The organism is Amycolatopsis sp. (genome assembly GCF_025464955.1).
Classification (GTDB): Bacteria; Actinomycetota; Actinomycetes; order Mycobacteriales; family Pseudonocardiaceae; genus Amycolatopsis.
In genome coordinates, this window is the sequence record NZ_JAODNM010000105.1 from 1 (window position 1) to 57,671 (window position 57,671).

The window sequence follows — 57,671 nt, forward strand, 5'->3', positions numbered from 1 at the left end:
GGGGAATGCAGTCAGGGCTCGTCAGTGTCGCGGCCGGGTGATCCGGTCGCGGCACTCACGAGCCCTGGAGTGGGTCGGTATTCTGTTACAGGTGAACGGTGTTGCGCCTGGGTCTTCGAAGCGGATCGAGATAAGCGGGCGGGATGAAGTCCGGTCTCCCGTCACCACCCATCCGCACCTCCCAACCACCACAATGAATTAATCGGTGGTGCCGTTCACATAGGAGGGTCAAGTTGTCCAGGTCGGTTGGCCCGCCGAGGATCCAAAACACGATATGGTGACCCTCGGTGTGTTTAGCGTGCTTGTTGCAACCGGGAAACGCGCAACCGCGGTCTCTCATGACGAGTCGTCGCCGTTGCCCGGTGGTGATAATTCTCTTGGAGCGCCCCAAATCCATCTGCTCGCTCTCGGTCCCGAGAACAGCGGGGATCACCTTGCAGTCACACGCCAACATCCGCGCTTCCGCGGCCGTGATCACACCGCCATAGTCGAGCATCGCCGTCCCGATCCCGGACTTCAGCGTCTCGTAGTCCACGGTAATCGCCACATGGACACGGTCACCACCGTGAGTCGGGATCTCGTCGACGGTCATCGCGAGACGGACCAGGTCGACCAGCGCGTCGGCGTGACGTTCCCAGTGACTGCGGGGGTCGCGGCCTCCCTCTTTCGTCGAGTGCGGCTTCGCCAACGGATCCAACGCCGCCCGCAACTGCGCGTAGGCCACGTTGTCCAACTTGCCTTTCAGTGTCGCGGAGCCGTCGCGGTGCTCCTGGAACGACAACTCCCGCTCCGGTCTCTCCGGTGGGTCCTTCGGCTCCGGCCCGTCCGGGTCGAGGGTGTCCAGGATCCGGTCACCGGCTTTCTTCACCTCGACCGGGGACGCGTTAACGGCGAGGTTGACCAGGATTTTCTCCGCGGCCACCCGGTCTTCGTCCGACACCGTCGCGGGCATGGCCGTCATCGTCTTCACGATCACGTCCACATGCGCGGGTGTGAGGGCACCGGCCAGTGCCGCGAGACCGGTCAGGGGCGCGACTGCGGGGATCTCTGTCCCGTCGATGGTGTACAAGGAGTTGGTGCCGCGGGCACGGACCACGATCTGGCGTGCCGCGGGCTCGGCCATCCCCGTCGTATGCATCAGCCACTGCACCGCAGAGTTGTACTGATGAGTCGCCTTGATGCCATCAGTCTCGGTCTTGGTGACCACCAGACCCAGCAGCGCGGTGTACCGGTTCATTTCCCGGGTGATGACCCGCGCGTACTCGACCAGCGTCGCCGGATCGGCACGCCGGATATCGGCGGGATTGGGGAGGGTGATCGGTACGCTGGGCACTCCTTTATTCTACTACGGATCGAACGTACATTCGGAACACGTTCAGGTGATACCTACTATCGCGGAACGTAATCACCGAATATTCGGAAAGGCTGCCACCGCAACAAAGTACGCCCGTTCGCCTCCTGCACCTGCTCGCCGCGTCACTCACGCATACACCAGACAAACGAGCGCAGTCGCGTACCGTGATTGCCGAAGTGCGAACGGCGTTATCCGTGCTTTCACCGCAAGGAAAGTTCCCCTCGCCGCTCACGAAAACGCAGCCACCAACACAAAGAGACAGGCTCAAGATTCACTGCTACGGACTCCCAGTCCGCCCCGGTCCTTGCTGTAGTAGACCGGACCTGAAAGCGAAACCGCCCTAGCGCCGTCAGCCGGCGAGGGTGCGAGCAGAATCCTCCCGCCCAACTCCGCGCTCGCGCACTTCCCCTCCGGCCGCTTCGCCGCCAAGGCCGCCTGGCTCACCCTCGCCGCTCTCACCTACAACCTGCTCCGCGCTGCCGGGCACCTCGCCTCCGCCTTCCACGCCCGCGCAAAAACCCCCACCATCCGCCGCCATCTCATCGAGATCCCCGGCCGCATCGAGCACCTCACACCCGACACCGTCGAACTACACCTGGCCCAGCACTGGCACCAGGCAACGGCCTACCTCAGCCTGGTCACCGCCATCGCACAACCACCCCAGTGAACCAACCCCCTGCCCTAACGACCGGAGAACCTGACGTGGACATGCTGGACCAGCCAGCGTGATCCAGCACGCCCACACCCACCACCAAGATCAACAAACCCGGCCAAGATCACCACCAAAACCTACCGGTGAGTTCAGGTAAGGCGCACTGCGAGGGCCGTCGTGTCGTGGCCTTGAGGGGTCTTTCGCCGCGCTACATCCCTAGCGGATGCCAGACGGTTTTCGCTTCGAGGTAGCGGCGTAGGCGGGACATGTCCGGGCGGGCGGTCCAATCGGGTTCCTCGGCAGGCACGGTGAGGACGCGCTTGACGGTGTTCGCCGCTTCCCGCGCGAGTTCAGTGCGGGCGTCGACGTCGGCGCCGGTCGGGTCCAGCGCGTTGACGTCACCGTGCGAAGCGAGCCAGACGCCGAGTTCCGAAGCCTGCCCGGTGAGGATGTTGGCCACCCCGCCCGGCAGATCGGACGTCGCGAGCACTTCGGACAGCGTGATCGCGGGAAGCGGCCGGTTCGCGCTGCTGACGACAACGGCCGTGCAGCCGGTGGCCAGCACCGGCGCGAGGCAGCTCACCAGGCCGAGCAGTGAGGACTTCTGCGGCGCGAGGATGCCGACGACGCCGGTCGGTTCCGGGACGGTGAAAGAGAAGTACGGCCCCGACACCGGGTTCGCCGCGCCGAGGACGGTCGCGATCTTGTCCGTCCAGCCGGCGTACCAGACCCAGCGGTCGATCGCCGCGTCCACAAGGGACTCAGTCTTCTTGTCCGTCAAACCCTCCGACGCCGAAACCTCGGCGATGAACTGCTCGCGCCGTCCTTCCAGCATCTCCGCCACGCGATACAGCACCTGCCCGCGGTTGTACGCCGTCGCCGACGACCAGCCACCGAAAGCCTTGCGTGCGGCGACAACCGAGTCCCGGACGTCCTTGCGCGACGCGTGGGCGGCGTTCGCGAGGAACTTTCCCTTGCTGTCGTTGACCGGGTACACCCGGCCGGACTCCGAGCGCGGGAACTTGCCGGCGATGTAGAGCTTGTACGTCTTTGCTACCGAGATACGCTCAGACTGCTTTGGATTAGACACTGAGGTAAGCCTCCAGCCCGGTGCGGCCGCCTTCGCGACCGAAGCCCGATTCCTGGTAACCGCCGAACGGCGCGGCGGGATCGAAGCGGTTGAACGTGTTGGCCCAGACGACGCCGGCCCGCAGCTGGTTCGCCATCCACAGGATGCGCGAGCCCTTCTCGGTCCAGATTCCGGCGGACAGCCCATACGGCGTGTTGTTCGCCTTGGCCACCGCCTCCTCGGGCGTGCGGAAGGTCAGCACCGAAAGCACCGGCCCGAAAATCTCCTCGCGGGCGATCTTCATCGACTGCTGGACCTCGGAGAACACGGTCGGCGCGAAGAAGAAACCCTTGTCCGGCAAGGCACACGGGCTCGTCCAGCGCTGCGCGCCTTCGCTGTCGCCCGAAGCGACCAGGCCCTTGATCTTCGACAGCTGCTCGGCGGAGTTGATCGCGCCGATGTCGGTGTTCTTGTCGAGCGGATCGCCGAGCCGCAACGTCGAAACGCGCGCCCGCAGCTTTTCCATCACCTCGTCCGCAATGGACTCCTGCACGAGCAGGCGTGACCCAGCGCAGCAAACGTGACCCTGGTTGAAGAAGATCCCGTTGACGATGCCTTCGATGGCCTGGTCCAGCGGCGCGTCCTCGAACACGATGTTCGCCGCTTTGCCGCCCAGTTCCAGCGTCAGCCGTTTTGGCGTCCCGGCGACCTGACGCTGGATGAGCTTGCCGACGTCGGTCGACCCGGTGAACGCGATCTTGTTGATGTCAGCGTGGTTGACCAGTTCGGAGCCGACATCGCCGGCACCCGGCAGGATGTTGACCACGCCCGGCGGAAGTTCCGCTTGCTGGCAGATCTCGGCGAAGACCAGCGCGGTGAGCGGCGTGGTCTCAGCGGGCTTGAGCACCACGGTGTTGCCGGTGGCGAGCGCCGGCGCGATCTTCCATGCCAGCATCAACAGCGGGAAGTTCCACGGGATGATCTGGCCGGCGACGCCCAGCGGCTTCGGATCCGGGCCGTAGCCCGCGTAGTCCAGCTTGTCCGCCCAGCCCGCGTGGTAGAAGAAGTGCGCGGCGGCCGTCGGCACGTCGGAATCGCGGGATTCCTTGATGGGCTTGCCGTTGTCGAGGCTTTCCAGCACAGCCAGCTCGCGCGAGCGCTCCTGGATCAGGCGCGCGATGCGGAACAGGTACTTGGCGCGCTCGGCGCCGCCCATCGTGCTCCACGTCTTGTCGTATGCCTTGCGCGCGGCCTTGACCGCAGTGTCCACATCGGACGCCGACGCTGTGCCGACCTCGGCGAGGACCTCTTCGGTGGCCGGGTTGATCGTCTTGAGCGGCTCACCCGAGCCGTCGACGAACTCGCCGTTGATGAACGGCCGGTAGACCGGCTTGAGATTCGCGATGGCCCGGGATTCGGGCGCGGGCGCGTAGTCGAAAACAGGCATCAGTCCACCGTGACGTAGTCGGGGCCGCTGTAGTGGCCGTCGGCCTGGGTGCGGCGTTGCTGCAGCAGGTCGTTGAGCAGGCTGGACGCGCCGAAACGGAACAGGTGCGGGGTGAGCCACGCCTCGCCGGCGACCTCGTGCACCGCGACCAGGTACTTGATGGCGTCCTTGGTGGTCCGGATCCCGCCCGCGGGCTTGACTCCGCGCAGCTCACCGGTCGTGTCGTGCCAGTCGCGCACGGCCTGCAGCATCACGTGTGTGACGGGCAGCGTCGCGGCGGGGGACACCTTGCCCGTCGATGTCTTGATGAAGTCCCCACCGGCCAGCAGTGCGAGCCAGGACGCGCGGCGCACGTTGTCGTACGTCGCGAGCTCGCCGGTTTCGAGGATGACCTTGAGGTGGGTGTCCCCGCAGGCGGCCTTGATGGCCTGGATCTCCTCGAACACCTGCCCGTAGCGGCCTTCGAGGAACGCGCCGCGGTCGATCACCATGTCGACCTCGGTCGCGCCGGCGTCGATGGCCAGCTTGACGTCGGCGAGCTTGATCTCGCGGCTCGTGCGGCCGGACGGGAAGCCCGTCGCGACGCTGGCAATGCCGATGGACGCCCCGGCGAGCGCCTCGACCGCGATCGGCACCATGTCCGGATACACGCACACGGCCGCGACGTGCGGAGTGTCCGGGTTATCGGGATCGGGCCGCTTGGCCTTCGCCGCGAGCGAGCGGACCTTGCCGTGGGTGTCGGCGCCCTCGAGCGTGGTCAGGTCGACCATCGAGATGGCGGTGTCGATCGCCCAGAGCTTGGCGGCCTTCTTGATGCTGCGCGTGGCTAGTCCGGCCGCCCGCTGCTCGACGCCGACCTGGTCGACGCCGGGCAGGCCCTGCAGGAACCGCCGCAGGCTCGCCTCGTCGCGAGTCGCGTCCGCCAGCGGCGACGGGGTGGCCGTCGCCGGTGACGGGCTGGTGGTAGCTGTCATGGGTACGAGACTAGTTGGCGGGCGAAGCCCCGCCATCACCGCAACTCGCCGTCGAGTTGCGGTCTCTTAGAAACTAAGAGACCCCACAAAAGCGCAAAAGTGCGAAGTTGGTGATCGAAACCCGAGGCTCAGCTTTCGAGTTGCCCTTTCGCGGGATTGCGCGCCTTGCGGACGACGTTGACGCCGCCCCAGAAGGCCAGTCCGGTGATGCGCACGGTCGGTGCGGTGGCGGGTGCCGGTGGCGCGCCGCTCTTGTCCTCCTGCACGAAGGCGCCCATGAAGCCGAAACCGGTGACTTCGACGTTGATGTCGTCGGGAACGATGATTTCGATCCCGCCCATGATCGCGATCGCGGTGATCGTCGACTGCTTCTCGGCGAACCGCGCATAGCGGAGGTCGATCTCGGCGCCGCCCCAGAAGGCCAGCGTGTTGTGCTGCGGAGGCAGGACCCAGCTGCCCTTTCGTACCGCGCCGGACATGATGCCGATCGAGGTCATCGAGCCGGGGTGGCCGCCGATGCGGTCGTCCGGCAGCCCCAGCGCCCTGGTCTGCGAGGGCGCCAACGCGGCGCTCGACGGCCCGCCTTCGGGGACCGGGAGGTCCGCGGTGACCGGTTTGAGCTCGCCGAGGGTCTTCGCGGCATACACCGTGGTCAGCCGCTCTTCAAGCTCGTCCATCGTGATCCGGCCCTCCGACAGCGCGCGGTGCAGGATCTGCGCCACCTGCTCGCGGTCGACGTCGGACGCCCGCATCTGGTCACGGCCGAGTGGCGCGGGCTGGGATTCGGGCTGGTCTGTCACGGACGGCATCTTAGTGGTCGGAGGCCTGGTCCGTGAGCGAAATGAACCGCCGAACAGCGACGACCTAAAATGGGTGAAATGACGATGAGCACGGCCTCCCAGACGGAGTCAGCTGGTATCGACCCCGCTGAGCTCGACGTCTGCCTGCGGGTCCTCGCGCAGATCGACGAGCTGCCCACCGAACACCCCGACGCGGTGCGTGTGCGGCGTGCGACGGCGAAGATCTTCAAGTCCGTCAAGCTCCGCCGGCGCGCGAACCGGCGTGACGCCGTGGTGACGGCCGACCGCGAGGTCACCGAGGCGACCGCGACGGGTTCGCCGCAGCGCATCGACGATGAGACCCAGGGCATCCCGCTGGTGTCGAACGTCGAGGGCGCGTCGGCGGGCACCCTGATCCAGGCGCGTGCCTGCTACATCTGCAAGAACCGATATCACCAGGTCGACGCGTTCTACCACCAGCTGTGCCCGGACTGCGCCGCGCTGAACCACGGACGTCGTGAGGCGCGCACCGACCTCACCGGACGTCGTGCGCTGCTCACCGGCGGACGCGCGAAGATCGGTATGTACATCGCGTTGCGGCTGCTGCGCGACGGCGCGCACACCACCATCACGACCCGCTTCCCGAACGATGCGATGCGCCGGTTCGCCTCGATGCCGGACAGCGCGGACTGGCTGGACCGGCTGCGGATCGTCGGCATCGACCTGCGCGACCCGGCGCAGGTCGTCGGGCTCGCGGACTCGGTGAGCGCGCAGGGGCCGCTGGACATCCTGATCAACAACGCCGCGCAGACCGTCCGTCGTTCGCCGGGGTCGTACGCGCTGCTCGCCGAGGCCGAGTCGGCGCCGCTTCCCGCGGGCCCGCTGCCGGAGATGATCACGTTCGACCACATCAGCGACGCCCACCCGGCGGCGCTGACCAGCTCGCTGTCCGAGGACGTCCGGCCGCACTCGTCCAACGCCGAGGCGATGACGGCGCTGGCGTTGACCGCGAAGTCCGCGTCACCCGACCGCATCGCGGCGTCGACGGCCATCGACGCCGGTGGGCTCGTGCCCGACCTGCACCACACGAACAGCTGGGTCCAGCGTGTCGACGAGGTCGACGCGACGGAGTTGCTCGAGGTGCAGCTCTGCAATATGACCGCGCCGTTCATCCTGGTCAGCAGGCTGCGCCCGGCGATGGCCGCGTCGAGCGCGCGGCGGAAGTACATCGTCAACGTGTCCGCGATGGAAGGGCAGTTCGGGCGCGGATACAAGGGGCCGGGGCACCCGCACACGAACATGGCCAAGGCCGCGCTGAACATGCTGACGCGCACCAGCGCGCAGGAAATGCTGGAAACCGACGGCATCCTGATGACCAGCGTCGACACCGGCTGGATCACCGACGAACGCCCGCATCCGACGAAGATGCGCCTGGCAGACGAGGGCTTCCACGCCCCGCTCGACCTCGTCGACGGCGCCGCGCGCGTCTACGACCCGATCGTCCGCGGCGAGCTCGGCGAAGACATCTACGGCTGCTTCATGAAGGACTACGCCCCCGCCGCCTGGTAGGGACTAGTGAGTGTTCCGGCCGGTTAGAACCGGTCTTGCCACTCACGAGCCATACCGCGGCTGCTACCGCTAACGTGTCGCGCATGGACGTGCACGTCGTTGACCATCCGCTGGCCAAGGCCAGGCTTTCGACCATGCGCGACGCGCGCACGGACAGTGCGGCCTTCCGCGCCGCACTGCACGAACTGACCGTCATGCTCGTCTACGAAGCCACGCGCGACCTGCCGGTGATCACCGAGCGTATCCACACGCCGGTTGCGCGCACTGAGGGTTACGTCCTGGCCAGCCCGCCGCTGCTGGTGCCCGTCCTGCGCGCTGGGCTCGGCATGGCCGACGAGGCACACAAGCTGATCCCGGACGCGCAGATGGGTTTCGTCGGCCTCGCGCGCGACGAGGAGACACTCCAGCCGATCCCGTACCTCGAATCGCTGCCCGAATCGCTCGCCGGCCGGCCGGTGTTCGTCCTGGACCCGATGCTGGCCACGGGCGGTTCGATGGAGTACACGATCCGCCTGCTGACCGACCGCGGCGCCACCGACGTCACCGCCATCTGCGCACTGGCCGCGCCCGAAGGCCTTGCCCACCTGGAGAAGACCGGCCTCCCGCTCCGCGTCGTCACCGCCAGCATCGACGAGCGCCTCAACGACTCGGGCTACATCGTGCCCGGCCTCGGCGACGCCGGCGACCGCCAGTACGGCCCTCGCTAGCCCTAGCGGTGGGCGGAGAGGAAGCCGAGGATCGCACCGCCGTCGGACCCGGAGGACTTCGACGTGCCGACGTGGCCAGGTGACAAGTTCGAGCCGGTCGCGGACCACTTCAAGGACGCCGTCAACTTCTACGAGGTCAGCCGGGACGTCCAGCGGATGGACCGCAGGATTTGACCTGGAGTGCACTCCAGGTCGTAGGGTCGAATCCATGAGCTACTCGATCGCGGAAGCGGCGCGACGCAGCGGGCTGTCGATCGACACCCTTCGCTACTACGAGCGCATCAGCCTGGTGGATCCACCCGCCAGGGACGCCGGCGGCCGCCGTGCCTACTCGGACGCGGACCTGACCTGGCTCGAATTCCTCACCAAACTGCGCACCACCGGTATGCCGATCAAGAGCATGCGCGAGTACGCCTCGTTGCGACGTCACGGCAACGCGAGCAGCGGCCGGCGCCGCGCCATCCTGGTCGAGCAGCGCCGGGCAGTCGCCGAGCGGATCGCCGAACTCCAGTCGTGTATGGCAATCCTCGACTACAAGATCACCAACTACGAGCAGATCGAACGCAACTTGATCGGCACGAACCCGAGTGTGGAGGAAATTTCAGCGTGAACACCACCCGCAAGCTGGGCGAATTGGAAGTCAGTGCACAGGGCCTCGGCTGCATGGGGATGAGCCAGGCCTACGGCGTGCGCGACAACGACGAAGAGTCGATCGCGACCGTCCACCGCGCCCTCGAAATCGGCGTCACCCTGCTGGACACCGCGAACGTCTACGGTTCGGGCAGCAACGAGGAGCTCGTCGGCCGGGCGATCGCGGGCAAGCGCGACCAGGTGACCCTGGCGACGAAGTTCGGCATCGTGTGGACCGACAGTGGAATGGACGCTCGTGGCGACGCCGCGTACGTCAAGCAGTGCTGCGACGAGTCGTTGAGCAGGCTGGGCGTCGATCACATCGACCTCTACTACCAGCACCGCGTCGACCCGAACACGCCCGTCGAGGAGACCTGGGGTGCGCTGGCCGAACTCGCCGAGGCCGGAAAGATCCGGTACGCGGGCATTTCCGAAGCCAGCGCGGCGTCCATCCGCCGTGCGCACGCCGTATTCCCGGTGACCGCGCTGCAGAGCGAGTGGTCGCTGTGGACGCGCGGTATCGAGGACGAGGTCCTGCCGACCGTCCGCGAACTCGGGATCGGAGTGGTGCCGTTTTCCCCGCTGGGACGCGGTTTCCTGACCGGCAGCGTCACCTCGGCCGACGACCTGCCCGCCGACGACATGCGCCGCAACCTGCCGCGGTTCGCCGACGGGAACCTGGAGAAGAACTTCGCGATCGTCGCCGCACTGCGCGCGCTGGCGGAGGAAAAGGGCGTCACCGCGGGACAGCTGGCGCTGGCTTGGGTACAGCACCAGGGCGACGACGTCGTGGCGATCCCGGGTACCAAGCGGCGCAAGTACCTTGAGGAGAACTGGGCGTCCGTCGGGATTGAACTGTCCAAAGAGGACATCGCGAAGATCGAAGAGGTAGCGTCGGCCGACAAGGTCGCGGGTGGTCGTTACCCGGAGCACCTCGCTCGCGCCGCCGGTAAGTAGACATTCCAAGAGGAAGAAGAAGCTGGTGAGCGAGTCAACGCTGCCCAAGCGCAAGCTGGGTGAGCTGGAGGTAAGCGCGCAGGGCCTCGGTTGCATGGGGATGAGCGAGTTCTACGGGCAGGTCGACGACGTCGAGTCGACAGCCACGATCCACCGGGCGCTCGAACTCGGTGTCACGCTCCTGGACACAGCGGACATGTACGGCTTCGGGACCAACGAGGAGCTTGTCGGCCGCGCGATCGCCGACCGCCGCGACCAGGTTGTCCTCGCGACCAAGTTCGGGTTCGTCCGCGACCCCGAAAACCCGGGTGCGCGGGGCGTGCGGGGTGACGCCGAGTTCGTCGCGCAGCAGGCGGAGAGCTCACTCCGCAGGCTCGGTCTCGACCACATCGACCTGTACTACCAGCACCGGGTCGATCTGAACACCCCGATCGAAGAGACCGTCGAGGCGATGGCCGCGCTGGTCAAGGCCGGTAAGGTGCGTTACCTCGGGCTGTCCGAAGCGGGCCCCGAAACGATCCGCCGAGCGCACGCCGTGCACCCGATCACGGCCGTCCAGACCGAATGGAGCCTGTGGTCGCGGGACATCGAGGACGAGGTCGTACCGACCTGCCGGGAGCTGGGGATCGGCATCGTGCCGTATTCACCGCTCGGGCGCGGGTTCCTGACCGGCCGGTTCCAGTCCAAAGAGGACTTCCAGGAAGGCGACTTCCGCCAGAGCACCCAGCCGCGGATGTCGGGTGACAACCTGGACCGCAATCTCGAGATCGTCGAGGCGCTCCGGATGGTCGCCACGGCCAAGGGTGTGACGGCCGGTCAGCTCGCGCTGGCGTGGGTGCAGAGCCGCGGCGCGGACGTCGTGCCGATCCCGGGCACCAAGCGTCGCAAGTACCTCGAGGAGAACGTCGCCGCGGGTGCGCTGACGCTGTCCACCGACGACATCGCGGCCATCGAAAAGGCGGTCCCGATCGACGCCATCGCCGGTGCGCGGTACCCCGAAGCGGGCTTGAAGCTGCTTTCGAAGTAGGACTCGTGAGCGTTCCGGCCGGTAACTGTGCCCTGCGGGACACCCGCACCCGGGCGGGCCGGAACGCTCACGACCCCATGGTGACTTTCCGTAGTCTCTCGGCCGCTCTGAGGAATTCCTGAGATTCGCCCGGCAGGCTGACGGCGCTCATCCGAGTGCTGCCGGACGCGGAGGTCATCTTGTCGGAAAACGCCCCTGAAAACGTGCTGGACTACCTGGTCATCGGGGCCGGACCGGCCGGGCTGCAACTGGGGTACTTCCTGGACCGAGCCGGGCACGACTACCTCCTGCTCGAGGCCGGCTCGGCGCCGGGCACCTTCTTCGAGACCTTCCCGCGCCACCGCACGCTGATCTCGGTCAACAAGGTCCACACCGGCTGGGACGACCCGGAGCTCAACCTCCGGATGGACTGGAACTCGCTGCTGTCGGACGACCCCGACCTGCTCTTCACCCGGTATACCGACAAGTTCCTGCCGGACGCCCCGGTGCTGGTGCGCTACCTCGCCGACTTCACCGCCAAGCACGCGCTGAAGGTCCGCTACAACACCCGCGTCGAGCGCATCAGCCGCGAAGACGTCTTCGTTGTCACTGACAGCGATGGTGGTCAATATCGTGCGCGGCAGCTCGTCGTCGCCACCGGCGTGACCAAGCCCAACACGCCGGACGTCCCCGGCATCGAGCTCGCCACCGACTACGCCGACGTCTCCGTCGACCCTGCCGACTTCACGAACCAGCGAGTTCTGGTGGTGGGCAAGGGGAACTCGGCGTTCGAGACCGCGGACAACCTGATCGCGTCGGCCGCCGTCGTCCACGTCGGCGGCCCGAGCTCGCTGCGGCTGGCGTGGAAGACGCACTTCGTCGGCCACCTGCGTGCGCCGAACAACAACATCCTCGACACCTACCAGCTGAAACTTCAGCACGCGATCCTCGACGGCGCGATCAAGAAGATCGAGCGTGACGAACAGGGCTACGTCGTCACGTACAGCTTCTCCCGTGCGAACGAGGTCATCAAGAAGCTGCGGTACGACCACGTCATCCTGTGTACCGGGTTCCGTTTCGACGCCTCGATCTTCGACGAGTCCTGCCGCCCGGAACTGACGATCAACGACCGTTTCCCGGCGCAGACGTCTTCGTGGGAATCGGTGAACGTTCCCGGTCTTTACTTCGCCGGCACGATCACCCAGGTCCGCGACTTCAAGAAGTGCACCAGCGCGTTCATTCACGGTTTCCGTTACGGCGTCAAGGCACTACACAAGATGCTCGAGGAGCGCTACCACGGAAAAACCTGGCCGCACACCGAGGTCGCCCCCGACGTACGTGCGCTCACCGACTCCGTGATCACGCGCATCAACCGCACTTCGGCGCTCTACCAGCAGTTCGGTTTCCTCGCCGACTTGCTCGTCGTGGACGAGGAATCCGCGCGCTACTACGAAGAAGTTCCGGTCGGCTACTTCGCGGACAGCGACTTCTCCCAGGCCGAGAACGCCTTTGTCATCACGCTCGACTACGGCCCGGACCACGACAAGGTCGACCCGTTCGACATCACCGTCCGCCGCGCCAGCCAGGACGTCGCGAACGACACCGGTGAGGGGCACTACCTGCACCCGATCGTCCGGCACTACCAGCGCGGCGAACTCGTCGCGTCCCACCACATCACCGAGAACCTCGAAAACGAGTGGGACCGCGAAAACCACGTCGAACCGCTCGCGCAGTTCCTGCAGAAGCAACTTCCCCTCGGGGTCTGAGGAATCCGTCATGCAAACCATCGCGGAGTTCGAAGCGGCGGCCAGGGAAAAGCTTGACCCGGTGTACTACGACTTCTTCGCGGGTGCCGCCCGCGACGAGATCACCATGCGGGCCAACGAAGAATCCTTCCAGCGGCGATGGTTGCTGCCCAGGGTCCTGCGCGGCAGCGACAAGCGGGAACTCGGCGTGACGTTGTTCGGACGGCCGGTGTCGATGCCGATCCTGTTGTCCCCAACGGCTTTCCACCGGATCGCACACCCCGAAGGCGAGCGGGCGACGGCGCGCGCGGCAGCGCTGGCCGGCACGATCATGATCGTCAGCATGGCCGCGACGACAGCGGTCGGTGACGTCGTCACGGCTGCGCGCGAAGCCGTCCAGGGTGGCGATCCGACGTTGTGGTTCCAGCTGTACCTGCAGCCGGACCTGGCGTTTTCCGAGGCCATCGTGCGCCGGGCGGAGGATGCGGGCGTCCACGCGCTGGTGGTCACTGTGGACTCGCCGGTGTTCGGCAGGCGGGAACGCGACGACCGCAACAACTTCCACGAACTGCCGGCCGGCATGTTCGTCGAGAACCTGCGAGACGACCACGCCGGGACCCCGCGGGACATCGTGATGTCGGCCGAACTGTCTTGGCAGCACATCGATTGGCTGCGCGGGCTGACCTCGCTGCCGATCGTCCTCAAAGGAGTGCTGCATCCCGAGGACGCCCGGATCGCGGTAAGCCGCGGTGTCGACGGGCTGCTCGTGTCCAACCACGGCGGCCGGCAGCTGGACACCGTGCCGGCCACGATCGACGCGCTGCCCGAGCTCGTCGAGGCGGTCGGCGGGCAGCTTCCACTCATCCTCGACGGCGGTGTCCGGCGCGGGACCGACGTCGTCAAAGCGCTCGCCCTCGGCGCGACCGCGGTCGGCATCGGCAGGCCGGTGATGTGGGGCCTGGCCGCGGCCGGCCAGGACGGCGTGTCGCAGGTACTTGAGCTGCTGCGCGAGGAGTTCGACCACGCGCTCGCGTTGTGTGGCGGGAGCACCCCGCGCGATCTCACCGCCGACCTGATCAGGACGTACTGATGACCGTCAAACGCCTTCTGCTGCTCGGGGTACTGGGATTGCTCGCCAGCCTTCCGTCCTGGCTGCCGGACCGGGTGGTCGCGTTGCGCGGCAAGATCTTCGCGCGAGTCAACGGCGACGAAGGCCTGCCGATCCCGGGCGACAAGGTCGGGCTCGAGGATTTCCGGCGGGTCTACGCCGACCCCGCGGCCAACGGGCGCAGCAAAGGCGCGGCGCTGTCGGACCTGTTCTGGTACTGGCTCGCGCCCGGCCCGGAAGTCCACCAGGAACACCTCGAAGCCGGCCCGCGCTACGACGAAGTCGCCAAGACCACCCGCCACATCCTGGTCAGGAGCAAGGGCGAATCCGAGGACATGACCGCGCGGGCCACTCGTCATGTCCTTGACGAACTCCACGTGGGCGACCGGAAACTCATCCGGCTGCGTGACGAGATGATGCCGATCTGGGCCGAGCTGTACTACGAGCTGGTATTCGACGAGCCGTGTCCGCCCGACGCGCGCAAACTCATCGTGGACAACGCCGACGACGTCGTCACCGCGTTGAAATGCGTACGCCCCAGGCATATGCGCAAGCGCCACAAGCTCACGCGATACCTGCTCGGCAGACTCGACGACGTCCCGTACCCGCTGCCGAGCAGTCTGTCCACAAAGGAGAAGGCGTACTACCTCCAGGGCGCGTTCTTCAACACGGCCGTCGTGCAGATGTCCGAGGCGATGGCGCACCTGCTGATGACCATCGCGCAGCATCCCGAGGTGCAGCAACGCCTGGTCGCCAACCCGGACGACGACGCGTACCTCGACGCGGTGATCGACGAGACGTTCCGCGCCTTCCCGCTGTTCGGCATCGCGCACCGGATCGCGACCGGCGACATCGAACTCGGTCATTCGACGATCCCCGCCGGAACCGTGCTGTGCTTCAGCTACCCGGACTACCACCGCGAAGGCTACGACCACACCGAGCGGTTCGATCCGGACCGCTGGCAACATCGCTCGGCCAAGGATTCCCCGTTCATCCCCTTCGGTGTCACCCAAAACCGGGCCTGCCCGGCGCGTGGCCTCGCGCCGGTGACCATGCGCATCGTCGCGCGGGAGATGTTGCGGCGCTTCGAGCTTTCGTCTTCGGTCGTGCACACGAGGTCCATGCCGAACCGCGGCCCGTGCCTGCTCGTCCCTCGTGGCTCGACGAGTCCACAACGGACTGTGCTGGCGTGGCTCCGGCTCCGGGACCGCTGGGAAGATGTCTGGCGCAGCCTCGCGCAACTGGTCTTCGGCACATACATGGTCATCGACGCACGCCACAAACGTTTGTGTGAAACCTATTTCGCAGAGGAGACGCGATGACCGCGACCCAGGCCGCACCGGCGTTCTTCCTGGCGGTGGTGGTGATCCTGCTGGTCTGCCGGCTGGTGTCCGCGGCGGGCATCCGCTTCGGCCAGCCGCCGGTGGTCGGCGAGATGATCGCCGGTGTCCTACTGGGACCGTCGCTGCTCGGCCTGGTCGCGCCGGGCCTGCAGACGGCGCTGTTCCCCGACACCGTCCGCACGCTGCTCTACCTGGGTGGTCAGATCGGGCTCGTCGTGTTCATGTTCGGCGCCGGGTACGAGTTCAGCGTGAAGTCCGTCCGCGGCTCGGCGCGTTCGGTCGGGACCATTTCACTGGCCGGGACCGTGGTCCCGCTGGTACTCGGCGCCGCGGTGGCCGTGTTCGGGAACAGTTGGACACCGGTGTTCAAGGCCGGGGTGTCGCCGCTGGTTTCCGCGTCCTTCGTCGGCGTCGCGATGGCGATCACGGCGTTCCCGATGCTCGCCAGGATCATCACCGAGCGAGGACTCGGCAAGACCCGGTTCGGTTCGCTCGCGTTGGCCTGCGGGGCCCTCGACGACGTGCTCGCCTGGATCCTGCTCGCGGTGGTGCTCGGGATGCACGCAGGCTCGCCCAGGCCGGTGCTGATCGCGGTCCTGGGGGCCGCGTTGTTCGCGCTGGTGCTTGCCACGGTCGGGAGGCGGCTGCTGAGCGCGGTGACGGCCAGTCCCCGCGTCAACGCCGACCAGCGGCTGCTGGTCACCGTCGCGGTGCTGTTCGCGGCGGCGTGGTTCACCGACATCATCGGTCTCTACGCGGTGTTCGGAGCGTTCTGCGTCGGGATCGCCTTCCCTCGTTCCGAGGGTTCGGAAAAGATCCTGGCGAAGATCATGCCGATCGGGCGGATCGTGTTCCTGCCGCTGTTTTTCACCTACTCGGGCCTGAACACCCGGTTCGCCCTGCTCGCCGACCCGAAACTGCTGCTGTTCACCGGGCTCTGCGTAGTCGTCGCGATCATCGGCAAGTTCGGCGCGTGCTGGGCCGCGGCGCGGGCGATGGGGGAGCCGCAGCCGATCGCCGTGCGGGTCGGGGCGCTGATCAACGCCCGCGGCCTGATGCAGCTGATCGCGTTGAACGTCGGCCTGCAGGCCGGGATCGTGTCCAGCGAGCTGTTCACCGTGCTGGTGGTGGTCGCGCTGGTCACCACGATCATGACCGCGCCCGTTTTGTCCTGGTTGGACCGGCGCGATGCCCGGCGAGGTGTCGATTCGGGTGAGGTTGCGGCACTGACCGCGCCACAAGTGGCCGAAATATGAGCACTTTGCGAGTTTCATGAGAAATCGACTAGGTGAATTCTCAACATTTACTGTCAGTATGGGGTTGTGCACGATTGGGGTACCTCGACTGGCGGACTCCGGCTACTCCTCGTCGAGGATGACACCGAGCTCGCCAGCATGCTCGCCGAGCTGTTCACGGACGAGGGATACCAGATCGACCTCGCCCATGATGGTCAACGCGGTCTGCACCTCGGGCTCACCGGGCAGTACGACGTGATGGTCATCGACCGGCGGCTCCCCGCGATGGACGGCCTTGAGCTGCTCACGCGCTTGCGCCGCAAGGGCGTCACCACGCGGGTGCTGGTGCTCAGCGCGCTCGGCGAGTCGGCGGACCGGGTCGTCGGGCTCGACGCCGGCGCCGACGACTACCTGGTTAAGCCGTTCGAGATGGACGAGCTGCTGGCCAGGATCCGGGCGTTGGCACGACGACATCTGGAGGACGCGGAGTCGCTGCCGCTGGGCGTCGCGAGCCTCGACCTGCTGCGGCATGAGGTCGTGCTGCCAAGGGGACAGCGGATCACGTTGTCCGGCCGGGAGTTCGAGCTGCTGCGCACGCTTGCGCTGCGGCCGAAGGCGATCCATCCGCGGTCGGCGTTGCGCACCAACGTGTTCGCCGACTCGACCGGCGAGTCGATCGTCGACACGTATGTCTACTACCTTCGGCGCAAGCTGGGCCGCGGTGTGGTGCGGACGGTGCACGGCCTGGGGTACCAGATCGGCGTGCTGTGAACCCGGCGCCGTCGGGCTGCGACGGCCCGGAGAGGCTGCTGCTGCGTCGCGCCCGGCGGGTCATCACGGTCAACATCGCGCTGGTGATCTCGGTGCTGGTGATCGCCGTCGGCGCGCTCGCGTACGTCGTGATGGCGTCGGGGCAGCACTCCCAGACCGACCGCATGCTGAACGGCACGATCGAGCAGGGGATTTCGGCGACGCCGCCGGGCTGCCTGTGGCTGTTCTCCGGGCAGGCGCACACGCCGGTGGGCGCGGTCCCGGCCGGCATGCCGATCCAGGCGTCGATCGACCAGGTCACCCGCGACGGCGCCACGATCACCGAGCGGGTCGCGTTCGGCGGGGAGGACTACACGGTCCGGACCGAGCGGCACGGCGGCGTCGTCGTGCAGGCCTTCTTCGACGAGCGGTATCAGGTGGCGGACCGGAATCTGCTGCTCATCGGCCTCGCCGCCGCCGAGGTCATCGCGTTGCTGGCGGCCGCGGTGACCGGGCACCTGCTCTCCGGCCGGGCGATCTACCCGCTGGGCGACGCGCTGCGGCGGCAGCGGACGTTCGTCGCCGACGCCAGTCACGAACTGCGCGCGCCGCTGACCCGGCTGCACGCGCGTGCGCAGCTCTTGTCCCGGCGTGCGGGGAACTCTGATCCGGGGAAGGCGCAACTCGCGTCGGACGACCTCGATCGGCTGGTCCTCGAGACGCGTGAACTCGGCGAAGTCGTCGAAGACCTGCTGCTGTCCGCGCGGCTGCGGACCGCGCCGCCGCAACTCGGGCCGGTGGAGCTCGGCACGTTGGCGGAGGAGGCGATCGCGAGCGAGGCTGTCCGCGCGCAGGAGCGCGGGCTGCGGCTTGTGCTGCGCCGCGAACAGGCGTCCTACATGATCCGCGGGGTTCCTACGGCGTTACGCCGGGTGCTTTCAGCGTTGCTGGACAACGCGATCGGGCACACGCCGGCGGGCGGGCTGGTCGAGATCACCGTGCGGGCCGCGGGTGGACGGCACGTCGAACTGAGCGTCCGCGACACCGGGTCCGGCTTTGAACAACGGGACGCGGAACGGATTTTTGAGCGGTTCGCTCGCGGGGACAACGGCGACGGCCGGCGTTTCGGGCTCGGCCTCGCGCTGGTGCGCGAGGTCGTCGCGGGCCACGGCGGCACCATCTCGGCCCGCGGTGAGCCCGACAACGGCGCGACCTTCACCCTCCGCTTCCGCTCCGCCCCCACCTGACCCCGTCACCGCGTCGTGTACCGCAACTCGCCGTCGAGTTGCGATCCAGGAGGGCACTTTTGTCCAAAAGTGCCCGTTTTAGAGCAGGGCGGAGATGACGTCGGCGGCGGAGTCGAGGGCGACCTGCTGCTGGTCGCGCGTGGCCAGGCTGCGGACGGTGACATTGCCGGCGTCCCAGTCCTCCTGCCCGACGATCACCACGGCCAGCGCGCCGGCCTTGTCGGCCCTCGCGAGCTCCTTGCCCAGCTTCCGCAGCTCCAACGGTGTCGACGTGCGCAGCCCGGCCTTCCGCAGCTTCCCGGCGACAGCGCGCGCGGCGTCGGACAGCTCCTCGGTGACCGGCACGACGACGACGTCGACCTCGCGGCGCGGCTCCGGGGCGAGGCCGTGCGTGGTCAGGAAGTCCATCAACGTCACGTCGCCCATGCCGAACCCGATGCCCGGGATCTGCTGCGCCGTGAACATGCCCGCCAGGTCGCTGTACGCGCCGCCGCCGAACAGGGCGCGCCGGTTCTCCGGCGAAGTGTCGAAGACCTCGAACACGGTCGACGTGTAGTACGCCAGCCCGCGCACGATCATCGGGTCGAAGCGGATCAGCCCGGCGGCACTGGTTTTGAGCACCTGCACCAGGTTCGACGCGTCCTTGACCGCGTCCGGCAGCTCGTCGAGCAGCGCCTGACCCGAGGAGAGCGTCTCGCTGAGCTTCTCGAACTGCTTGTCCGCCAGCCCGATCTCCTCGGCCGACGCGGCGAGCTTGTCCTTCGGGTACTTCTCCCACCGGTCGACCAGCGCGAACACTTCGGGCAGCTGCGCCGCGGTGACGCCGACGATATCGGTCAGCGCCGAGGCGAGCAGGTTCCGGTCGTTCGCGCGGATCTCGAACATGTCCTTCGACGCGCCGAGTTCGGCCATCATGTCGTGGATGACCTCGAAGATCTCGATCTCGGTGTTCGCGCTCTCCGAGCCGAAGATGTCGACGTTGATCTGCCAGTGCTCGCGCACCCGGCCCCGCTGCGGCTTCTCGTAGCGGTGGCAGTTCGGGTGGCTGTACCAGCGGACCGGGAACTGCAGCGACTTCGCCGTGCCCGCGATGATGCGCGCGACGGTCGGTGTCATCTCCGGGCGCAGCGCGAGCCGCCGGCCGCCCTTGTCGGTCAGCGTGTACAGCTGCTGGTCGGCGATCTCCTGGCCGGACTTCAGCTCGTAGATCTCCGCGGGCTCGAGGATCGGGCCGTCGTAGCGCTGGAACCCGTACCGCTCGATGACGTCGTAGAGATGGCCGAACACCTGCGTGCGGACGGACATCTCGGCGGGGAGGAAGTCACGGGTCCCCCGGGTGGGCGCGGTCGACAGGTATTCAGGCACGTCAGCAAGCTTAACCGGCAGGTGCGAAGTGTTATTACAAGGCGTACGCGCCGAAGCGGGTGATGGCCACGAACAGGGCCAGCGCGCCGAGCACCACGGTAAAGCCGACGCTGCCCCACTCCTTGGCGCGAGTGTGCGTGACGACCGCGCCGATCATCACCACGACCAGCCCGCTCGCCGCGATCGGCGTCAGCACCGGGGCGATCTTGGTGGCCGCGGGCAGGATCAGGCCGAGCGCGCCGACCACCTCGGCCGTGCCGACGAGGATCGACGTGCCCTTCGGCCAGGTCTTGATCCAGGTCATGCGGTCGACGAGCTTCTCGTCCGGCTGTGTCAGCTTCGTCCCACCTGCCCCCAGGAACAGGACGGCGAGGACACCCTGGACGATCCAAATGACAACGTTCATACCGGAAGTAAAGACCACTGTGAGCGATCATTCAACTCTCAACTACATCACTTTTGGGCGACGAAGTCCGCAACAGCAGGGCGAGGGCGGCACCGAGGACGCAGATACCGGCGGTGACCAGGAAGATCTCGCTGTACTCGGTGAGCAGCGCGTGGCGCACCGCGTCGAGATACGTGGTCAGTGCCTGGTCGTACGCCTGTGACGTCGGGAACAGCACGCGGATCGGGGTGCCCAGGTCCGCGGTCAGGCTGTGGAACCGGTGCAGCCCCCAGGCCGACAGCGCCGCGACCCCGACCAGCATCCCGGTCATCCGCGCGACGACGACCCCCGCCGACGCCACGCCGTGCTGCGCTGCCGGGACGACCTTCAGCGCCACCGACGACAGCGGCGCGATCACCAGGCCCAGCCCCAAACCCGCGACGATCAGCGCGTCGAGCCGGGGGAGCGAGAACAGACCGAGGTCGTAGCGCGTGGTGAGGACGTCGATCGGCCATTTCGAGATCAGCAGGTACCCGCAAGCCGCGATGACCAGCCCCGCGACGGCCACCCAGCGGTCGCCGATCCGCGTCGCGAGCAGCCCGCCGAGCACCGCGCCGATCGGTAGCGCGATGAGGAACCGCAGCAGCAGCGAAACGCTGCCCTGATCGTTCCGGTTGAGCAGCGTCTGCGAGAACAGGTCGACGTCGACCAGCGTGACCATCAGCGCCGCACCCGCGGCGAGGCTGACTCCGAGCGCCGCGAGAAACGGCCGAAGCCGCACGCCGGCGGTGTCGATCAGCCGCGTTTTCGCTCGCGCTTCCCACGCGACGAAGGCCACCAGCGCCACGGCCGCGCCGACCAGGCACGCCGTCCCCCACGGCGGCAGCACCTGGACCTGCGGATCCGGGTTGTCCAGCCCGACGACCAGCAGACCGAGCGTCACCGCGAGCAGGACTCCGCCGAGGACGTCGACCTTCGGCCGCGGACCAGCGGACCGTTTCTCGCGCGGCAGGGCGAACGCGATCGCGGCCATCGCCAGCACCGCGAGCGGCACGTTCACCCAGAACACGGACCGCCAGCCGGCGGCCGCGGCGAGCGCGATGCCGTAGATCGGGCCGAGCACGCTGCCGAGCTCCTGGGCCGCGCCGACTCCGCCGAGCACGCTCGCGCGTTTGTGTTCCGACCACAGGTCCGCCGCGAGTGCCATCGTCACCGGCAGCAGCGCGCCGCTCGAAATCCCCTGCACGAGCCGGCCCGTGACCAGCGCGGGGACGCTTGCCGAGAGGGCGCTCAGCACGGACCCGACGACGAAACCCGCGAGGCACAGCTGAAGCAGCAGTTTGCGGCCGAAGCGGTCCGACGCCTGCCCGAGCAGCGGCATCGCCGCGACGTAACCCAGCAGGTACCCGGTCACGATCGGGGTGAGCCGCTCGAGCCGGTTCACCGGGATCTTCAGGTCGCCGATGATGTCGCGGAGCAGCCCGATGACGACGTAGGTGTCGAGCGCGCCGAGCAGGACCGCGATCCCGCCGGCGCCGATCGCGACGTACCGGCCGCGCCGCGAGCGGGTCTTCGCGTCCGAGGTCATCACGCGGGCGCGGTCACCGTGACCGGCTTGTCCACGTTGGACAGTGTCACGTCGGCGCTTCCGTTGCCGGGGAACGCGATCGTCGCCTTGACCGGCAGGTGCCGGCCGTCCCTGGCGAGCCAGAAGGTGGCGTTTGCGTCGGACTGGATGCCCGGCAGCAACGACGTCAGTACGTCCTTCGTGACTTTGCCGGTGACCTTGATCGTCGGTGTCCCGTTGACGTCTTCGGCCGCGACGGACTTCGCGTCCGCCATGGTGCTGAGCAGTTTCGGGACGCCGCGGTTCGGGTCGAGGATCGCGGACGGGTCGTAGATGCTGCTGGCGAGCGAGGCCGGGAGCTTCTGGAAGCCGCCCGTCGGGCCCTTGACGTAGAGCGAGCCGCCGGTGAGGACGAACTCGATCTCGGCGAGTTCGCCGCCCAGCGACACCTTTCCGGTGCCCTTCGCGGACCCGGCCTTGGTGAGGTCGCCGTCGATGCTTTGCACGCTCAGCCCGGGAATCGTGCCCGTGACGTCGAGTGCGATGTGCGCGCTCGTGAGCGCCCCGGTCGCTTGGGCCGACGCCGCGAGCAGCGTGGCCGCGTCCGGCAGGGGAGCCGCGGCGGGCGCCGAGGCGTCACCACCGCCGCCCGAGCAACCGGCGAGCAGAGCGGCGACGAGCACGAGTGCCCCGGCGAACCTTCGGCGCAAGACCATTCCGGCATCGTAGAGCCCCGAGATGACGAACCCGCGTCGGCTCGCTGCCTGGCCCAAAGCGGGCACCTTTGTCGAAGAGTGCCCTCGTTGAACGTTCAAGCAGGGCACAAAAGTACAAAAGTGCCAGCCCTGGAGTGGCGCGTGCTCGCTCTGGAGGCGTGGCTATAGGGCGGGGACGCCTTGGGCCATGACGTACTGGACTTTGCTGAGGGCGGCGAGGTCGGTGAGCGGGTCGCCGTCGACGACGAGCAGGTCGGCGGCGTAGCCCGGCGCGAGGCGGCCGGTGACGTCGCCGAGCCCGAGGACGTCGGCGCTGTCGCACGTCGCGATCTCGAGGATCCGCGTCCGCGGGAAACCGAGCCATTCGTACAGTTCCAGCGCGCCGGCGGGGTCGTCGAACACCGAGCCGGTCAGGCCCGCGTCGGTGCCCGCGATGAGCCGGACGCCGTGGCTTTCGAGCCACGGCAGCCGGCCGTAGATCCGTTGCGCCAGTTCCTCGCCGATGCGCTCGACCATGCGACGCCAGTTGCTGCTGCTGGTCGAGCACGCGGCGATGCCACGCTCGGCCATCCGCTTCGCGACCGGCTCGCGTAGGTCGATCTGCCCCCGCCCGACCATCCACGTGCAGTGCTCGATCGTGGCGACCCCGGCGTCGACACACGCCTCGATCGCGTCGGCGCCATGGGAGTGCGCGGCGACCCGCAGACCGTGCTCGGCAGCGCGTTCGACGATGAACGCCAGCTGCCGCACGTCGAACTGCGACTCCCACATGTCCGCGCCGCCCGGGGTGATCTGGCCGCCGCTCGCCATCACCTTGATCACGTCCGCGCCCGCCTCGGCGTTCGCGTCGATCAGCGCGGCGATCTCGGCGTCACTCGCCGTTTCGCCGCCGAAGAAGTGGCAGTGTCCACCCGGGACGGTCAGCGGGGTCGCCGCGGACAGGATCCGCGGCGCGGGTTCACCCGCCATCCGCTGCCGCACCCCGATCGCGAGGTGGCCGCCGTCGCCCAGGTCGCGCACGGTCGTGACGCCGCTGCGCAGCAGTTCGCGCGCCCGGCCGAGGCCGCCCCCGATCGGGTCCGCTGACGTGATCCTGGCGACCGGATCGGGCTCGGCGTCGAACGCGAGGTGCACATGGCAGTTGAACAGTCCGGGCAGCAGGGTCGACGTCGCGAAGTCGTGCCGCACGGCGTCCGGCGGCGCCTGGCGCAAGACGTCCTCGCGCTCGCCGACGGCGACCAGCTTGTCGTCCCGCACGAGCACGGCGCCGTCGGTGATCGGCGACCCCGGCCGGACCAGCACCTGCCGCGCGGTGATCACGGTGTCCACGTTCGGTTTTCTCCTTCTACTTCCTACTTCGCGGTGCCGACCGCACGTGCCAGCGCGAGCAGCGGTTCGACGTCGGCTTCGAGATCGCCGCTACCTTCGGCGGGGAGGACCAGGTGTGCGCGGTGGTCGGTGTCCTCGCCCGCGGCCTGCCGGGCGAGCGCGGATTCCAGTGCCGTGGCCGCGCCCCGCGGGTCGTTGCCGGCGAGCGTGGTCAAGTCCGCGGCGAGGTACGGGCTGAGCTGCACGAGGCCGTCGCGGATCTCGATCACGCGCCGGTAGTAGCGGCGATGGACCGTCCGTGGCCGGAACGTGTCGAGCCGCCGCACGGGCGCTGTCCGCAGGACGAGGTCGGGGTACGCCTTCGCCAGCAACGTCCACAGTGGACCGAGCTCGTGGTGCTGGCGCCGGTGGCGCCGCCGTCGGCGCAGGGCCGACACGCGGGCGCTGGCCCCCGGATAGGTGATGCCGACCAGGAAGAACACCAGCCCGAATATCACGAACGGGACGGCCGCGCTCAGCAGGAAACCCGCCGGCACTCCGGTCCACGCGAGCACGATGTACACCGCGCGCAGGACGCTGCCTGCCGCGGCGCAGCCGAGCCCGATCGCGCCGATCCGCAGGCCGATCCGGAGGTTGCGGTCGGCGGTGGCGAGGTACCGCACGATCCAGCCGGTGCAGGCGATCAGGCCGTAACACAGGTAGAGCCCCGCGCCGAGGTAGAACAACGCGACCCCGGGCACGTGCACCAATTCTGGTCCCAGTGCGTCCCCTCGGGACTCGGGTGGGGTGATCGCGAGCGCGACCCCCATCAGCACGACGGTGAAGGCCAGCGGGACGATCTCGAGCGCCGCGCGCTGATAGCGGCGCGGCCCGATCGTCGAGCCGAGGAAGAAGATCACCAGCGAGCAGATGGCGCTCGACAGCAGCACGTTGATCGTGAACCTGCTCGCGCCCTGCCCGATCGCGGAGTCGATGGCGTCGGCGATGGCTTTCTGCTGGCACAGGAACGACGCCGCCAGGCAGGCGATGGTCACGGTCACCGCCCACAGCGGCACGCTCCGCGGCTGCCGTTGGAGCTGGTAGATCCGCCAAGCCAGCGCGGCCGCGAACAGCAGCATCGCCAGCACATTGGCCGGGGAGAAGGAGGTGCTCACAACCACCCTTGATGGTCGCCGAGGGTGCCCTGGATGCGGCGCAGATCCCGGCCCTCCGCTCGTTGCGGGATCGTGTAGTTCAGCACCGAGGCCCACTCCAGGATGATCGTCGCGACGGTCTCGGCTTCCCATTCGTGCGCGGCGTCATACGACGTGCGGCGCAGCGCGCGGCCGACGGCTTCGCTGTCCAGCTCGTCGTCGACGTCGGCGGGCAGCCCGAGCGGGAAGTCGCCGGGCTCCGCGTCGCCGGCGGCATGGTGATCGGCGAGCAGGTGGCCGAGCTCGTGCAGGATGATGTGATCCTGATGCGCCTTGGTGGTTTCCTGCTGGAAGAAGATGTAGTCCGTGGCTGAGGTGGCGATCCAGCAGCCGAACGGGCCGGGGACTTCCAGCGGGTACGGCAGCAGCCGGATCACCCTGCCGCGTTTCGCGCCGATCCGCTCGGCCAGCACCGTGACGTCGAGCGGCGGTTTGATGTCGAGCTCGTTGAGCAGCTTGCGGCAGCGCTTGCGGAGTTCGCGTTCCTTCATGTCGGACCGTTTTCGCTGTTTCGGGCCGTGTGCCCGCGTTCCGCGCGCTCGTAGCGTTCGACCAGCTCGAGCAGGTCCATCACCTGGCGGCGGCCTGCGGGGGAGAGTTCCTGTGCCCGCATGGCCATCAGCTTCGCTTCGTCGCGGCCGGGCGGCCGGGGGCTCTCGTCAGTCGGGGCACCGAGGTCGAAGAAGTACGACACCGGGACCTCGAACAACTGGGCCAGCGCTTCGACGTAGTGGATCTTCGGATTGATCCGCTTGCCGGTCGCGAGCTGCTGGATGTACGCCGGTGACATCGCCGGACCGCCGATTTTCTCGATCGCCGCGGACATCTCCCGGTAGCTGTGCGGGGTCACTCCGCCCGCGCGGGCTTGGTCGATGAGCGCGGTGAGCTTCTCGGCGAAGGTTCGTCCTGTGGTCACGCAGCTCTCCCCGCCCCATAATCCGGCCCGCTCGCGTTCGCGTGGCCGATCCCCGCCCGGTGCCCACCGTCGCAGCCGGAGCACTCAGTCTAACCAGTGAAATCCCGGAAAATCCAGTACGCAGATGTTGACAGCTGGCGTATGCAGTCGTTTACAGTAGTGTCAGGTCGTTCACTCGACCGGGTAGATTTAACCTTCGTCCTCCGGCCTCAAGGGGTGCTCAGAAGACGACGGCCAAAGTCTGGTGCAATTTGTGCGACATCTCGCGTGCGCGCACGGCCCCACCTGTAGTAGGCTCTTGTTGTCGAGGTTGATCGTCGTTCGCGATGATCCCTCGGCCTCGGCCTGTCACCGGACGCCGACCCCCAGGGCCTCCGGTGACAGGCCACTTACTTTTCCCAGGTGACTTACTTTTTCTGGGTGACACTGTTTGGACACTTCAGGGCATCAGCCCGGCGGCGATGGTCGCCCCCAGTTCCCAGCACGCCGCGAGGTCCTCCTTGCCCGGCTCTCCGGTCACGGTGACGATGCCCGCCGCCTTTTCCCAGCCCAGCCCGGTGGTGATCGACTCGATCCCGCGCAGAGTTCCGGTCACGTCACTGTTCCCGTGGACGTAACAAGCGAACGGCCGACCCCGGGTGGCATCCAGGCACGGGTAGTAGACGGTGTCGAAGAAGTGCTTCAGCGCGCCCGACATGTACCCGAGGTTCGCCGGCGTGCCCAGCAGATAGCCGTCCGCCGCGAGGACATCGGACGCCGTGGCCGCGAGCGCGGGGCGGCGGACGACGTCGACGCCCGAGATCTCAGGTGCCGACGTGCCCGAGAGCACCGCCTCGAACATCGCTTGCACGTTCGGCGAAGGTGTGTGGTGCACGATCAGCAAGGTGGGCACGGTTCGCGAGCCTGCCCGCGTGGACGTCGTCACGCAACCGCTGGAACCCCTCGCTCGAAGGAGTACCAGGCGCGGCCGTGTAGATGATCACCTGCTGGTCGCGCTCCGGCACGAGGAGCACCTCGCAGTCGACCTCGAGCACTCCGACCACGGGGTGGACGAGGATCTTCGTCCGGCTCCGCTCCACGTCGACGTGGTGGGTTGCCCAGATCTCGGCGAACTCGTCGCTCCCTCTCAGCAGTTCGTCGATCAGGCTGGTGAGACCGGGATCCTGGGGATACCGGGCGGTGGCCGAGCGGAGGTGGCCGGCGGTGAGCAGCCCGAACTCCCGCTGCTGCGCCGCGCTGAACCGAGATTCCGCTGCCGGATTGAGAAAGTGCCGCCGGACCAGGTTGCGGTCGCGGGCCGCGAGGGCGGCGAAGTCGCCCATCAGCGCACAGGCGAGTTGGTTCCAGGCGATGACCTCGTACTTCGCGTCGAGCACGAACGCGGCCGCGTCGTCGAGCCGATCGAGCAGGTGACGGATGCCCGGCCGGACGTCGCCGGGCGGCCCGGCCGACGGTGCCGGTGGCCCCGGCGGCTCGCCGGCGAGGCGGAACAGGTGCTCGCGCTCGTCGTCGGACAACCGCAGCGCGCGCTGGATCCCGCCCAGCACCTGCCTTGACGGATGCGGACCCCGCGCCTGCTCGAGCCGCGTGTAGTAGTCCACGGAGATGGCGGCCAGCTCGGCGACCTCTTCCCGACGCAGGCCCGGCGTCCGGCGCCGCACACCCACCGGCAGCCCGACGTCGGACGGCGTGAGGCGCGTCCGTCGGCTGCGGAGGAAGTCCGCGAGCTGAACTCTGTCCATGACCTGAGCTAACCAAAATCCGGCGGTCGCAGCCAGGGACCGGCGGTCCCTGGTGAGGCCACGGCCACCGGAACAGGCTGGAACCATGACGAAAACAACCAAAATCGCACTGGTCACCGGCGCGAACAAGGGAATTGGCAAGGAAATCGCCCGCCAACTCGGGCAGCAGGGGGTGACGGTGCTCGTCGGCGCTCGTGACATCGAACGCGGTGAACGGGCCGCCGAAGAGGTTGGCGCGGTGGGTTCCGTGCGACTCGATGTCACGGACGCGGAGTCCGTGGCGGACGCCGTCAAGCGCGTCGAGCACGACTTCGGCCGGCTCGACATCCTGGTGAACAACGCCGGCATCGCGCTGGACCGGGCGCCGGTCACCGAACTACCGATCGAGGTCCTGCGGCAGACATACGAGACGAACGTCTTCGGCGTCGCCGCGGTGACCAACGCCTTCCTGCCGCTGCTCCGGAAATCGGCGTCGCCTCGGATCGTGAACGTTTCCAGCGCGCTCGGGTCGATCACGGCGGCAGCCAATCAGGACGAGGCGTCGGCCGGATCGAGGTTTCTCGGCTACAACTCGTCCAAGTCCGCGCTGAACGCGATGACCGTCATCTACGCCAACGAACTGCGCGATGCCGGAGTGAAGGTCAACGCGATCAACCCGGGTTACTGCGCGACGGATCTGAACGGCCACCAGGGCGACCTCGACCCGGCACAGGGCGCCGCCGTCGCCGTCGGCGTCGCCCTGTCGCCGGATGACGGCCCGACGGGCGAATTCCATACCGAGGGCGGCACCCTTCCCTGGTAAGTCCTTACCGCAGCAGGGCCTCGATGTCGGCGCGCAGGGTGGCGAGGCGTTCGGCAGCCGCTTTGCGTGCCTGCGTCAGGGCTTCGGCGTCGGCCACCGGCTCGACGATCTCCAGGTAGGCCTTCAGCTTGGGCTCGGTGCCGGACGGGCGCACGACGACGCGCAGGCCCTCGCCGCGCAGCCGGAGCACGTCGGCTTCCGGCAGGAGGTCCTCCTGGGTGACGTCGATCCCGCCGAGCGTTTGCGGCGGGGTGGCGCGCAGGCCGGCCATCAGCCGCGACCGCACGCTCAGGTCGTCGACGCGCAGGGCGATCTGGTCGGTCACATACACCCCGTGCCGCACAGCCAGCTCGTCGAGGACGTCGAGCGGGCTTCGGCCCTCGGCCTTCAGCGTCGCGGCGAACGACGCGGCGAGTACGGCGGCGGCGATTCCGTCCTTGTCCCGCACGAAGTCCGGGTTCACGCACAGTCCCAGCGCTTCTTCATAGGCGAAGACGAGCCCGTCGCCGGCGCGGACGAGCCACTTGAACCCCGTCAGTGTTTCGGCGTAGCGGGCGCCGTGGAACTTCGCGATCTCGCCGAGCATCGACGAGGACACGATCGTCGTCGCCACCAGCGGGGAGAGCGCTGGGCCGACCATCGCTGTGTCCATAGTGGACAGCAGGTGCTCGCCGAGCAGGACCCCGGATTCGTCCCCGCGCAGCATCCGCCACCGGCCGTCGGCGTCGCGGACGCCGAGTGCGCAGCGGTCCGCGTCCGGGTCGAGCGCGATCGCCAGGTCGGCGTCGGTTTCGGCGGCCAGCGCGAGGAGCAGGTCCGTCGCGCCGGGCTCCTCGGGGTTCGGGAACGACACGGTCGGGAAGTCCGCGTCCGGCTCGCTCTGCGCGCCGACCAGGTGCGGCTTGGCGAACCCGGCGCCCTGCAGGGCACTGGCGAGCGTGGCCGCGCCGACGCCGTGCAGCGCGGTCGCCGCGATCTTCAACTCGCGTGCCGTGCCGCGCGGCAGGGCCGCGACTTCGGCGAGGTAGGCGTCGAGGAGATCGTCACCCAACGTCGTCGCGCCCGGTGCCTTCGGCACGCTCACCGCGCTGGGCGCGGCCTCGATCGCGCGCTCGATCTGGCCGTCGGACGGCGGCACGATCTGGCCGCCCGTCTCGTCGTAGAGCTTGTACCCGTTGTCGGCGGGAGGATTGTGCGACGCGGTGATCTGGATCCCGGCGACCGCGCCCAGATGCTTGACGGCGAACGCGAGCACCGGCGTCGGCAGTGGCCCAGGCAGCACCTTGACCTGGAAGTTCGCCGCGACGAGCACCTCCGCGGCGGCCTTCGCGAACGCCTCCGAGCCGTGCCGGGCGTCGCGGCCGACGACCACGACACCGCCGCCCTGGCCCCGCGCGTTGAGCCAGGTCGCGACCCCGGCGGTGGTCCGGGTGACGACGGCGACGTTCATCCCGTTCGGCCCCGCGCGCACCGGGCCGCGCAGGCCGGCCGTGCCGAACTCGAGCGGGCCCGCCATGCGGTCCGCGAGGTCCTCGGCCGCGCCCGGTTCCCGGCCCATCGCCCGGGCGAGCAGCCCCTGCAGTTCCGCGCGCGCGGCTGGGTCGACGTCGTCGGCGATCCAGCGGAACGCCTTGTCCCGCAGTGCCGGTGTCAGTGATGTGTCCACAGACGCAGCCTAGTGTCCAGCTTCGGTGACTATGTTCACGCCGCGTGCCCGATTGGACACGGAACTTCGCTAGGCTCGGCCCAATGCGGTTGCTGTTCGCCTCACTGGCGTCCCACGGTCATATTTATCCGTTGCTACCACTGGCCTTCGCCGCGCGCGAAGCCGGACATGAAGTCATTTTCGCGACGGGGGAGGAGTTTCTGGACGATTTGCGCTCGGCCGGGTTGAAGGTCGCCTTGGCCGGCGGCTCGCTGGGCGACGCCTTTACCGAAGCTCATCCCGGCTCTCGGCACGGAATTTCACCCGAGGTGGCGACGAAGGTGATGTCGAAGGTGTTCGGCGATGTCATGCCACGCCACGTCGTCCACGACCTCGGCCCGGTTTTCGACGAGTTCAAGCCGGACCTGGTCATCCACGAGGTGGCCAACGCCGGAGCCGGGATGGCGGCCGCGGTCGCCGGGATCCCGGCACTCGCCCACTCCGTCTCGCGCGGCTCGGCGGCCGAGTCCGACGCCGCGGTCTCCGAAGCGATGCGGCCGTTCGCCGCGGAACTCGGGCTTCCCGAGCCTGGCGACCAGGCGCTCCTCCTGGGGAACCGGTGTCTGGACATCTGGCCCGACTCGCTGCAGGCCGCCACGTTCGTCGCGGGGGTCGACCGGATCCCGCTGCGGCCGGTCGCCTGGAGCCCGCCCGGTGAGCTGCCCGAGGGAATCCGCGACAAGACCCGGCCGCTGGTCTACCTGACGCTGGGCACGGCGTTCGGCCATGCCGGGGTACTCCGCGCGGCCATCGACGGACTGTCACGGCTGCCCGTGGACGTCCTCCTGTCCGCGGGCCCGACCGTCTGGGTCGACGACCTCGGCGCGGCGCCGGACAACGTGCGGATCCTGGACTGGGTGCCGCAGGCCGAGCTGCTGCCGCACGTCGACATCGTCGTGCACCACGGCGGGAGCGGGACCACGCTCGGCGCGTTGGGGGCGGGGAAACCGCAGTTGATCATGCCGCAGGGCGCCGACCAGTTCATCAACGCGGAAGCCGTGCTGGCCGCCGGAACGGGCGCGCGTCTGCTGCCGGGGGAACTGACCGCGGACGCCGTCGCCGAGCAGGTGCGAACGCTCTTGGACAGCGAGTCCGTCCAGGCCGCCACGCAGCGGGTTTTCGACGAGATCGCCGCGATGCCGTCACCCGAGGAGATCGCCGCCCGCCTGCCCGCCCTGGCCGGCTAGGGCGGTCCCGTCAAGGGTCGTGCGCAACGTCAGGCCCGGGCGACGAGGGCGCGCAGCAGGGTGCCCATTTCGGTCGCGGCGGCGCGGCCGGCTTCGAGGACCTCGGTGTGGTTCAGCGGTTCGCCGGTCATTCCGGCGGCCAGGTTGGTCACCAGGGACAGCCCGAACACCTCGAGCCCGGCGGCGCGGGCCGCGATGGCCTCCAGCACGGTCGACATGCCGACCAGGTCGGCGCCCATCGTCCGCAGCATGCGGATCTCGGCCGGGGTCTCGAAATGCGGCCCGGTCAGCCCCGCGTAGACGCCCTCTTCGAGCGTCGGGTCGACCTCGAGCGCGATCGCGCGCAGCCGCGCCGAATACAGGTCCGTCAGGTCGACGAAGTTCGCGCCGACGATCGGCGACCGCGCGGTCAGGTTGAGGTGGTCCGAGATCAGCACCGGCTGGCCGACCCGGAAGCCCTGGCGCAGGCCGCCCGCCGCGTTGGTCAGCAGCACGGTCTTCGCGCCGGCGGCGGCGGCCGTGCGCACGTTGTGCACGACCGGGTCGATGCCCTTGCCCTCGTAGAAGTGCGTGCGGCCGAGCAGCACCAGCGCGCGCTTGCCGTCGACGTCGACCGAACGCACGGTGCCGCCGTGCCCGACCGCGCTCGGCGCCTCGAAGCCGGGCAGTTCGGCCAGCGGGATTTCGGTCACCGGGGTGCCGATGATGTCGGCGGCGGGTCGCCAGCCTGATCCCAGCACGACCGCGATGTCGTGCTTTTCGATTCCCGTGCGCTCCGCGATGACCGCGGCAGCCTCGTTTTCCACCATGGCGCAGAGCGTATCCGGACGCCCCCGCGCGGTCAGTCGGCGTTGGCGAAGGTGGGCGCGACCTGGTCGAACAGCTCCGTGCGGCCGGCGCCCTGCTGGTCGACGGGGACGGTCACCGACACCACCCAGAGGCTGGTGCCCTTCCCGAAGACCTGCGCGTACGTCGTCCTGGTCAGTGGCGCGCCGCTGGCCGACTGGTGGCCTTCGATGGTGTTGTAGACCACGACGGCCTCGTTCTCGCCGCCGACCGGCGCTTGCCCGAGCCTGCGGATGGGGACGTACTCGTTGCGCGGCCAGTTCGTGGGCAGCCATTCGCTGTACGCGTCGGTCGACGGGTACCTGGCGAAGTAGTCCGCGAACCGCTGCACCGCGACCGTCCGGCGGCCGTCCGGGGCGACGAACTGCACGACCGTGTTGGACGCCAGCTTGCTGCCGGGCTGCTGGGCGACGAACTCCGCCCAGTCGGCCGGGACCTTGATGGTGAACAAGCCGCCCTTGGTGCCGTTGTAGTTGGTTGCGTCGCCGCTGCGTTGGACCAGCGTCAGCGGCTGCGACGGCGGGGCCTGCGGCTGCGCGGCCGGTGGCTTGCCCGGTGGCGTGAGCGGCTGCTGCCCGATCGTCCTGGCCAGCGCGAACCCGCCGCCGGCCGCGGCGGCGAAGAGCAGCACGGCGACGATGGAGAGCACCACCCCGGCCAGCGCGCCACGGCTGTGCGACGCCGGCCGGGCCGCCGCTGTCACCGGTACCGCCATGGTGGGCGTCGGCAGTACGGGACGCGGAGAGCCGGTGGACGACGGCGAGGTCATGAACGGCAGCGGTCCGGGGTCGGACGCTAGCTCTGAGCTGGATTCCGAAGACGACGCTGACGACGCTGCCGATGCTGCCGACGCTGACGAAGACGCCGACGCCTTCTTCGGCGGCGCGACGACCTTGATGACCTGCGTGTCGGTGGGGTCGAGCTGCGCGGAGGTCTTCTGGCCGTCGGGCGTGCGGAACAGTTCGGCGCCGAACAGGTCGTGCGGGGTCTTGGCCTGCAGCGGGTGCAGCAGCTGCCGGACGTCGCGCAGGGACATCCGGGCCGTCGGCTCCTTGGCCATCAAGGCGCTGATGACCGACGCGAGCGGACCGGGTGAAGGCTGCGGCACCTCGCCGTTGACGACCAGGCCGACGGTCTCCAGTGGGTCGCCGTCGGCGTCGTACGGGGGATGGCCCTCGACGGAGGCGAAGATCGTGGCGCCGAGCCCCCACAGGTCCGCGCCGGTGGTCACGGCGCCGCCCGACGCCACCTCCGGGGCGATGTAGGCGGGGGAGCCCAGCATCATGCCGGTGCGGGTCATGGTGGCTTCGGAGACGTTCCGGGCGATGCCGAAGTCCGTCAGCTTGATCCGGCCGTCCGCGGCGACCAGGACGTTCCCCGGTTTGACGTCACGGTGGGTGATGCCGGCGGCGTGTGCGGCCTCCAGCGCGGCGGCGACGGCGTTGCCCACCGCGGCCGCCTGCTCGACGCTGAGCGGCCCGTGGTCGCGCAGAATGTGGGCGAGGCTGCGGGACGGCAGCAGCTCCATCACCACGAACGGCTCGCCATTCTCGCGGGCGACGTCGTGCAGGATGATCACGTTCGGGTGCGAAAGCACGGCGATCGCCCTGGCCTCGCGCAGGGTCCGCTCGCGCAGCTCGTCGGCGTGCGCCGGCGGCACCCCGGGCGGCAGCCGGACCTCCTTGACCGCGACCGGCCGGTGCAGGAACTCGTCGTACGCCGACCAGACGGTGCCCATCGACCCGGAGCCGAGCACTGAGCGCAGGCGGTAGCGCCCGGCGACGACGCGCGTCTCTTCGCTGGAGGTGGACACGGCCCTATTGTGTCGGACCCGCTGTCACACGGCTACGCGCCCTTTGTCAACAGCTGTCCAGGGGGTACCCCTGGACACCTGGGGCGGCGACCAGAGTCACAGCGCGGGATCGTGGAGTGGCTCTACCATCACTAGGTATGACCGAGGCTGGGACGATGGAGTCTGTGCCCGACGAGGCTCCCGAGCCGGATGAGCTCACGCTCGCCGCCGAGTTCGAGACCGCTGGGCGCGCGCAGTGGCAGGAGCTCGTCGCCGGGGTGCTGCGCAAGAGCGGTGCGCTGAAAGAAGGTTTCGACGGCGCGCCGGAGAGCTTGCTGACCACGCGGACCTACGACGGCATCGAAATCCAACCGCTGTACACCGCGGAGGACACCAGCCCGCCCGCCGGATTCCCCGGCGTTGCGCCCTTCGTGCGCGGCGCGCGGCCCGAGGGCTCGGTCGGCACCGGCTGGGACATCCGGGCCCTGCATACCTCCACCGACGCGCGCGCGGCCAACAAGGCGATCCTCGCCGACCTCGAGGGCGGCGTCACCTCGGTCTGGCTGCGTGTCGGTGGTGACGCGCTGCCTGTCGACGCGCTCGCCGACGCGCTGAACGAGGTCTACGTCGACCTCGCCCCGATCACCTTGGACGCCGGTGCGGAGTACGAAGCCGCAGCCGAAGCCCTCCTCGACGTCTTCGTCGAGCGTGGGGTGCCTGCCGCCCAGGCCCACGGCACCCTCGGAGCAGACCCGATCGGGTTACGCGCTCGCACCGGGCAGCCCCACGACGTCGCTCCGGCTGCCGCACTCGCCGCGCGCGTGGCCGCGAAGTACCCCGAGCTGCGCACGATCGTGGTCGACGGCACGGTCTTCCACGAGGCAGGCGGGTCCGACGCGCAGGAGTTGGGCGCGGCTGTCGCGGCCGGCGTCGCGTACCTGCGCGCGCTGACCGACGCGGGACTAGACGTCGACACCGCGGCGTCGCAGCTGGAGTTCCGGCTCGCCGCGGGCGCGGACCAGTTCCTCACCATCGCGAAGTTCCGCGCCGCGCGCCGCCTCTGGGCGCGGGTCGCCGAGGTCGCGGGCGCGAATCCGGAAGCCCGCGGGATGCGGCAGCACGCCGTCACCTCACCGTCGATGCTCACGCGCCGCGACCCCTGGGTGAACATGCTCCGCACGACCGTGGCCTGTTTCGGCGCCGGAGTCGGCGGCGCGGACGCCATCACCGTGCTCCCGTTCGACGGCGCGATCGGCGTGTCGGACGCGTTTTCCCGGCGCGTCGCGCGCAACACGCACGCGATCCTGCTCGAGGAGTCGAAGCTTGCCGGGGTGATCGACCCGGCGGGCGGCTCCTGGTACGTCGAAAACCTCACCGACGAGCTCGCGCGCGTGGCGTGGGCCGAGTTCACCGGCATCGAACGCGAAGGCGGGATCGAGTCCGCTTTGGACTCCGGCTCGCTCGCCGGGCGGCTCGCCGAAACCTGGGCCGCGCGGTCGAAGCGGATCGCCAACCGCAAGGACCCGATCACCGGCGTCAGCGAATTCCCCAACCTGGAAGAGAAACCGGTCGTCCGTGAGCCGGTTCCGTCCGTTGTGGAGGGTGGGCTGCCGCGCGTCCGGTACGCGCAGGACTACGAGGCCCTGCGCGACCGGTCCGACGCCTACCTAGCCGAACACGGCAAGCGGCCGCAGGTCTTCCTCGCCACCCTCGGCCCGGTCGCCGCGCACACCGCCCGCGCCGCGTTCGCGTCGAACCTGTTCCAGGCCGGCGGAATCGCGCCGATCGACCCGGGCGCGACCGAAGACGTCGTCGGCGACTTCACCAAGAGCGGCGCCACGATGGCCTGCATCTGCGGCAGCGACCGCTCCTACGGCGAACAGGCCGCCGAGGTCGCCGCGGCGCTGGCCGAAGCGGGCGCGGAAGCCGTGTTGCTGGCCGGGAAACCGACCGACGCTTACGGGCGCGTGACCGGGTTCGTCCATGCGGGCTGTGACGCGCTCGCCGTGCTGAGGAGCACCCTCGAAACGCTGGGAGTCCCGCGATGAGCATCCCGAACTTCGCCGACGTCGAGCTCGGTACCCCCGAGCCCGGCAGCACGGCCGCCTGGGCCGACGCACTCCAGTCGAGCACCGGGAAGGGCGCGGACGCGCTGGCCTGGGAGACGCCGGAAGGCATCGGGATCAAGCCGGTGTACACCGCCGACGACTTGTCCGATGTGGACTTCCTCGGTACGTACCCCGGGATCGCGCCGTACCTGCGCGGGCCCTATCCGACGATGTACGTCAACCAGCCCTGGACCATCCGCCAGTACGCCGGGTTCTCCACCGCGAGCGAGTCCAACGCCTTCTACCGCCGCAACCTCGCGGCCGGCCAAAAAGGACTGTCCGTCGCCTTCGACCTGGCCACGCACCGCGGTTACGACTCGGACCACCCGCGCGTCGCCGGCGACGTCGGCATGGCGGGGGTCGCGATCGACTCGATCTACGACATGCGCCAGCTCTTCGACGGCATCCCGCTCGACAAGATGAGCGTGTCGATGACGATGAACGGCGCGGTGCTGCCGGTGCTGGCGCTCTACGTCGTCGCCGCGGAGGAGCAGGGCGTTTCGCCGGACAAGCTCGCCGGGACGATCCAGAACGACATCCTCAAAGAGTTCATGGTCCGCAACACCTATATCTACCCGCCGCAGCCGTCGATGCGAATCATCTCGGACATCTTTTCCTACACTTCAAAGAATATGCCGAAGTACAACTCGATCTCCATCTCGGGTTACCACATGCAGGAAGCCGGGGCGACAGCCGACCTCGAGCTGGCGTACACCCTCGCCGACGGCGTCGAGTACCTCCGCGCGGGCATGGAAGGCGGGCTGGACATCGACAAGTTCGCCCCGCGCCTGTCGTTCTTCTGGGCGATCGGGATGAACTTCTTCATGGAGGTCGCCAAAATGCGCGCGGCCCGGATGATCTGGGCCAAGCTGGTCAAGCAGTTCGAGCCGAAGAGCGCGAAGTCGTTGTCGCTGCGGACACACTGCCAGACTTCGGGCTGGTCGCTGACCGCTCAGGACGTCTACAACAACGTCATGCGCACCTGCGTCGAAGCGATGGCGGCGACCCAGGGGCACACGCAGTCGTTGCACACCAACGCGTTGGACGAGGCGCTGGCCCTGCCGACGGACTTCTCCGCCCGCATCGCGCGCAACACGCAACTGTTGCTGCAGCAGGAATCCGGTACCACGCGTGTCATTGATCCGTGGGGTGGCAGCTCTTTCGTCGAGAAGCTCACCTACGACCTCGCGCGCAAGGCGTGGGGACACATCAGCGAGGTCGAGGCCGCCGGCGGAATGGCGAAGGCGATCGACGCCGGCATCCCGAAGCTGCGCATCGAGGAGGCCGCCGCGCGCACGCAGGCACGGATCGACTCCGGGCGGCAGGCCGTGATCGGCGTCAACAAGTACCAGGTAACCGACGACGAGGCGGTCGAAGTCCGCAAGGTCGACAACGGCGACGTCCGCGCGCAGCAGCTCGAGAAACTGCGGCGGCTGCGTGAAGAGCGGGACTCCGATGCCACCGACGACGCGTTGCGCAGGCTCGCGGCGGGCGCGGACAGCGACGGGAACCTGCTGGAACTCGCCATCGACGCGGCGCGCGCGAAGGCGACCGTCGGGGAGATCTCCGACGCGCTCGAGAAGAAGTGGGGCCGCCACGCCGGCCAGATTCGTACCATCTCCGGGGTGTACCGGGACGAGGTCGGGAAGTCGAAGAACGTGGACAAGGCGCGTGAGCTGGTCGAGGCGTTCGCCGAGGCGGAAGGCCGCCGTCCCCGGATCCTGGTCGCCAAGATGGGCCAGGACGGGCACGACCGCGGCCAGAAGGTGATCGCGACGGCGTTCGCGGACATCGGCTTCGACGTCGACGTCGGCCCGCTGTTCTCCACCCCGGGCGAGGTCGCGCGGCAGGCGGTTGAGGCGGACGTCCACGTCGTCGGGGTGTCCTCGCTCGCCGCCGGGCACTTGTCGCTGGTGCCCGCGCTGCGGTCCGAGCTGGCCGAACTTGGCCGCGAGGACATCATGGTCGTGGTCGGCGGCGTCATCCCGCCGCAGGATTACGAGGAGTTGCGCGCGGCGGGGGCGGCGGCGATCTTCGGGCCGGGGACGGTCATCGCGGACGCCGCGATCGATCTGATCGAGCAGCTATCAGCACGGGAGTACTGACCGTTGGCGCGAAAGGTCGATGTCGCCGCGTACGCCGGGGGAGTGCTCGCCGGGGACCGCGGCGCGCTGTCCAAGGCGATCACGCTGGTCGAGTCGCAGCGGGCGGATCACCGAGCCCAGGCGCAGGAACTGCTGGTCGAGCTGCTGCCGCACGCCGGGGGAGCACACCGCGTCGGCATCACCGGCGTCCCCGGTGTCGGCAAGTCGACATTTATCGATCAGCTGGGGGTCGACCTGACCGGGCAGGGGCACCGCGTCGCCGTGCTCGCCGTCGACCCGTCGTCCACCCGCACCGGCGGCAGCATCCTCGGTGACAAGACGCGGATGGCGCGGCTCGCGGTGGACCCGGACGCGTTCATCCGCCCGTCGCCGACGTCCGGGACGCTCGGCGGGGTGGCCAGGGCTACCCGCGAGACGATCGTGCTGATGGAGGCGGCGGGGTACGACACCGTGCTCGTCGAGACCGTCGGGGTCGGGCAGTCCGAAGTGACCGTGTCGAACATGGTCGACTGCTTCCTGTTCCTGACCCTGGCGCGGACCGGCGACCAGCTGCAGGGCATCAAAAAAGGCGTGCTCGAGCTCGCCGACGTCATCGCTGTCAACAAGGCCGACGGGGACCACGAGCGCGACGCGAAACGGGCGGCCAGGGAGCTCGCCGGCGCGTTGCGGATGATCTACGGGCCGGACGTTTCGTGGACGCCACCCGTGCTGACCTGCAGCGCGCTGACCGACGTCGGCCTGGACGAGGTCTGGAAGCAGGTCAGGCTGCATCACGACACGCTCGACGCGTCCGGTGAGCTCGCCGAACGCCGTCGCCGTCAGCAGGTGGACTGGACCTGGGCGATGGTGCGTGAGCAGTTGCTCAGCCGGCTGACCGCGGAACCGCGGGTCAAAGCGGTCGTACCGGACATCGAGCAGGCCGTTCGCGACGGCGGGCTGACCGCGACGCTGGCCGCTCAGCGCATCCTCGATGCGTTCAACGGCACGTGATCTCGAAGCAGCAATACCTCGACACGCTCTGATGGCGGATGACTTCCACCGTCGAAACAGGGCACAATGTCGCTTCGTCGCCGGATGGGGAGTGATGACGAAACTTCGAGGCCTGGTACTCGCCGGACTGATCGGCCTGCTCGCCGTGTGCGCGCCGCCGGCTCAGGCCGTCGTGTTCACGCCCGCCGCTGCCGCTGGTCAGCTCGCCGCGTCCGCCCCGGTACCGGTGCTTTTGCAGCCGGAGCTGCGGCAGGCGCCGCCCGGCCCGGTGCTCGACCCGGCGAACACCAACGAGGCGAACACCCTGAAGACCAGGAACAAGGCCATCGCCGCCGGCGTCGCCGCGGTGCTGCTGCTCCTGGTGGTCTGGGGCCGCCGGGTGCGCTCGAAGAAGCGCAAAAAGCGCAACGACCAGGCCGCGGGCAAGTAACACCGAGTGTTCAGCCTGGCCGAATTTCGCTGAGCCGTTCAACGCAGATCCACTACCGGCCGTCTCCGACGCCGGTGCTCAGCGTGCCGCTTGCCGCTTGCATGGTGCACGATCGTCTGCAAATGCCTACAACAGTGAAGACCGACCGATCGGCACGCTCAGTGATTTCCGCTGCGACAGCCGGTGCTGTGAAGGGTGGTGCAGTGTGACCGTGCTGGACTCACGACCGGAAGTTCCCGGCGACCGCGAGGACCGTGTTTCCTCTATCGAGTCGCTCGACGCGCTGATCACCGACGCCGGCGTCAGCATGGCACCTGTGCAGGACATGGGTAAGGGTCGTGGGCCGTTCTGGCTGGACAGCTGGCTGCTGGACAACGCCACCGATGTGCTCGCCTGGCGGCGGCACATCCACGCGCACCCCGAGCTGTCCCGGCAGGAGTTCCAGACCACGGAACTCGTGCTCCGGGTGCTGCGTTCGGTCGGCCTGCAGCCGTGGCTCCTGCCCGGCGGCGTCGGCGTGGTGTGCGACATCGGCACCGGCGAGCGCTGTGTCGCGCTGCGCGCCGACATGGATGCGCTGCCGCTCGAAGAGGCGACCGGCCTGCCGTTCTCGTCGACCATCGAGGGCGCGGCGCACATGTGCGGCCACGACGCGCACACGTCGATCCTGCTCGGCGCCGCGCGGGCACTGGCTTCCGCGCCCGAGCTGCCGGGGCGCGTGCGGTTGATCTTCCAGCCCGCGGAGGAGGTCATGCCCGGCGGAGCGCTGGACATGGTCGCCGCGGGCGCGCTCGAAGGCGTCGACCGGATCTTCGGGCTGCACTGCGACCCGCGCCTCGAGGTCGGCAAGGTCGGCACCCGGGTCGGCGCGCTGACCTCGGCCGCCGACCTGATCGAGCTGCGGCTGACCTCCCCCGGTGGGCACACCTCGCGGCCGCATCTGACGGCCGACCTGGTGCACGCGCTCGGCACGGTCATCACGTCACTGCCTTCGGTGCTGTCCCGGCGCGTCGACCCGCGGTCGGGCACGGTGCTCGTCTGGGGCGCCGTCCACGCTGGTCAGGCCGCCAACGCGGTGCCGCAGGACGGGCGCCTGCTCGGCACGTTGCGCACCGCGGACCACCGGGTGTGGACCGAGCTGGAGCCGCTCGTCGCGTCCGCGGTGGAGTCGCTGCTGGCCCCGACCGGCGTCGGGTTCTCGCTGGACTACCGGCGCGGCGTCCCGCCCGTGGTGAGCGACGAGGAAAGCGCCACCGTGCTCCGCGCCGGCGTCGAAGCTGCGCTGGGCGACGAAGCCCTCGTCCCGACGGAGCAGTCGTCCGGTGGTGAGGACTTCGGCTGGTACCTCGAGCACGTCGAAGGCGCCTTCGCACGCCTCGGCGTCTGGTCCGGTGAGGGCCCCATGTCCGACATCCACCGCCCGTCCTTCGTCCTCGACGAACGAGCCCTCATGGTCGGCGTCCGCGTCATGGTCCACGCCGCCCTCGCCGCCCTGGCCTAAGCCGCGAGTCCCACGTTCAAACGCGCGAGTCCCACGTTCGGGACCGGGGAGTCCCACACTCAAGCGAGTGAGTCCCACGTTCGCCGTCGTCAAGTCGACGGCGGCGTACGAGGCCGAGTTATCCACAGCTGACGTAGTTATCCACATATTGGGGATAGTCGCTCTCGGTGTGCGGAAAATACCTCACAGTGGGTGAGTGACTTCACTACCGGAACGAACGCACGGTGCCTACTCGCGCACCGAACTGACTCAACTCCTGGGTGCGAAGGGACTCCACGCCGTGCTTACCGAGCGGCGGTTACTTCCGTTCTCCAGAGAGGTGCTCGTCGAGGCGCATCGAGCTACCGACTTCGCTACGCGTGCAGCAGCTTCGCTGCTGCACGCCGGCCCGCTCGCCGCGCTGTACGGGCTCAGCTCGCTGGCCATGTTCGGATGTTCGGCGGCCGATCGTGCGCCGATCCACGTCTTGGTTCCCTACCAACGCAAACTGCGACATCGCCCAGGGTTGATCGTGCATCAGGGGCGTTTCGATGCTTTCGACGTGGACGAACTGGACGGGCTTAGGGTGACCTCGATGGATTTCGCGCTTGCCGAGGTTCTTTGTCGTGGTGACCGGCGCACTGGGCTGGCTTGCGCAGACCAGGCTCTCGCTCTTCTCCCGGAGAGCGAACGCACGACCTTCCGGGCCTGGACTGAGGAGCGGATCCTCGCTCGGTCCGATCCGAGGGGTATCCGACGCGCCTTGTTCCTGCTGAATCTCGCAACCGGCCTCGCGGAATCCCCGCCCGAGAGTTGGACGCTGTTGGACTTGATCGACGCTGGTCTGCCGGTTCCGGTTCTTCAGTTCCCGGTCTGTGATCTGGCGGGGAACGAGATATACCGACTCGACTTCGCCTGGCCCGAAATTCGCGTAGCCGTCGAGTACGACGGCTACGAGGCTCACGAGCACCGAATCTCGCGCGACGCAGCCCGCGATGAGGATTTGCGGCGTCGCGGGTGGATGGTGATCAGGGCCGATGCCGCTGATTTGAAGAATCCCAGTCGCCTTATCACAGCTGTTGAAGCGGCGTTCAGGGTTCGAGGGCTTGCCGCGTGAGTGTCGATGTGGGACTCATCGGCTTGAGTGGGGGACTCGCCCGCTCTGAACGTGGGACGCGCGCGTTTGAACGTGGGACTCGCGTGGTTAGCCGGTGATGCCGGTGCAGGGGCGGGTGCGGAGGGCGTCGACGTAGTCGGCGGGGGCGCCGGCGGCTTCGGCCGCGTCGGCGAGGACGCCGATGTAGCGGGCCGAGGGGAGGCCGCCTTCGTAGCCATCGAGGACGTAGAGCCAGGCGAGGACGGAGCCGTCCATGGTCTGCACGCGCAGTCGGATCTTGTTGTGCATGCCGAGCTCGCCGCCTTCCCAGCGGTCGAGGCCGTCCTCGTCCAGGGTGACGTCGTAGAGCACGACGAACACCCGCGAGCCGGCGTCCTCGACGATGGTCGCGAGCGCGCCCTCCCAGCCGAGGTCCTCGCCGCCGAAGGTCAGCCGCCAGCCTTCCAGCCAGCCTGTTCCGGCCATCGGCGAATGGGGAGCGCGCTGCATCATCTGAGCGGGCTCCATGTTGGATCCGTACGCGGCATACAACGTCACGACGCACAGCCTAGCGACCTCCTGATCACCGAAGACGACGCACGTCGCGTGTCCGGCCGCTCAACCGGATGAACGGTCGCCCGCGTACGGTGGGCGCCATCCACAGCAGGTGTGTCAAGAGGAGGAATCGAGTGACCAGGATCGTGATCATGGGCGGCGGCCCGGCGGGTTACGAAGCAGCTCTGGTCGCCGCGCAACACGGCGCCGACGTGACTGTCGTCGAGCGTGACGGGCTAGGCGGCGCGTGTGTCCTCTATGACTGCGTGCCGTCGAAGACGTTCATCGCGTCCTCCGGCGCGCGGGCGAACATGCACGGACTCGCCGAGCTCGGCATCATGACCGACCCGGGCGACACCGGCGTCGACCTCCCGACCGTCCACGGGCGGGTGAAGGGGCTCGCGCTCGCGCAGTCCGCCGACATCCGCGCCCGGGTCCAGCGCGAAGGCGTCCGTGTCATCTCCGGGCAGGCCCGTTTCTGCGACGACGAGCCGGGCCTGGCGATGCACAAGATCGTGGTGACCGACACCGGCGCCGAAAACGAGGTGCTCAACGCCGACGTCGTCCTCATCGCCACCGGCGCCACCCCGCGGGTGCTGCCCGGTGCCGTCCCCGACGGCGAGCGCATCCTCGACTGGCGTCAGCTCTACGACCTGCAAGAGCTGCCCGAACACCTCGCCGTGATCGGCTCCGGCGTGACCGGGGCCGAATTCGCCTCCGCCTACACCGAGATGGGCGTGAAGGTCACCGTCGTCTCCAGCCGCGACCGGGTCCTGCCGCACGAGGACGCCGACGCCGCCGCCGTGCTGGAGGAGGTCTTCTCCCAGCGCGGCACCACCGTCGCGAAGCACGCGCGCGCGGACAAGGTCGAGCGCACCCGCGACGGCGTCAAGGTCCACCTCGCCGACGGCCGGGTGATCGAGGCCAGCCACGCGCTGATGACCGTCGGGTCCATTCCGAACACCACCGACATCGGGCTCGACAAGGTCGGCATCGTGCCCGGCCCCGGCGGGTTCATCACCGTGGACCGCGTTTCGCGCACCAGCGTCTCCGGCATCTACGCGGCGGGCGACTGCACCGGCGTGCTCATGCTCGCCTCCGTCGCCAGCATGCAGGGCCGGATCGCGATGTGGCACGCGCTCGGCGAAGGCGTCGCCCCGATCAAGCTGAAGACCGTCGCGGCGAACGTCTTCACCCATCCCGAGATCGCCACCGTCGGCATCAGCCAGGCCGCGATCGACGCCGGCGAGGTGCCGGCGCGCACGATCATGCTCCCGTTGGCCACCAACGCGCGCGCGAAGATGGAAGGCTTACGGCACGGGTTCGTGAAGCTCTTCTGCCGCCCGGCCACCGGCGTCGTCGTCGGCGGGGTCGTCGTGGCGCCCTCGGCGAGCGAGCTCATCCTTCCCATCGCGCTCGCCGTGCAGAACCAGCTCACAGTGGAACATCTGGCACTGACATTTTCGGTGTACCCGTCGCTGTCCGGGTCGATCACCGAGGCCGGGCGCCAGCTGATGCGTCACGACGATCTCGACTGAAACCCGATCTCGACGGATGTGCCGGGAATAAGCAACCTCCAGGGGGTGCTTGACGTCTTGTGGCGTGTTGAGGCAATACGTACGAGGGGTTTAAGTGAGCAAGAGGACCGCATTCGTCGCCGCGCTGGCGCTGGGTTTGACCTTTCTGGTGGGTTCGTCGAACGGGTTCGCCCAGCCGGCTTCCACCACCCCGGCTGCGCCCGCCGCGCCGGACGCTTCGGGACACGTCCAGCTGAACGCCGACACCGCGGTCACCACCGGCCTGACAGACAAGTACGCCAACGGTGACCTGAACGTCGCGCTCGGCGAGTGCCTGCCGGCGGGCACTCCCGCCGGCGGACCTTCGCCCGCGTCGACCACGTTCTCCTCGCCGGTGCTGACGTTCTCGGGTTACACGTTCCTGCCGACGATCGGGGTGGCCGCCAACGTCACCGCGAACGCGACGCTCAAGCCGGGCACCAAGGCCGGTAGCTACCCGCTCGTGATGAACTGCGCCGGGAAGACCTACCGTGCGACATTCACCGTGACCAAGCCCGCTCCGCAGGTGCGCAAGGTGCCCATGGGCGCCCCGTACACCGGTGGCGGCGGCACGGCCGAATAAGACACGGATGCACGGAAAGACCGCCGGTGGCACTTCTGCCCGGCGGTTTTTTCATGTCCGGACCACGAAGATCGCGAATGGCCAGGTCGCAATTGTTTCGTTATCCGGTGGGGCAACCTGCGCCGGCCGGCATGCGTGTTCGTAGGGCAAGGAAGATAAAAGGAGTGTCGGGGCAGCAGGCCTCCGTCGAGGTGGGCTGCGAGACTCGCTCAGCCGCCATCTGGCGGTACGGCGGATCCAGCGTCGGTACACCGGGTTGATCGCCGCGCCCGTCGGTTCGGGTGTGCTGGTCGCCGGAACGGGAGTCGGCATGGTGGTTTATTGCCGTCGTCAGATCAACCGCAAGAATTAGCCCCACCGCGAATTCGCGAGCAACCCGATACGGGTACGAACGTCTTTAGGGGTGTAAGGCAAACAAAGGGGAAATCGCTTCAGGGGGAAACTGGAGTGATTTCCCGAGGGCGCGCGGAGGGGATCCGCGCAATTCCACAGGTATAAGGGGAACGAAAATGAAGCACCGTAAAACTCTTGTCGCCGGTTTGGCCGTCGGTTTCGCGGTAATGGCACCCGCCGCCGCGTTTGCCACCACGGGCACCGCCACGCCCACGGCGCCGCCGAGTTCGCCCAGCGCGCCGACCTCCGCACCCACCACCGCGCCGCCGACGTCCGACCCGGGCGGCGTGCCGAAGGCCTACATTTCGGTTTCGCCGCACAGTGGGGTGCCGGGCCAGAAGGTCAAGGTCGCGGTGGGTTGCGAGGCCGACTACATCAGCCACCTGTCGTCCGACGCGCTGGACATCGGCAAGCTCCACCAGGTCGGTCCGCAGAACGATCCGAAGATCGCGCCGCGCTCCGAGGCTGCCGCGACGGTCAAGAAGGGCGCGAAGGTCGGTAGCCACAAGGTGAGCTTCGACTGCGGTGGCGCGACGATCACGACGTCGTTCACCCTGCTGACGCCGAAAGCGCCGCCGTCGTCGACAGTGCCGTCGGTGCCGGCGGCGGGGCAGCAGGTCACCAAGGTGCCCAAGGGCGCGCCGCAGACCGGTGGCGGCGGCACGGCGGATCCGGCTTCGTACACCGGGTTGATCGCCGCGCTCGTCGGTTCGGGTCTGCTGGTCGCCGGGGCGGGAGCCGGCACGGTGGTCTATCGCCGACGCCAGTCCGCGCGCCAGAATTAGCCCCATGGCGACTTCCGTGCTTCGCGGCCGTCGGGGGCTTCTGCTCCTGGCGGCCGCCGTACTGGCCGTCCTCGCGGCGGTGGCACTCGTCCTGACCTCGCGCGAGCCTGCCGACGTGGCCATGAGCCAGGCCGGGCAGGAGCAGCTGCCGCCGGCGGGTTCGTCGGCGGGACCGGCCGCGATGGCGAAGTCCGAGCCGGTGTCGGTCGACGTGCCGAAGATCGGCGCCCATTCGACGTTGATCTCCTTGGGACTCAACGCGGACGACACCGTCCAGGTGCCTCCGCTCAGCAACCCGATGCAGGCGGGCTGGTACGAGTACGGGCCGACCCCGGGCGAGCTCGGGCCGGCCGTCATCCTCGGCCACATCGACGGCAACAAGGACAAGGGCATCTTCTACGACTTGAAGAAACTGGCGCCGGGCGACGACATCTCGGTGGCCAGGCTGGACGGCACCACGGCGCATTTCGTGGTCTACAAGACCGACCTGGTGCCGAAGGATGCCTTCCAGCCGGATGCGGTGTACGGCAACACCCCCGGGCCCGAATTACGGCTGATCACCTGTGGAGGCAGCTTCGACCGGGCCGCGCACAACTATGTCGACAACGTGATCGTGTACGCGAAGCTGGCTTCGGGTTAGCTTCCGGGCGCCCGGAGTGACAGTTCGGGTTTTGTCGGTGCCCGGTGCAAGACTGGTGAACAACGTCACACCGCACCTACTCGCACTGGAGCACCGAGATGACTTTCCGAGATTCACCATGGCCGGACGGCACGCCGTGCTGGGCCGACGTAGTGGTACAGGATCGTAAGCGCGCCATGGCTTTCTACGGTGGGCTGTTCGGCTGGGAGCTGGCCGAGGGCGGGCCGGACACAGGTGGTTACACGATGGCGTCGGTCGACGGGCGCCAGGTCGCGGGCATCGCCCAGGCCATGGATGCCGCGCAGCCCGCGTCGTGGACGACCTATCTCGCGGTGTCCGACGCGGACAAAGCCGTCGCCGCGATCGAGGAAGCGGGCGGCCAGATCCACGCGCCGGTGATGGACGTGCTGTCGCTGGGGCGGATGGCCATCGCCGCGGATCCGGGCGGGGCGGTCTTCGGGATCTGGCAGTCGGGCGACCACACCGGGTTCCAGGCGGCGAACCGGCCCGGGACGGTTAGCTGGAACGAGTGCATGACCCGCGACTTCGACGGGGCGAAAGCCTTCTACACCAAGGTTTTCGGGCTCGGGGTGAGTGACATGTCGGCCCCGGGGTTCACCTACGCCACGTGGACCGTCGAAGGCCGGGTGGTCGGCGGGGTCGGCGCCCTGTCCGAGGACATGCCCGCGGAGATCCCCGCGCACTGGGGGACGTACTTCTCCGCGCGGGACACCGACGCTGTCGCGGCCAAGGCCGTCGAACTCGGGGGCACGCTCACGTCCCCGGTTTTCGACTCCCCGCAGGGCCGTATCGCCCTTCTCACCGACGACCAGGGCGCCCCGTTCCGGGTGATCGCGCCGAACGACCAGTCCGGCTCCCCCGACGACTGGGACGACATCGAGTCCTAGTCGTCCCGACTGAAGAGCGGACCGTCCCCGCGAGGACGGTCCGCTGCGACTGGTGCTTGGAGACGCAGTGTCAAGCCTCAGTCCTAGTCTTCGACCCAGTCGAAGGTCTTGGTCACGGCCTTCTTCCAGTTCTTGTACTCGTGCTCACGACGGGAGTCGTCCATCGCCGGGTCCCACTGCTTGTCCTTGGCCCAGTTGTTGCGAATGTCGTCCTCGCTCGCCCAGAACCCGACGGCCAGGCCGGCGGCGTACGCGGCACCGAGGGCGGTGGTTTCGGCTACCACCGGCCGGATCACCGGCACACCGAGGATGTCTGCCTGGAACTGCATGAGCAGCTCGTTGACGACCATGCCGCCGTCGACCTTGAGCGATTTCAGCGGCACCCCGGAGTCGGCGTTCATCGCGTCGATGACCTCGCGGGACTGGAACGCGGTCGCCTCGAGCACCGCGCGCGCGAGGTGGCCCTTGTTGACGAACCGGGTGAGCCCGACGATCGCGCCGCGGGCGTCGGAACGCCAGTAGGGAGCGAACAGGCCCGAGAACGCGGGCACGAAGTACGCGCCGCCGTTGTCCTCGACGCTGCGGGCGTGCTCCTCGATCTCGGCGGCCGTGCCGATGAGGCCGAGGTTGTCCCGAAGCCACTGCACCAGCGAGCCGGTCACCGCGACCGAGCCTTCGAGCGCGTAGATCGTGTCGTTGGTGCCGATCTTGTAGCAGACTGTGGTGAGCAGACCGTTCTCCGACATCACCTTCTCGGTACCGGTGTTGAGCAGCATGAAGTTGCCAGTGCCGTAGGTGTTCTTCGCCTCGCCGGGGGAGAGGCACGCCTGGCCGAAGGTGGCGGCCTGCTGGTCGCCGAGGATGCCGGAGATCGGCACCCCGGCCAGCGCGCCCTTCTCGCGGACCTTGCCGTACTCCTCCGAGGAGGACCGGATCTCCGGCAGCATCGACAGCGGGATGCCCATGTCGGCGGCGTTGCCCTCGTCCCACTTCAGGGTGTCGAGGTCCATCAGCAGGGTGCGGGAGGCGTTGGTCGGGTCAGTGACGTGGATACCGCCGTCGACGCCGCCGGTCATGTTCCACAGGACCCAGGTGTCCATGTTGCCGAACATCAGGTCGCCGGCCTCGGCGCGTTCGCGGGCGCCCTCGACGTTGTCGAGGATCCACTTGACCTTCGGGCCGGAGAAGTAGGTGGCCAGCGGGAGCCCGGTCTTCTGCCGGTACCGCTCCTGGCCGCCCCCGAGTTCGCCGAGGTCCTTGACGATCCGGTCGGTCCGGGTGTCCTGCCAGACGATCGCGTTGTACACCGGCTTGCCGGTCTTGCGGTCCCACACCAGCGCGGTCTCGCGCTGGTTGGTGATGCCGACGGCGACGATGTCGGCCGAGGTCAGGTCCGCCTTGGCCAGCGCGCCCGCGGCGACGGCCCGGGTGTTCTCCCAGATCTCTTCGGCGTTGTGCTCGACCCAGCCCGCCTTCGGGAAGATCTGCTCGTGTTCGCGCTGGTCCGAAGCGACCACGCGGCCGGAGTGGTTGAAGATCATGCAGCGGGTCGACGTCGTGCCCTGGTCGATCGCGGCGACGTAGGAAGTCATCAAAGCTCCAGTTTCGGAAGAGGTCACTTGGTGGCGAGGAAGAGCAGCGCGGCGAGCGAACCGCCGACCAGCGGTCCGACGACCGGGATCCAGGCGTAGCCCCAGTTCCCGCTGCTCTTGCCCTTGATCGGCATCAGGAACGAGTACGCGATGCGGGGCCCGAGGTCACGCGCGGGGTTGATGGCGTACCCGGTCGGGCCGCCGAGCGAGGTACCGATGACCAGCACGACGAACGCGACGCCCGCGTAGCCGAGCGCGCCGTTGCCGAACTGGGGGAGGCCGGCCTTGTCCATCCCGGCACCCGGGCTGAACAGGATGAACGCGATCAGCACGAAGGTACCGATGATCTCGGTGACCAGGTTCCACACGGTGTTCTTGATCTGCGGCCCGGTGGAGAAGATGCCGAGGGTGTTCTCCGGCTCGGGGTGGTCGTCGAACTGGAGTTTGTAGGCCGCCCAGCAGAGCATGGCGCCGATGATCGCGCCGACCATCTGGCCGGCCACGTAGTAGGGCACGTCGGCCCATTTGGTTTTGCCGGCGATCGCCAGCCCGAGGGTGACGGCGGGGTTGAGGTGCGCCCCGCTCTTGTCGGCGATGCTGGCGCCGGTGAAGACGGCGAACGCCCAGCCGACGGTGATGAAGAGGATCCCGCCGCCGTTGCCGTTGGTCTTACGCAGTACGTGGTTGGCGACGACACCTGTACCGAGCAGGATCAGCACGGCGGTACCGAGCGTCTCCCACAAGAAAATCGAGCCCGCGGTCATACTTGCCCCTCCACACTGGACACTTCCTGTGCAGGGTCGAGCACGCCATGTCAACGGCGCCATTGCCGACCCACGATCGAGTGAACGCTACCGCCAGGTAACGGATCCATCCAGGCGCCAGCAGGCCCAATCTTTTCAAGATCGACGAGCGTTGCGCCACACGAGACCTTCTGCGGAGGTGCGCCGGCCGCGCGACGTGACATGCTGGAAGCCTCGAGAAAACCGAGGAGGAGTGTCACGTGGGCGAGTCGCGGCGAACAGAGGCCAACCCGGCGCAGTTGGGTCCACTGAAGCGGGAAGAGTCCTGGCAGCGGCTCGGCAAGGACACCTTCGACGTCGTGGTCATCGGCGGCGGGGTTGTCGGGGCGGGCACCGCACTGGACGCTGCCACCCGCGGCTTACGGGTCGCGCTGGTCGAGGCGCGAGACCTCGCGGCCGGGACATCGAGCCGGTCGAGCAAACTTTTTCACGGCGGGCTGCGGTACCTGGAGCAGCTCGAGTTCGGCCTGGTGCGCGAGGCGCTCAAGGAGCGCGAACTGATGCTGACCACGATCGCTCCGCACCTGGTCAAGCCGGTGAGCTTCCTGTACCCGCTGACCAAGCGCGTGTGGGAGCGGCCGTACACCGCCGCCGGGCTGTTCATGTACGACCGGATGGGCGGCGCGCGGTCCGTGCCCGGCCAAAAGCACCTGACCCGCGCGGGCGCGCTGCGGATGGTCCCAGCGCTCAAGCGCGACGCGCTCATCGGCGGCATCCGTTATTACGACGCCCAGTCCGACGACGCGCGTCACACCATGACAGTCGCCCGCACGGCGGCGCATTACGGTGCCGTCATCCGCACGTCGACGCAGGTCGTGGGTTTCCTGCGGGAGGCGGACCGGGTGTCCGGAGTCCGTGTGCGTGACGTCGAGGACGGCCGCGAGACCGAGATCCACGCCAGCGTCGTGATCAACTGCACCGGTGTCTGGACCGACGAGCTGCAGAAGCTTTCCGGCGGCCGCGGCCGGTTCCGCGTCCGCGCGAGCAAGGGTGTCCACATCGTCGTCCCGCGTGACCGGATCGTGTCCGAGTCCGGGATGATCCTGCGCACCGAGAAGTCCGTGCTGTTCGTGATCCCGTGGCGCAACCACTGGATCGTCGGGACCACCGACACGGACTGGAATCTCGACCTGGCGCATCCAGCGGCCACCAAGCACGACATCGACTACCTGCTCGAACACGTCAACTCAGTGCTCGCGACGCCGCTGACGCACGAAGACATCGAGGGCGTCTACGCCGGCCTTCGGCCGCTGCTGGCAGGGGAGAGCGAAGAGAGCTCGAAGTTGTCGCGTGAGCACGCTGTCGCGCGCGTTTCGCCGGGTCTCGTCGCGATCGCCGGCGGCAAGTACACGACGTACCGGGTTATGGCGGCCGACGCCGTCGACGCCGCCTCGCCCGACCTGCCCGGGCGGCCGCAGCCGTCGATCACCGACAAGGTTCCGCTGCTCGGCGCCGACGGTTACCACGCGTTGGTCAACCAGGCCGATCACCTCGCGGCCGAGCACGGTCTGCACCCGTACCGCGTGCGGCACCTTCTCGACCGCTACGGCTCGATGATCCACGAGGTCCTCGCGCTGGCCGAAGGCCGTCCGGAGCTGCTGAAGCCGCTCGAAACCGCCCCGGACTACCTGGCTGTCGAAGCTGTCTACGCCGCCAGCCACGAAGGTGCGTTGCACCTGGACGACGTCCTCGCGCGACGTACCCGGATCTCGATCGAGTACGCGCACCGCGGGGTCGACTGCGCCGAGCAGGTCGCCGGCCTGGTGAGCGAGGTCCTCGGCTGGTCGGCCGAGACGGCCGCGCGCGAGGTCGAGGTCTACAAGGCGCGTGTCCAGGCTGAGCGCGACTCGCAGTCGCAGCCCAGCGACGAGGCCGCGGACGCCCTGCGCATCGCTGCCCCCGAGGCTCGTTCGGGGATCGTCGAACCCGTGATCTGACGGTTTAGGGACCTGCGCGGAGGGCGGCCTTGTCCACTTTGCCGATGGCGGTGAGGGGGAGGGCGTCGGCGAAGGCGACGCTTGCGGGCACGAAATGCGGTTGGCCGAGTTCGGCGAGTACGTGGGTTTTGACGTCGTCTGCCGTCAACGCGCCGGGTTGCGTTGCGACAACGACGGCGTGGATGACTTCGCTGTCCTCCGTGGGGATGCCGATGACGGCCGCGGCGCGGACGTCCGGGTGCGTGGCGAGCGCGTTTTCGACCGTGGTCGAGGCGACCTTGGTGCCGTGTTCGCCGGTGATGATGACGTCGTTGAGCCGGTCCAGCAGGTAGAGGTAGCCGTCGTCGTCGAAACGGCCGACGTCGCCGGTGCGCAGCCAGCCGTCGCCGATCGGCGGCCTGCCGAGGTAACCGTCCATCATCGACAGTCCGCGGACGAGGATCTCGCCGTGGTCGATCGTGGCTTCCATGCCCGGGACGATGCGGCCGACCGAGCCGAGCCGGTCCGGAAATCCGTCGAGCTCGGCGGCGGAAATGCCGGCGATCATCGGCGCTTCGGTGAGCCCATACCCCTGCCCGACGACCGGGCCGAAGACGTCGAGTGCCTGCGCCAGCCGGCTCGGGGACAGCGGTGCCGCGCCGAGGGACAGGGAACGCACGCTGCTGATGTCGGTCGCCGCCATCGCCGGGTGATCCAGCACGGCGGCTAGTCGCGGCGGGGTCAGCGACAGCGTGCCGATCCGGTGTTTCGCGATGGCTTCCAGCACGGCACCGGCGTCAAAACTGTTGTGCAGCACCAGGATGTCACGTCGCAGCAGGGCGCCGAGGGTGGTCGCGTTGCCGGTCATATGGGACATCGGCGCGATCAGCAGGGTACGGCCGGGGCCCGCCGGGTCCGGCGCGAAGATGTGGGCCATGCCGTCGTAGATCCCGCTGTGCACGATCAGTTTCGGGGTGCCGGTGGTGCCGCCGGTGGGGAAGATGAGCCGGACTGACGCCGGTAGCTCGATCGGATGATCTCCTTGGCGGGTAAGGAGATCATCCAGCGAGACAGACCGGACGGCGTCGCGCAGGTCGGTGTTACCCCGTCGTGGATCGATCACCAGGAGCGTGACGTCCGCGGCCTTCAGCGCGGCCAGCCTGTCCGGTAGGCTCGCGGATTCGGCGATCAGCAGCACAGTGGCGCCCCGCAGTTGCGCGGCCAACTGGACGAGGATCGTCTCCGGCCGGTTGCCACCGAGGATGCCGACGACCTCCGCGGTGCCGACGCCCTCGCCCGCCAACGCCGCGTGCAGCCGCCGCAGAATGCTTGCCGCATCACGGAAACTGGTCTCGACGCCGTCGTGGTGGAACGCGACCGCGTCTCCGCCGTCGTTGAGCGAGCGGAGTACACGCGTCAGGAAGAGGCTCGGCTCCACCGGATCACCTTCTCGCCGGTCGGGGCGAGGTCGGGCTTCGCGCCGAGCAGGGTGAACTCGCAGCGCTTGGCGACGGCAGCCGAAGCGAGGTTGGACTCCAGGTGTTCGTAACCGACGGCTTCCAGCCCCAACGCGCCGAAGCCGAACCGTAGTGCGGCACTCAAGGCCGTCGACGCGACGCCCCGGCCGCGGGCGCGCGGGTGTACCCAGATCGCCGACTCGGCGGTGTGCGCGTCGAGGTCCAGGTTCTTCAGGCCGACCTCGCCCAGTAGATCGCCGGTGGTCGGCTCCGCGATCGCCCACGAGCACCGCCGGTCGGCAGCCCATTCGGCGCTGCGGAGCTCGACGTACTCGGCCGCTTCGTCGAGGTTGCGGACGCGGAGGTTGAGGATGAAGCGCCGGTGCGTCGGGTCGGCGAAACCCTCGATGAGCAGGGGCCGGTCGTCCATGAGCTGGTCGGCCCGCAACTGGCGCAGATAGAACTCGCCCGTGTTGATCTCCACCGGTTCCACCCGCCGACCCTACTTGACCGCAACTCGACGGCGAGTTGCGATCGTGGGGGATACCAACTACCGCAACTCGACGGCGAGTTGCGGTAGGGAACCGGGTCAGCTGAGGATGCGGCGGCGGTAGGCCTCGCCGACGGCGGCCGCGCGGTCGCGGACCTCGAACTTCGCGTAGATGTGCAGCAGGTGGGTCTTGATGCTCGCCTCGCTGATGAACAGCGCCGCCGCCGCGGACCGGTTCGTCGCGCCGTCCGCGATCAGCGTCAGCACCTCCAGCTCCCGTTTGGTCAGTTTGCTCTGCGGCGGCTTACGGGCCCGGCTCATCAGCTTGCCCGCCACCGACGGCGACAGCACCGACTCACCTCGCGCGGCGGACCGGACCGCACGCAGCAGTTCGACGGTCGGCGCGTCCTTGAGCAGGTACCCGGTGGCGCCCGCTTCGATGGCAGGCAGGACGTCGGTTTCGGAATCGAACGTGGTCAGCACGAGGACCCGGACGGCGGGGAACGACCCGCGGATCGCCTTGATCGCGCTCACTCCGTCCATCTGCGGCATCCGCAGGTCCATCAGCACCAGGTCCGGTTCGAGCCGAGTGACCAGCGCGAGCGCTTCGGCGCCGTTCCCGGCTTCGCCGACGACTTCGATGTCGGTCTCGCCGGTGAACGTGCCCCGCAGCCCGTCGCGGAGGATCGGGTGATCGTCGACGATCAACAGCCGGATCACGAAGTCCTGCTTTCTGCCGGGATCGCCGGCACCTGCGCGTTGACCGCGGTCCCGTCGCCGGGCGCGCTCTCGATGACCAGCATGCCGTCGACGCGCTGCAGCCGCTGCCGCATCGCCTCCAGTCCGAAACCCGTACCGTCGACGTCTTCCTGCTTCTGTGACAACGACTTCTGCGACACCAGATCCGGCGCGAAGCCGACGCCGTTGTCGCGCACGTCCAGCATCACCACATCGTCCGAATAGGACAGGGTGAGCCCGACCATGGACGCGTCGGCGTGCTTGCCCGCGTTGGCCAGCGACTCCTGCGCGACGCGGTAGAGGGTGACCTCCAGATCGGGCAGCAGCGGATACGCGTCGCCGGTGGTTTCGATGCGGATCGGCACGCCCGAGGTCTCCGACCACTTGCGGCCCAGCTCGTCGAGCGCATCCGGAAGCCTCGACCCCGTCAGGGATACCGGCCGTAACGCCTGCACCGAGCGACGCGCTTCGGCGAGACTTTCCTTGGCCAGCGTGTGGACGTGCGCGAGGTGGCGGCTGCGTCCCGCCTCGTCGGTCGCGCGGTCGGCGGCCTGCAGCTGCGTGATGATCCCGGCCAGCCCCTGTGCGATCGTGTCGTGGATTTCGCCTGCCATCCGCTGCCGTTCGTCGAAGATCCCCGCTTCGCGAGCCTGCGCCAGGAGTCGGGCGTGCAGGCCGAGGTTCTCCTCCAACGCCGCTTCGACCTTCGCGTTCGCCTCGGCGAGAGCTCCGATCGCCTTGCGCCGCCGCTCGCTTTCGGCCCCGATGAACCACGCCGCGTACAGCAGCGGACCCACGACTGACACCACGAGCACCCACGCGGAGGTGCGTGAGTCGGGGCCCCAGTCGCCCCGCGCCACCATCGGGATCATCGCTGTGATCGCTACCGGGAATACGCACCAGCGCGCCGAGAACAACGCGAACGCGAACGGGTAGCCGACGGACACGAACGCGGTGAACGTGTTGTCCCGGCTGGTCAGCAGGGCCGCCAGGCCCAGTGTGACGAGGTAGTACCCGGCGACGGCCGGCAGATGGCCGATGCGTCGCGGGAACAACGGCACCAGGCCGAGCAGCCAGACCGCGGTGAGTGCGACGAGCGCGAGCGTGCCAAGCCAGTGCCGGGGGTCGCCGTGCGCCGACGCCGCCGCCCAGATCGTGCACGCGAGCAGCAGGATCAGGCCGAGTGTGGACAGGATGAACCCGCCGTAACGTTCGGCCCGCTCGTCCACCACACCCGGCACCACACCCATCATGACCGTGATTGTCGCAGGTGGTGGCCGGTCCGGGGGATCAACCGATCAGTCGCGAACTCCACCGAACGGTGGATGCGCTCACCGGCGTCGGCGGCCCAGGAACAGGGCGAGGGCGGCGGGCAGGACCAGCGCCAGGATGATGCTGTGGGTCTCGAACAGCAGCGCGATGGCGAGCACGATCGCGATCGGGATGGCACTCGCTGTCAGCATCCGCTGCGGCACGGTGCCGGTGCGCGGAGCGGGCTCGGCCTGCGCGCGAGGCACTGACAGCACCGCGGGTTGGGGCGCGGGCAGGTCCTCGAACAGCGGAATGAGGTCGCTGACCCGGGCCGCGGCACCGATTTTCGCCGAGCGTGAGCCGAACTCGTCGATGTCGAGACGTCCGGTGCTGACGTGTTCGCCGAGCACGTCCATCGCCTCTTCACGTTCGGCGTTGGACAGCCGCATGTCCCAGGGCTCCGCGCTCACCAGGAGATCCTACGGCGCTCAGTACCGACGGCGGTCGCGCCGATCATCTCGGCGGTCGCGCCGGATGTCCCGACGCTCGCGGATGTCGTCACGCCGGTCATCCCGGCGGTGGTTGTGGTCGCCCGCCCAGTCGCGGCCCCAGAGTTGGCGGCCGACCCCGGTGAGCACCAGCGGGACCAGGAACCACCACCACCCGCCGACGGTGAGCATCAGCGCCAATCCGGCCAGCCACACCACCGGCACGGCGGCCGCGGTCAGCCGCTGGTTGAGCGGTCGGCCGGCCCAGGTCATCGGCTGTCCCGGCGTGGACGGCGGCTGGACCTCGGTGCTCGTCGACGCCGCTGTCTCCGCAGGTGCCGCGCCGAACTGCGGGTGCGGCTGCGGCAGGTCGTCGAAGATCTCGGCGAGCTCGCCGCGGGTCTTCACCGCCGTCACCTTCGCCGATCGGTCTCCGTACTCGTCGAGGTCGATCCGGCCCACGCTCATGTGTTCACCGAGTGCCTGGAGGGCGGCCTCACGGTCGAGGTCGCTGATTCTCAGCTGCGGTGACGGAACTTCGTTCACGTTGTCGATGGTAGAGCCGTTTCTCCTGCTCGTCTGCCACGTCGGGAAATCGAGATGCCCTGAGTTCAGTCCTTGAGCTCGAGCAGAACCGACCCTTGCGTCACGGCTGCCCCGACTTCGACCGAAAGTCCGGTTACCGTGCCCGATTTATGTGCGGTGACCGGGTTTTCCATCTTCATCGCCTCGAGGACGAGGATCAGCTCGCCCGCTTCGACCTGCTGACCCTCTTCGACGGAGACCTTGACGATCGTGCCCTGCATGGGCGCCGCGACCGCGTCACCGCTGACCGCGGCCTTGGTGCCGCCGGCGCGCTTGCGCGGCTTCGCTTTCACCGCGGTGCCACCGCCGCCGGCGCTGTCGGCGCCGGTGAGGGAGAACCCGCCGGGCAGTGAAACCTCCAGGCGACGGCCGCCGACCTCGACCACGACGGTCTGGCGGGCCTGCTCCTCTTCGACGTCGGCGGAACCGGCGGCGCTGAACGGCGGAATCCGGTTGTCGAACTCGGTCTCGATCCAGCGCGTGTGCACCGCGAAACCGGTGTCATCACCGATGAACGCCGGATCGTCGACGACCGCCCGGTGGAACGGGACGACAGTGGCCAAACCCTCGACGACGAACTCGGCGAGCGCGCGACGGCTGCGCTC

The 57,671-nt window shown here is 68.5% G+C and carries 53 protein-coding genes and 1 pseudogene (1 of these 54 running past the window's edge); 26 read left to right on the forward strand and 28 right to left on the reverse strand.

Annotated features, from left to right (window positions below):
• Positions 1–85 precede the first annotated feature (85 nt).
• Complete coding sequence (locus JWQ81_RS24450) at positions 86–1,333, reverse strand: HNH endonuclease signature motif containing protein (RefSeq protein ID WP_297544922.1); 1,248 nt, start codon at positions 1,331–1,333, stop codon at positions 86–88.
• 406 nt (positions 1,334–1,739) lie between these two features.
• Here JWQ81_RS24450 and JWQ81_RS24455 point away from each other — a divergent pair.
• Positions 1,740–1,916, forward strand: a pseudogene (locus tag JWQ81_RS24455) (IS1380 family transposase); the annotation flags it as partial.
• Between the two features lie 298 nt (positions 1,917–2,214).
• Here the strand turns inward: JWQ81_RS24455 and JWQ81_RS24460 are convergent.
• The 4 genes from JWQ81_RS24460 to JWQ81_RS24475 all read right to left on the reverse strand — a co-directional run bounded on the left by JWQ81_RS24460 (position 2,215) and on the right by JWQ81_RS24475 (position 6,248).
• The gene (locus tag JWQ81_RS24460; protein WP_297544924.1) at positions 2,215–3,096 is read right to left on the reverse strand and encodes an aldehyde dehydrogenase family protein; all 882 of its coding nucleotides are present in this window, start codon (positions 3,094–3,096) and stop codon (positions 2,215–2,217) included.
• The gene (locus tag JWQ81_RS24465) at positions 3,089–4,522 is read right to left on the reverse strand and encodes an aldehyde dehydrogenase family protein (RefSeq protein WP_297544926.1); all 1,434 of its coding nucleotides are present in this window, start codon (positions 4,520–4,522) and stop codon (positions 3,089–3,091) included. The genes JWQ81_RS24460 and JWQ81_RS24465 overlap by 8 nt, the downstream gene beginning before the upstream one ends.
• Positions 4,522–5,496, reverse strand: a complete 975-nt coding sequence (gene deoC / locus JWQ81_RS24470) for a deoxyribose-phosphate aldolase (RefSeq protein ID WP_297544928.1) — start codon at positions 5,494–5,496, stop codon at positions 4,522–4,524. The genes JWQ81_RS24465 and deoC overlap by 1 nt, the downstream gene beginning before the upstream one ends.
• A 128-nt stretch (positions 5,497–5,624) precedes the next feature.
• Entirely contained in the window at positions 5,625–6,248 is a 624-nt protein-coding gene (locus JWQ81_RS24475; RefSeq protein ID WP_297545053.1) for a DUF1707 domain-containing protein, read from the reverse strand.
• A 126-nt stretch (positions 6,249–6,374) separates the two neighbouring features.
• Between JWQ81_RS24475 and JWQ81_RS24480 the strand changes: the two genes are divergently transcribed.
• From JWQ81_RS24480 to JWQ81_RS24530, 11 genes are all read left to right on the forward strand, one after another.
• A complete protein-coding gene (locus JWQ81_RS24480) occupies positions 6,375–7,844 on the forward strand; it encodes an SDR family oxidoreductase (protein WP_297544930.1) in 1,470 nt (489 codons plus the stop codon).
• A gap of 83 nt (positions 7,845–7,927) precedes the next feature.
• A complete protein-coding gene (gene upp / locus JWQ81_RS24485) occupies positions 7,928–8,551 on the forward strand; it encodes a uracil phosphoribosyltransferase (protein WP_297544932.1) in 624 nt (207 codons plus the stop codon).
• A 208-nt stretch (positions 8,552–8,759) separates the two neighbouring features.
• Positions 8,760–9,161, forward strand: coding sequence for a MerR family transcriptional regulator (locus tag JWQ81_RS24490; RefSeq protein ID WP_297544934.1), 402 nt, complete (start codon positions 8,760–8,762; stop codon positions 9,159–9,161).
• Entirely contained in the window at positions 9,158–10,138 is a 981-nt protein-coding gene (locus tag JWQ81_RS24495) for an aldo/keto reductase (RefSeq protein ID WP_297544936.1), read from the forward strand. The genes JWQ81_RS24490 and JWQ81_RS24495 overlap by 4 nt, the downstream gene beginning before the upstream one ends.
• A gap of 25 nt (positions 10,139–10,163) precedes the next feature.
• On the forward strand, positions 10,164–11,165 hold the full coding sequence (locus JWQ81_RS24500) for an aldo/keto reductase (protein WP_297544938.1): 1,002 nt from the start codon (positions 10,164–10,166) through the stop codon (positions 11,163–11,165).
• A gap of 179 nt (positions 11,166–11,344) precedes the next feature.
• Positions 11,345–12,910: an NAD(P)-binding domain-containing protein gene (locus tag JWQ81_RS24505; RefSeq protein ID WP_297544940.1), complete on the forward strand. Its 1,566-nt coding sequence runs from the start codon at positions 11,345–11,347 to the stop codon at positions 12,908–12,910.
• A 10-nt stretch (positions 12,911–12,920) separates the two neighbouring features.
• The gene (locus JWQ81_RS24510) at positions 12,921–13,979 is read left to right on the forward strand and encodes an alpha-hydroxy acid oxidase (protein WP_297544942.1); all 1,059 of its coding nucleotides are present in this window, start codon (positions 12,921–12,923) and stop codon (positions 13,977–13,979) included.
• Positions 13,979–15,319: a cytochrome P450 gene (locus JWQ81_RS24515; protein ID WP_297544944.1), complete on the forward strand. Its 1,341-nt coding sequence runs from the start codon at positions 13,979–13,981 to the stop codon at positions 15,317–15,319. The genes JWQ81_RS24510 and JWQ81_RS24515 overlap by 1 nt, the downstream gene beginning before the upstream one ends.
• Positions 15,316–16,596 (forward strand): cation:proton antiporter, encoded by a 1,281-nt coding sequence (locus JWQ81_RS24520; RefSeq protein WP_297544946.1) that lies wholly within the window; start codon positions 15,316–15,318, stop codon positions 16,594–16,596. Before JWQ81_RS24515 ends, JWQ81_RS24520 begins: the two co-directional genes overlap by 4 nt.
• Before the next feature lie 66 nt (positions 16,597–16,662).
• Entirely contained in the window at positions 16,663–17,346 is a 684-nt protein-coding gene (locus JWQ81_RS24525) for a response regulator transcription factor (RefSeq protein ID WP_297544947.1), read from the forward strand.
• Positions 17,343–18,572 carry a HAMP domain-containing sensor histidine kinase gene (locus tag JWQ81_RS24530; protein WP_297544949.1) on the forward strand — a complete coding sequence of 410 codons (1,230 nt, stop codon included), beginning with the start codon at positions 17,343–17,345 and terminating at the stop codon, positions 18,570–18,572. The genes JWQ81_RS24525 and JWQ81_RS24530 overlap by 4 nt, the downstream gene beginning before the upstream one ends.
• Before the next feature lie 78 nt (positions 18,573–18,650).
• Here JWQ81_RS24530 and hisS read toward each other — a convergent pair whose 3' ends face one another.
• From hisS to JWQ81_RS24580, 10 genes are all read right to left on the reverse strand, one after another.
• On the reverse strand, positions 18,651–19,937 hold the full coding sequence (hisS, locus tag JWQ81_RS24535) for a histidine--tRNA ligase (RefSeq protein ID WP_297544951.1): 1,287 nt from the start codon (positions 19,935–19,937) through the stop codon (positions 18,651–18,653).
• Between the two features lie 34 nt (positions 19,938–19,971).
• Complete coding sequence (locus JWQ81_RS24540; protein WP_297544952.1) at positions 19,972–20,343, reverse strand: DoxX family protein; 372 nt, start codon at positions 20,341–20,343, stop codon at positions 19,972–19,974.
• A 31-nt stretch (positions 20,344–20,374) separates the two neighbouring features.
• Entirely contained in the window at positions 20,375–21,910 is a 1,536-nt protein-coding gene (locus JWQ81_RS24545; protein WP_297545055.1) for an MFS transporter, read from the reverse strand.
• Positions 21,910–22,605: an LppX_LprAFG lipoprotein gene (locus JWQ81_RS24550; protein ID WP_297544954.1), complete on the reverse strand. Its 696-nt coding sequence runs from the start codon at positions 22,603–22,605 to the stop codon at positions 21,910–21,912. The genes JWQ81_RS24545 and JWQ81_RS24550 overlap by 1 nt, the downstream gene beginning before the upstream one ends.
• 162 nt (positions 22,606–22,767) lie before the next feature.
• Positions 22,768–23,934, reverse strand: a complete 1,167-nt coding sequence (locus tag JWQ81_RS24555; RefSeq protein ID WP_297544956.1) for an amidohydrolase family protein — start codon at positions 23,932–23,934, stop codon at positions 22,768–22,770.
• 23 nt (positions 23,935–23,957) lie between these two features.
• On the reverse strand, positions 23,958–25,088 hold the full coding sequence (locus JWQ81_RS24560; RefSeq protein ID WP_297544958.1) for an MAB_1171c family putative transporter: 1,131 nt from the start codon (positions 25,086–25,088) through the stop codon (positions 23,958–23,960).
• Positions 25,085–25,618, reverse strand: a complete 534-nt coding sequence (locus JWQ81_RS24565; RefSeq protein ID WP_297544960.1) for a hypothetical protein — start codon at positions 25,616–25,618, stop codon at positions 25,085–25,087. The genes JWQ81_RS24560 and JWQ81_RS24565 overlap by 4 nt, the downstream gene beginning before the upstream one ends.
• The gene (locus JWQ81_RS24570; protein ID WP_297544961.1) at positions 25,615–26,043 is read right to left on the reverse strand and encodes an XRE family transcriptional regulator; all 429 of its coding nucleotides are present in this window, start codon (positions 26,041–26,043) and stop codon (positions 25,615–25,617) included. The genes JWQ81_RS24565 and JWQ81_RS24570 overlap by 4 nt, the downstream gene beginning before the upstream one ends.
• A 439-nt stretch (positions 26,044–26,482) precedes the next feature.
• Positions 26,483–26,935, reverse strand: coding sequence for a flavodoxin family protein (locus JWQ81_RS24575; RefSeq protein ID WP_297544963.1), 453 nt, complete (start codon positions 26,933–26,935; stop codon positions 26,483–26,485).
• Positions 26,847–27,785 (reverse strand): helix-turn-helix transcriptional regulator, encoded by a 939-nt coding sequence (locus JWQ81_RS24580; RefSeq protein ID WP_297544964.1) that lies wholly within the window; start codon positions 27,783–27,785, stop codon positions 26,847–26,849. The genes JWQ81_RS24575 and JWQ81_RS24580 overlap by 89 nt, the downstream gene beginning before the upstream one ends.
• An 85-nt stretch (positions 27,786–27,870) precedes the next feature.
• Between JWQ81_RS24580 and JWQ81_RS24585 the strand changes: the two genes are divergently transcribed.
• Positions 27,871–28,587, forward strand: coding sequence for an SDR family oxidoreductase (locus JWQ81_RS24585; RefSeq protein ID WP_297544966.1), 717 nt, complete (start codon positions 27,871–27,873; stop codon positions 28,585–28,587).
• Positions 28,588–28,591: 4 nt separating this feature from the next.
• Here JWQ81_RS24585 and JWQ81_RS24590 read toward each other — a convergent pair whose 3' ends face one another.
• Positions 28,592–30,253 carry a phospho-sugar mutase gene (locus JWQ81_RS24590; protein WP_297544967.1) on the reverse strand — a complete coding sequence of 554 codons (1,662 nt, stop codon included), beginning with the start codon at positions 30,251–30,253 and terminating at the stop codon, positions 28,592–28,594.
• A gap of 83 nt (positions 30,254–30,336) precedes the next feature.
• Between JWQ81_RS24590 and JWQ81_RS24595 the strand changes: the two genes are divergently transcribed.
• Positions 30,337–31,479, forward strand: a complete 1,143-nt coding sequence (locus JWQ81_RS24595; RefSeq protein ID WP_297544969.1) for a glycosyltransferase — start codon at positions 30,337–30,339, stop codon at positions 31,477–31,479.
• A gap of 29 nt (positions 31,480–31,508) precedes the next feature.
• On the opposite strand, the gene JWQ81_RS24600 is transcribed toward JWQ81_RS24595, so the two are convergent.
• Together JWQ81_RS24600 and JWQ81_RS24605 are read right to left on the reverse strand one after the other, a co-directional pair.
• Positions 31,509–32,288, reverse strand: coding sequence for a purine-nucleoside phosphorylase (locus JWQ81_RS24600; RefSeq protein WP_297544970.1), 780 nt, complete (start codon positions 32,286–32,288; stop codon positions 31,509–31,511).
• Between the two features lie 32 nt (positions 32,289–32,320).
• On the reverse strand, positions 32,321–34,138 hold the full coding sequence (locus tag JWQ81_RS24605; RefSeq protein WP_297544972.1) for a serine/threonine-protein kinase: 1,818 nt from the start codon (positions 34,136–34,138) through the stop codon (positions 32,321–32,323).
• A 137-nt stretch (positions 34,139–34,275) separates the two neighbouring features.
• On the opposite strand from JWQ81_RS24605, the gene mutA reads away from it, so the two are divergent.
• The 6 genes from mutA to JWQ81_RS24635 all read left to right on the forward strand — a co-directional run bounded on the left by mutA (position 34,276) and on the right by JWQ81_RS24635 (position 42,347).
• Complete coding sequence (gene mutA / locus JWQ81_RS24610; RefSeq protein ID WP_297544974.1) at positions 34,276–36,165, forward strand: methylmalonyl-CoA mutase small subunit; 1,890 nt, start codon at positions 34,276–34,278, stop codon at positions 36,163–36,165.
• Positions 36,162–38,330, forward strand: coding sequence for a methylmalonyl-CoA mutase (gene scpA / locus JWQ81_RS24615; protein ID WP_297544975.1), 2,169 nt, complete (start codon positions 36,162–36,164; stop codon positions 38,328–38,330). The genes mutA and scpA overlap by 4 nt, the downstream gene beginning before the upstream one ends.
• Before the next feature lie 3 nt (positions 38,331–38,333).
• Entirely contained in the window at positions 38,334–39,320 is a 987-nt protein-coding gene (gene meaB / locus JWQ81_RS24620; RefSeq protein WP_297544976.1) for a methylmalonyl Co-A mutase-associated GTPase MeaB, read from the forward strand.
• Positions 39,321–39,414: 94 nt separating this feature from the next.
• Positions 39,415–39,750: a hypothetical protein gene (locus JWQ81_RS24625; protein ID WP_297544978.1), complete on the forward strand. Its 336-nt coding sequence runs from the start codon at positions 39,415–39,417 to the stop codon at positions 39,748–39,750.
• Positions 39,751–39,955: 205 nt separating this feature from the next.
• Positions 39,956–41,251, forward strand: coding sequence for a M20 family metallopeptidase (locus JWQ81_RS24630; RefSeq protein WP_297544980.1), 1,296 nt, complete (start codon positions 39,956–39,958; stop codon positions 41,249–41,251).
• Between the two features lie 196 nt (positions 41,252–41,447).
• On the forward strand, positions 41,448–42,347 hold the full coding sequence (locus JWQ81_RS24635; RefSeq protein ID WP_297544982.1) for a DUF559 domain-containing protein: 900 nt from the start codon (positions 41,448–41,450) through the stop codon (positions 42,345–42,347).
• An 87-nt stretch (positions 42,348–42,434) separates the two neighbouring features.
• On the opposite strand, the gene JWQ81_RS24640 is transcribed toward JWQ81_RS24635, so the two are convergent.
• The gene (locus JWQ81_RS24640; protein WP_297544984.1) at positions 42,435–42,884 is read right to left on the reverse strand and encodes a gamma-glutamylcyclotransferase; all 450 of its coding nucleotides are present in this window, start codon (positions 42,882–42,884) and stop codon (positions 42,435–42,437) included.
• Between the two features lie 131 nt (positions 42,885–43,015).
• Between JWQ81_RS24640 and JWQ81_RS24645 the strand changes: the two genes are divergently transcribed.
• The 5 genes from JWQ81_RS24645 to JWQ81_RS24665 all read left to right on the forward strand — a co-directional run bounded on the left by JWQ81_RS24645 (position 43,016) and on the right by JWQ81_RS24665 (position 47,746).
• Positions 43,016–44,419: an NAD(P)H-quinone dehydrogenase gene (locus JWQ81_RS24645; protein WP_297544986.1), complete on the forward strand. Its 1,404-nt coding sequence runs from the start codon at positions 43,016–43,018 to the stop codon at positions 44,417–44,419.
• Between the two features lie 94 nt (positions 44,420–44,513).
• Positions 44,514–45,020 carry a hypothetical protein gene (locus tag JWQ81_RS24650; RefSeq protein WP_297544988.1) on the forward strand — a complete coding sequence of 169 codons (507 nt, stop codon included), beginning with the start codon at positions 44,514–44,516 and terminating at the stop codon, positions 45,018–45,020.
• Between the two features lie 509 nt (positions 45,021–45,529).
• Positions 45,530–46,198 (forward strand): hypothetical protein, encoded by a 669-nt coding sequence (locus JWQ81_RS24655; RefSeq protein WP_297544990.1) that lies wholly within the window; start codon positions 45,530–45,532, stop codon positions 46,196–46,198.
• 4 nt (positions 46,199–46,202) lie between these two features.
• A complete protein-coding gene (locus JWQ81_RS24660; protein WP_297544992.1) occupies positions 46,203–46,838 on the forward strand; it encodes a class F sortase in 636 nt (211 codons plus the stop codon).
• A gap of 98 nt (positions 46,839–46,936) precedes the next feature.
• A complete protein-coding gene (locus JWQ81_RS24665) occupies positions 46,937–47,746 on the forward strand; it encodes a VOC family protein (protein WP_297544994.1) in 810 nt (269 codons plus the stop codon).
• An 83-nt stretch (positions 47,747–47,829) separates the two neighbouring features.
• On the opposite strand, the gene glpK is transcribed toward JWQ81_RS24665, so the two are convergent.
• Both glpK and JWQ81_RS24675 read right to left on the reverse strand, forming a co-directional pair.
• Complete coding sequence (gene glpK, locus JWQ81_RS24670) at positions 47,830–49,338, reverse strand: glycerol kinase GlpK (protein WP_297544996.1); 1,509 nt, start codon at positions 49,336–49,338, stop codon at positions 47,830–47,832.
• Positions 49,339–49,361: 23 nt separating this feature from the next.
• Positions 49,362–50,102, reverse strand: a complete 741-nt coding sequence (locus JWQ81_RS24675) for an MIP/aquaporin family protein (protein ID WP_297544998.1) — start codon at positions 50,100–50,102, stop codon at positions 49,362–49,364.
• Between the two features lie 239 nt (positions 50,103–50,341).
• On the opposite strand from JWQ81_RS24675, the gene JWQ81_RS24680 reads away from it, so the two are divergent.
• The gene (locus JWQ81_RS24680; RefSeq protein ID WP_297544999.1) at positions 50,342–52,078 is read left to right on the forward strand and encodes a glycerol-3-phosphate dehydrogenase/oxidase; all 1,737 of its coding nucleotides are present in this window, start codon (positions 50,342–50,344) and stop codon (positions 52,076–52,078) included.
• 4 nt (positions 52,079–52,082) lie between these two features.
• Here the strand turns inward: JWQ81_RS24680 and JWQ81_RS24685 are convergent, their stop codons facing one another.
• The 7 genes from JWQ81_RS24685 to JWQ81_RS24715 form a co-directional block, all read right to left on the reverse strand.
• Positions 52,083–53,495: an AMP-binding protein gene (locus JWQ81_RS24685; protein ID WP_297545001.1), complete on the reverse strand. Its 1,413-nt coding sequence runs from the start codon at positions 53,493–53,495 to the stop codon at positions 52,083–52,085.
• Entirely contained in the window at positions 53,474–54,007 is a 534-nt protein-coding gene (locus JWQ81_RS24690; RefSeq protein WP_297545003.1) for a GNAT family N-acetyltransferase, read from the reverse strand. Before JWQ81_RS24690 ends, JWQ81_RS24685 begins: the two co-directional genes overlap by 22 nt.
• Positions 54,008–54,103: 96 nt before the next feature.
• The gene (locus JWQ81_RS24695; protein ID WP_297545005.1) at positions 54,104–54,724 is read right to left on the reverse strand and encodes a response regulator transcription factor; all 621 of its coding nucleotides are present in this window, start codon (positions 54,722–54,724) and stop codon (positions 54,104–54,106) included.
• The gene (locus tag JWQ81_RS24700) at positions 54,721–55,995 is read right to left on the reverse strand and encodes a sensor histidine kinase (protein WP_297545007.1); all 1,275 of its coding nucleotides are present in this window, start codon (positions 55,993–55,995) and stop codon (positions 54,721–54,723) included. Before JWQ81_RS24700 ends, JWQ81_RS24695 begins: the two co-directional genes overlap by 4 nt.
• 78 nt (positions 55,996–56,073) lie before the next feature.
• Entirely contained in the window at positions 56,074–56,463 is a 390-nt protein-coding gene (locus JWQ81_RS24705) for a DUF1707 domain-containing protein (protein ID WP_366942333.1), read from the reverse strand.
• An 18-nt stretch (positions 56,464–56,481) separates the two neighbouring features.
• Positions 56,482–57,027, reverse strand: coding sequence for a DUF1707 domain-containing protein (locus tag JWQ81_RS24710; RefSeq protein WP_297545009.1), 546 nt, complete (start codon positions 57,025–57,027; stop codon positions 56,482–56,484).
• Between the two features lie 65 nt (positions 57,028–57,092).
• Positions 57,093–57,671: the end of an acetyl/propionyl/methylcrotonyl-CoA carboxylase subunit alpha gene (locus JWQ81_RS24715; protein ID WP_297545011.1), read on the reverse strand. The gene runs 1,230 nt beyond the window's last position; only the last 579 of its 1,809 coding nucleotides appear in the window; its start codon lies off the right edge, out of view; its stop codon occupies positions 57,093–57,095.

Coding starts and splice junctions, on each gene's coding strand:
- JWQ81_RS24465 (WP_297544926.1), bottom strand. CDS start 4,522: ATGCCTGTTTTCGACTACGCGCCCGCGCCCGAATCCCGGGCCATCGCG.
- deoC (WP_297544928.1), bottom strand. CDS start 5,496: ATGACAGCTACCACCAGCCCGTCACCGGCGACGGCCACCCCGTCGCCG.
- JWQ81_RS24475 (WP_297545053.1), bottom strand. CDS start 6,248: ATGCGGGCGTCCGACGTCGACCGCGAGCAGGTGGCGCAGATCCTGCAC.
- JWQ81_RS24480 (WP_297544930.1), top strand. CDS start 6,375: ATGACGATGAGCACGGCCTCCCAGACGGAGTCAGCTGGTATCGACCCC.
- upp (WP_297544932.1), top strand. CDS start 7,928: ATGGACGTGCACGTCGTTGACCATCCGCTGGCCAAGGCCAGGCTTTCG.
- JWQ81_RS24490 (WP_297544934.1), top strand. CDS start 8,760: ATGAGCTACTCGATCGCGGAAGCGGCGCGACGCAGCGGGCTGTCGATC.
- JWQ81_RS24510 (WP_297544942.1), top strand. CDS start 12,921: ATGCAAACCATCGCGGAGTTCGAAGCGGCGGCCAGGGAAAAGCTTGAC.
- JWQ81_RS24515 (WP_297544944.1), top strand. CDS start 13,979: ATGACCGTCAAACGCCTTCTGCTGCTCGGGGTACTGGGATTGCTCGCC.
- JWQ81_RS24520 (WP_297544946.1), top strand. CDS start 15,316: ATGACCGCGACCCAGGCCGCACCGGCGTTCTTCCTGGCGGTGGTGGTG.
- JWQ81_RS24540 (WP_297544952.1), bottom strand. CDS start 20,343: ATGAACGTTGTCATTTGGATCGTCCAGGGTGTCCTCGCCGTCCTGTTC.
- JWQ81_RS24545 (WP_297545055.1), bottom strand. CDS start 21,910: ATGACCTCGGACGCGAAGACCCGCTCGCGGCGCGGCCGGTACGTCGCG.
- JWQ81_RS24550 (WP_297544954.1), bottom strand. CDS start 22,605: ATGGTCTTGCGCCGAAGGTTCGCCGGGGCACTCGTGCTCGTCGCCGCT.
- JWQ81_RS24565 (WP_297544960.1), bottom strand. CDS start 25,618: ATGAAGGAACGCGAACTCCGCAAGCGCTGCCGCAAGCTGCTCAACGAG.
- JWQ81_RS24580 (WP_297544964.1), bottom strand. CDS start 27,785: ATGGACAGAGTTCAGCTCGCGGACTTCCTCCGCAGCCGACGGACGCGC.
- JWQ81_RS24585 (WP_297544966.1), top strand. CDS start 27,871: ATGACGAAAACAACCAAAATCGCACTGGTCACCGGCGCGAACAAGGGA.
- JWQ81_RS24595 (WP_297544969.1), top strand. CDS start 30,337: ATGCGGTTGCTGTTCGCCTCACTGGCGTCCCACGGTCATATTTATCCG.
- JWQ81_RS24600 (WP_297544970.1), bottom strand. CDS start 32,288: ATGGTGGAAAACGAGGCTGCCGCGGTCATCGCGGAGCGCACGGGAATC.
- mutA (WP_297544974.1), top strand. CDS start 34,276: ATGACCGAGGCTGGGACGATGGAGTCTGTGCCCGACGAGGCTCCCGAG.
- scpA (WP_297544975.1), top strand. CDS start 36,162: ATGAGCATCCCGAACTTCGCCGACGTCGAGCTCGGTACCCCCGAGCCC.
- JWQ81_RS24625 (WP_297544978.1), top strand. CDS start 39,415: ATGACGAAACTTCGAGGCCTGGTACTCGCCGGACTGATCGGCCTGCTC.
- JWQ81_RS24655 (WP_297544990.1), top strand. CDS start 45,530: ATGAAGCACCGTAAAACTCTTGTCGCCGGTTTGGCCGTCGGTTTCGCG.
- JWQ81_RS24660 (WP_297544992.1), top strand. CDS start 46,203: ATGGCGACTTCCGTGCTTCGCGGCCGTCGGGGGCTTCTGCTCCTGGCG.
- JWQ81_RS24665 (WP_297544994.1), top strand. CDS start 46,937: ATGACTTTCCGAGATTCACCATGGCCGGACGGCACGCCGTGCTGGGCC.
- glpK (WP_297544996.1), bottom strand. CDS start 49,338: ATGACTTCCTACGTCGCCGCGATCGACCAGGGCACGACGTCGACCCGC.
- JWQ81_RS24675 (WP_297544998.1), bottom strand. CDS start 50,102: ATGACCGCGGGCTCGATTTTCTTGTGGGAGACGCTCGGTACCGCCGTG.
- JWQ81_RS24700 (WP_297545007.1), bottom strand. CDS start 55,995: ATGATGGGTGTGGTGCCGGGTGTGGTGGACGAGCGGGCCGAACGTTAC.